The sequence below is a fragment of the Rhizobium sp. P43 genome, assembly GCF_056730705.1.
Map to the genome: position 1 here is coordinate 4,275,344 of NZ_CM161539.1, position 57,173 is coordinate 4,332,516.

54 protein-coding genes, 1 tRNA gene and 1 pseudogene (2 of these 56 running past the window's edge) are annotated in these 57,173 nt (G+C 55.6%); 45 read left to right on the forward strand and 11 right to left on the reverse strand.

Annotated features, from left to right (window positions below):
* The 35 genes from AC1PUL_RS21055 to AC1PUL_RS21225 form a co-directional block, all read left to right on the forward strand.
* Positions 1-692, forward strand: partial view of an ArnT family glycosyltransferase gene (locus AC1PUL_RS21055; RefSeq protein ID WP_480465928.1) — the end only. It extends 790 nt beyond the left edge of the window; only the last 692 of its 1,482 coding nucleotides appear in the window; the start codon falls outside the window, past its left edge; the stop codon is at positions 690-692.
* Between the two features lie 4 nt (positions 693-696).
* Positions 697-1,452: a glycosyltransferase family 25 protein gene (locus AC1PUL_RS21060; protein ID WP_480465929.1), complete on the forward strand. Its 756-nt coding sequence runs from the start codon at positions 697-699 to the stop codon at positions 1,450-1,452.
* An 81-nt stretch (positions 1,453-1,533) separates the two neighbouring features.
* Positions 1,534-2,892, forward strand: coding sequence for an O-antigen ligase family protein (locus AC1PUL_RS21065; RefSeq protein ID WP_480465930.1), 1,359 nt, complete (start codon positions 1,534-1,536; stop codon positions 2,890-2,892).
* Between the two features lie 198 nt (positions 2,893-3,090).
* A complete protein-coding gene (locus AC1PUL_RS21070; RefSeq protein WP_480465931.1) occupies positions 3,091-3,624 on the forward strand; it encodes a hypothetical protein in 534 nt (177 codons plus the stop codon).
* A complete protein-coding gene (locus AC1PUL_RS21075) occupies positions 3,600-4,154 on the forward strand; it encodes a glycosyltransferase (RefSeq protein ID WP_480465932.1) in 555 nt (184 codons plus the stop codon). Before AC1PUL_RS21070 ends, AC1PUL_RS21075 begins: the two co-directional genes overlap by 25 nt.
* Positions 4,155-4,262: 108 nt before the next feature.
* Positions 4,263-4,829: a sugar transferase gene (locus tag AC1PUL_RS21080; RefSeq protein WP_480465933.1), complete on the forward strand. Its 567-nt coding sequence runs from the start codon at positions 4,263-4,265 to the stop codon at positions 4,827-4,829.
* Between the two features lie 125 nt (positions 4,830-4,954).
* Entirely contained in the window at positions 4,955-6,805 is a 1,851-nt protein-coding gene (locus AC1PUL_RS21085; protein WP_480465934.1) for a polysaccharide biosynthesis protein, read from the forward strand.
* Positions 6,806-6,814: 9 nt separating this feature from the next.
* Positions 6,815-7,723 (forward strand): NAD-dependent epimerase/dehydratase family protein, encoded by a 909-nt coding sequence (locus AC1PUL_RS21090; protein WP_480465935.1) that lies wholly within the window; start codon positions 6,815-6,817, stop codon positions 7,721-7,723.
* Positions 7,724-8,071: 348 nt separating this feature from the next.
* Complete coding sequence (locus tag AC1PUL_RS21095; protein ID WP_480465936.1) at positions 8,072-9,820, forward strand: ABC transporter ATP-binding protein; 1,749 nt, start codon at positions 8,072-8,074, stop codon at positions 9,818-9,820.
* Positions 9,817-10,707, forward strand: a complete 891-nt coding sequence (locus tag AC1PUL_RS21100) for an SDR family oxidoreductase (protein ID WP_480465937.1) — start codon at positions 9,817-9,819, stop codon at positions 10,705-10,707. Before AC1PUL_RS21095 ends, AC1PUL_RS21100 begins: the two co-directional genes overlap by 4 nt.
* Positions 10,707-11,891, forward strand: a complete 1,185-nt coding sequence (locus AC1PUL_RS21105) for a glycosyltransferase (RefSeq protein ID WP_480465938.1) — start codon at positions 10,707-10,709, stop codon at positions 11,889-11,891. The genes AC1PUL_RS21100 and AC1PUL_RS21105 overlap by 1 nt, the downstream gene beginning before the upstream one ends.
* Positions 11,888-13,444, forward strand: a complete 1,557-nt coding sequence (locus tag AC1PUL_RS21110; RefSeq protein ID WP_480465939.1) for a hypothetical protein — start codon at positions 11,888-11,890, stop codon at positions 13,442-13,444. The genes AC1PUL_RS21105 and AC1PUL_RS21110 overlap by 4 nt, the downstream gene beginning before the upstream one ends.
* The gene (locus AC1PUL_RS21115) at positions 13,419-13,928 is read left to right on the forward strand and encodes a KdsC family phosphatase (RefSeq protein WP_480465940.1); all 510 of its coding nucleotides are present in this window, start codon (positions 13,419-13,421) and stop codon (positions 13,926-13,928) included. The genes AC1PUL_RS21110 and AC1PUL_RS21115 overlap by 26 nt, the downstream gene beginning before the upstream one ends.
* Positions 13,929-14,120: 192 nt before the next feature.
* On the forward strand, positions 14,121-14,987 hold the full coding sequence (locus AC1PUL_RS21120) for a dTDP-4-dehydrorhamnose reductase family protein (RefSeq protein WP_480465941.1): 867 nt from the start codon (positions 14,121-14,123) through the stop codon (positions 14,985-14,987).
* 36 nt (positions 14,988-15,023) lie between these two features.
* Entirely contained in the window at positions 15,024-16,097 is a 1,074-nt protein-coding gene (locus tag AC1PUL_RS21125) for a polysaccharide biosynthesis protein (protein WP_480465942.1), read from the forward strand.
* 9 nt (positions 16,098-16,106) lie between these two features.
* Positions 16,107-17,270 carry a non-hydrolyzing UDP-N-acetylglucosamine 2-epimerase gene (gene wecB, locus AC1PUL_RS21130; RefSeq protein ID WP_480465943.1) on the forward strand — a complete coding sequence of 388 codons (1,164 nt, stop codon included), beginning with the start codon at positions 16,107-16,109 and terminating at the stop codon, positions 17,268-17,270.
* Complete coding sequence (locus tag AC1PUL_RS21135) at positions 17,267-18,241, forward strand: glycosyltransferase family 2 protein (RefSeq protein WP_480465944.1); 975 nt, start codon at positions 17,267-17,269, stop codon at positions 18,239-18,241. Before wecB ends, AC1PUL_RS21135 begins: the two co-directional genes overlap by 4 nt.
* Before the next feature lie 49 nt (positions 18,242-18,290).
* Complete coding sequence (locus tag AC1PUL_RS21140; protein ID WP_480465945.1) at positions 18,291-19,523, forward strand: glycosyltransferase family 4 protein; 1,233 nt, start codon at positions 18,291-18,293, stop codon at positions 19,521-19,523.
* Positions 19,524-19,643: 120 nt separating this feature from the next.
* Positions 19,644-20,819 carry a UDP-4-amino-4,6-dideoxy-N-acetyl-beta-L-altrosamine transaminase gene (pseC, locus tag AC1PUL_RS21145; protein WP_480465946.1) on the forward strand — a complete coding sequence of 392 codons (1,176 nt, stop codon included), beginning with the start codon at positions 19,644-19,646 and terminating at the stop codon, positions 20,817-20,819.
* Positions 20,816-21,661 carry an aldo/keto reductase gene (locus AC1PUL_RS21150; RefSeq protein WP_480465947.1) on the forward strand — a complete coding sequence of 282 codons (846 nt, stop codon included), beginning with the start codon at positions 20,816-20,818 and terminating at the stop codon, positions 21,659-21,661. Before pseC ends, AC1PUL_RS21150 begins: the two co-directional genes overlap by 4 nt.
* Positions 21,658-22,686, forward strand: a complete 1,029-nt coding sequence (locus AC1PUL_RS21155) for an N-acetylneuraminate synthase family protein (protein WP_480465948.1) — start codon at positions 21,658-21,660, stop codon at positions 22,684-22,686. Before AC1PUL_RS21150 ends, AC1PUL_RS21155 begins: the two co-directional genes overlap by 4 nt.
* Positions 22,683-23,447 carry a hypothetical protein gene (locus AC1PUL_RS21160; RefSeq protein WP_480465949.1) on the forward strand — a complete coding sequence of 255 codons (765 nt, stop codon included), beginning with the start codon at positions 22,683-22,685 and terminating at the stop codon, positions 23,445-23,447. The genes AC1PUL_RS21155 and AC1PUL_RS21160 overlap by 4 nt, the downstream gene beginning before the upstream one ends.
* Positions 23,444-24,751, forward strand: coding sequence for an aminotransferase class III-fold pyridoxal phosphate-dependent enzyme (locus AC1PUL_RS21165; protein WP_480465950.1), 1,308 nt, complete (start codon positions 23,444-23,446; stop codon positions 24,749-24,751). Before AC1PUL_RS21160 ends, AC1PUL_RS21165 begins: the two co-directional genes overlap by 4 nt.
* Before the next feature lie 4 nt (positions 24,752-24,755).
* Positions 24,756-25,844, forward strand: coding sequence for a UDP-2,4-diacetamido-2,4,6-trideoxy-beta-L-altropyranose hydrolase (pseG, locus tag AC1PUL_RS21170; protein WP_480465951.1), 1,089 nt, complete (start codon positions 24,756-24,758; stop codon positions 25,842-25,844).
* Between the two features lie 13 nt (positions 25,845-25,857).
* Positions 25,858-26,739: a class I SAM-dependent methyltransferase gene (locus AC1PUL_RS21175; protein WP_480465952.1), complete on the forward strand. Its 882-nt coding sequence runs from the start codon at positions 25,858-25,860 to the stop codon at positions 26,737-26,739.
* Entirely contained in the window at positions 26,739-27,590 is an 852-nt protein-coding gene (locus tag AC1PUL_RS21180; protein WP_480465953.1) for an NAD-dependent epimerase/dehydratase family protein, read from the forward strand. The genes AC1PUL_RS21175 and AC1PUL_RS21180 overlap by 1 nt, the downstream gene beginning before the upstream one ends.
* Positions 27,587-28,285, forward strand: a complete 699-nt coding sequence (locus AC1PUL_RS21185; protein WP_480465954.1) for a metallophosphoesterase family protein — start codon at positions 27,587-27,589, stop codon at positions 28,283-28,285. The genes AC1PUL_RS21180 and AC1PUL_RS21185 overlap by 4 nt, the downstream gene beginning before the upstream one ends.
* Before the next feature lie 320 nt (positions 28,286-28,605).
* The gene (locus tag AC1PUL_RS21190; RefSeq protein WP_480468648.1) at positions 28,606-29,229 is read left to right on the forward strand and encodes an ATP-grasp domain-containing protein; all 624 of its coding nucleotides are present in this window, start codon (positions 28,606-28,608) and stop codon (positions 29,227-29,229) included.
* Positions 29,226-30,275 (forward strand): pseudaminic acid synthase, encoded by a 1,050-nt coding sequence (gene pseI, locus AC1PUL_RS21195; RefSeq protein WP_480465955.1) that lies wholly within the window; start codon positions 29,226-29,228, stop codon positions 30,273-30,275. The genes AC1PUL_RS21190 and pseI overlap by 4 nt, the downstream gene beginning before the upstream one ends.
* Positions 30,276-30,309: 34 nt before the next feature.
* Positions 30,310-30,780, forward strand: a complete 471-nt coding sequence (locus AC1PUL_RS21200) for a GNAT family N-acetyltransferase (protein WP_480465956.1) — start codon at positions 30,310-30,312, stop codon at positions 30,778-30,780.
* Positions 30,781-30,827: 47 nt separating this feature from the next.
* Positions 30,828-32,366, forward strand: a complete 1,539-nt coding sequence (locus tag AC1PUL_RS21205; protein ID WP_480465957.1) for a polysaccharide biosynthesis PFTS motif protein — start codon at positions 30,828-30,830, stop codon at positions 32,364-32,366.
* Positions 32,367-32,391: 25 nt separating this feature from the next.
* A complete protein-coding gene (gene kdsA, locus AC1PUL_RS21210) occupies positions 32,392-33,276 on the forward strand; it encodes a 3-deoxy-8-phosphooctulonate synthase (protein ID WP_480465958.1) in 885 nt (294 codons plus the stop codon).
* The gene (locus tag AC1PUL_RS21215; RefSeq protein WP_480465959.1) at positions 33,257-33,688 is read left to right on the forward strand and encodes a CBS domain-containing protein; all 432 of its coding nucleotides are present in this window, start codon (positions 33,257-33,259) and stop codon (positions 33,686-33,688) included. The genes kdsA and AC1PUL_RS21215 overlap by 20 nt, the downstream gene beginning before the upstream one ends.
* A gap of 131 nt (positions 33,689-33,819) precedes the next feature.
* Complete coding sequence (locus tag AC1PUL_RS21220; RefSeq protein ID WP_480465960.1) at positions 33,820-34,644, forward strand: class I SAM-dependent methyltransferase; 825 nt, start codon at positions 33,820-33,822, stop codon at positions 34,642-34,644.
* Entirely contained in the window at positions 34,641-35,513 is an 873-nt protein-coding gene (locus AC1PUL_RS21225; RefSeq protein WP_480465961.1) for an FkbM family methyltransferase, read from the forward strand. Before AC1PUL_RS21220 ends, AC1PUL_RS21225 begins: the two co-directional genes overlap by 4 nt.
* On the opposite strand, the gene AC1PUL_RS21230 is transcribed toward AC1PUL_RS21225, so the two are convergent.
* Both AC1PUL_RS21230 and AC1PUL_RS21235 read right to left on the reverse strand, forming a co-directional pair.
* Positions 35,510-36,382 (reverse strand): class I SAM-dependent methyltransferase, encoded by an 873-nt coding sequence (locus AC1PUL_RS21230; protein WP_480465962.1) that lies wholly within the window; start codon positions 36,380-36,382, stop codon positions 35,510-35,512. The genes AC1PUL_RS21225 and AC1PUL_RS21230 overlap by 4 nt on opposite strands.
* 30 nt (positions 36,383-36,412) lie before the next feature.
* Positions 36,413-37,366 carry a phytanoyl-CoA dioxygenase family protein gene (locus tag AC1PUL_RS21235; protein ID WP_480465963.1) on the reverse strand — a complete coding sequence of 318 codons (954 nt, stop codon included), beginning with the start codon at positions 37,364-37,366 and terminating at the stop codon, positions 36,413-36,415.
* A 484-nt stretch (positions 37,367-37,850) separates the two neighbouring features.
* Here AC1PUL_RS21235 and AC1PUL_RS21240 point away from each other — a divergent pair, with 484 nt between their 5' ends.
* On the forward strand, positions 37,851-39,392 hold the full coding sequence (locus AC1PUL_RS21240) for a hypothetical protein (RefSeq protein WP_480465964.1): 1,542 nt from the start codon (positions 37,851-37,853) through the stop codon (positions 39,390-39,392).
* A gap of 62 nt (positions 39,393-39,454) precedes the next feature.
* Here AC1PUL_RS21240 and AC1PUL_RS21245 read toward each other — a convergent pair whose 3' ends face one another.
* The 4 genes from AC1PUL_RS21245 to AC1PUL_RS21260 are packed head-to-tail and all read right to left on the reverse strand — an operon-like array spanning position 39,455 to position 42,570.
* Positions 39,455-40,234 carry a cytidylyltransferase domain-containing protein gene (locus AC1PUL_RS21245; protein ID WP_480465965.1) on the reverse strand — a complete coding sequence of 260 codons (780 nt, stop codon included), beginning with the start codon at positions 40,232-40,234 and terminating at the stop codon, positions 39,455-39,457.
* A complete protein-coding gene (locus AC1PUL_RS21250; protein WP_480465966.1) occupies positions 40,231-40,974 on the reverse strand; it encodes an SDR family NAD(P)-dependent oxidoreductase in 744 nt (247 codons plus the stop codon). Before AC1PUL_RS21250 ends, AC1PUL_RS21245 begins: the two co-directional genes overlap by 4 nt.
* 28 nt (positions 40,975-41,002) lie before the next feature.
* Positions 41,003-41,779 carry an SDR family oxidoreductase gene (locus AC1PUL_RS21255; protein WP_480465967.1) on the reverse strand — a complete coding sequence of 259 codons (777 nt, stop codon included), beginning with the start codon at positions 41,777-41,779 and terminating at the stop codon, positions 41,003-41,005.
* Positions 41,776-42,570, reverse strand: coding sequence for an HpcH/HpaI aldolase family protein (locus tag AC1PUL_RS21260; RefSeq protein WP_480465968.1), 795 nt, complete (start codon positions 42,568-42,570; stop codon positions 41,776-41,778). Before AC1PUL_RS21260 ends, AC1PUL_RS21255 begins: the two co-directional genes overlap by 4 nt.
* A gap of 142 nt (positions 42,571-42,712) precedes the next feature.
* Here AC1PUL_RS21260 and AC1PUL_RS21265 point away from each other — a divergent pair.
* Positions 42,713-43,861 (forward strand): annotated as a pseudogene (locus tag AC1PUL_RS21265) (IS3 family transposase).
* Positions 43,862-44,156: 295 nt separating this feature from the next.
* Here AC1PUL_RS21265 and AC1PUL_RS21270 read toward each other — a convergent pair.
* A tRNA-Ser gene (locus tag AC1PUL_RS21270) sits at positions 44,157-44,246 on the reverse strand.
* 450 nt (positions 44,247-44,696) lie between these two features.
* Positions 44,697-45,530, reverse strand: a complete 834-nt coding sequence (gene kdgR / locus AC1PUL_RS21275) for a DNA-binding transcriptional regulator KdgR (RefSeq protein WP_480465969.1) — start codon at positions 45,528-45,530, stop codon at positions 44,697-44,699.
* Positions 45,531-45,734: 204 nt separating this feature from the next.
* Between kdgR and bglB the strand changes: the two genes are divergently transcribed.
* The 8 genes from bglB to AC1PUL_RS21315 all read left to right on the forward strand — a co-directional run bounded on the left by bglB (position 45,735) and on the right by AC1PUL_RS21315 (position 54,627).
* The gene (gene bglB / locus AC1PUL_RS21280; RefSeq protein WP_480465970.1) at positions 45,735-46,853 is read left to right on the forward strand and encodes a beta-galactosidase BglB; all 1,119 of its coding nucleotides are present in this window, start codon (positions 45,735-45,737) and stop codon (positions 46,851-46,853) included.
* A gap of 122 nt (positions 46,854-46,975) precedes the next feature.
* The gene (locus tag AC1PUL_RS21285; RefSeq protein ID WP_480465971.1) at positions 46,976-48,262 is read left to right on the forward strand and encodes an ABC transporter substrate-binding protein; all 1,287 of its coding nucleotides are present in this window, start codon (positions 46,976-46,978) and stop codon (positions 48,260-48,262) included.
* Positions 48,263-48,336: 74 nt separating this feature from the next.
* Positions 48,337-49,230 (forward strand): carbohydrate ABC transporter permease, encoded by an 894-nt coding sequence (locus AC1PUL_RS21290; RefSeq protein ID WP_480465972.1) that lies wholly within the window; start codon positions 48,337-48,339, stop codon positions 49,228-49,230.
* 127 nt (positions 49,231-49,357) lie between these two features.
* Positions 49,358-50,128, forward strand: a complete 771-nt coding sequence (locus AC1PUL_RS21295) for a carbohydrate ABC transporter permease (protein ID WP_298462674.1) — start codon at positions 49,358-49,360, stop codon at positions 50,126-50,128.
* 13 nt (positions 50,129-50,141) lie between these two features.
* On the forward strand, positions 50,142-51,227 hold the full coding sequence (locus AC1PUL_RS21300) for an ABC transporter ATP-binding protein (protein WP_480465973.1): 1,086 nt from the start codon (positions 50,142-50,144) through the stop codon (positions 51,225-51,227).
* Positions 51,184-52,527, forward strand: a complete 1,344-nt coding sequence (locus tag AC1PUL_RS21305; RefSeq protein WP_480465974.1) for a Gfo/Idh/MocA family protein — start codon at positions 51,184-51,186, stop codon at positions 52,525-52,527. The genes AC1PUL_RS21300 and AC1PUL_RS21305 overlap by 44 nt, the downstream gene beginning before the upstream one ends.
* A gap of 4 nt (positions 52,528-52,531) precedes the next feature.
* Positions 52,532-53,551: a Gfo/Idh/MocA family protein gene (locus AC1PUL_RS21310; RefSeq protein WP_480465975.1), complete on the forward strand. Its 1,020-nt coding sequence runs from the start codon at positions 52,532-52,534 to the stop codon at positions 53,549-53,551.
* The gene (locus AC1PUL_RS21315; RefSeq protein ID WP_480465976.1) at positions 53,548-54,627 is read left to right on the forward strand and encodes a Gfo/Idh/MocA family protein; all 1,080 of its coding nucleotides are present in this window, start codon (positions 53,548-53,550) and stop codon (positions 54,625-54,627) included. The genes AC1PUL_RS21310 and AC1PUL_RS21315 overlap by 4 nt, the downstream gene beginning before the upstream one ends.
* Before the next feature lie 189 nt (positions 54,628-54,816).
* Here AC1PUL_RS21315 and AC1PUL_RS21320 read toward each other — a convergent pair whose 3' ends face one another.
* From AC1PUL_RS21320 to AC1PUL_RS21330, 3 genes are all read right to left on the reverse strand, one after another.
* On the reverse strand, positions 54,817-55,920 hold the full coding sequence (locus tag AC1PUL_RS21320; protein ID WP_480465977.1) for a DUF475 domain-containing protein: 1,104 nt from the start codon (positions 55,918-55,920) through the stop codon (positions 54,817-54,819).
* A 388-nt stretch (positions 55,921-56,308) separates the two neighbouring features.
* On the reverse strand, positions 56,309-56,725 hold the full coding sequence (locus tag AC1PUL_RS21325; protein ID WP_480465978.1) for an OsmC family protein: 417 nt from the start codon (positions 56,723-56,725) through the stop codon (positions 56,309-56,311).
* Between the two features lie 63 nt (positions 56,726-56,788).
* Positions 56,789-57,173, reverse strand: the 3' portion of a protein-coding gene (locus AC1PUL_RS21330) for a hypothetical protein (protein ID WP_480465979.1). The gene runs 17 nt beyond the window's last position; the window shows 385 of its 402 coding nt (coding positions 18-402); its start codon lies off the right edge, out of view — the gene reads right to left on this strand; its stop codon occupies positions 56,789-56,791.

Below are 57,173 nucleotides of genomic sequence, written 5' to 3' on the forward strand. Positions count from 1 at the left end.
CAAGTCTAAGCGGCGGGCGCGGTTATTACGGCGGAGGTTTCTACGTCTTCCGCAAGATACTGGGTATAAATGGTTATTCACTGGCCATCCTCGCTCTAGCTGCCTTTGCATCCTGGCGGTTTCAACTTGGCAAAAGTGATAGTCTGCTGCGCCGGCAGCGTTTGCAACGTGCTGCATTCTTGATCATGGTCGGAATGTCTGCGTCGTTGCCGATCGGCCTCAGTCCACGCGTTGCAAATTTTTACTTCAACACGTCCCTGTTTTTTTACTCGGCAGGTTTTGCAGTCCTCGCAGGGCCAGCGTTTGTAGATGGTCTATCTCGGCTAACTGAACGGCAGACGCGAATCTTCAACTTCAGTTCAATGCTGTTCCTCGCCGTTTGCGTTGTGACTGTGCTCGCCAATGTGGGTCGTCCAGGAACAGATGCGCGAACGATCGCCCAAGCTGCGGCCATCGAAGACTTTGTGTGTTCCAGCAAACCCAACTGCAACCCCGTGATCAGCGTCTGTCAAACCGTTTGGCAGGATTCCGCTTTGCACACCTATCTGCAGCGCTTCTACAAGATCAGTATTGCCGAGGCAGCCAAGGTTGACGCTGACTTTGTGATCGCCGATGAGACCTGCAACAATCTTCCTGGGCGCAAAGACACGGGCATCGCCATCTCCCCTTACAGCCTGCTTGAAAGAGAATGAGAGCATGGTCGAAGGACTTGAAAACACCAATGTCGCAATTCTCGCGATCAATCTCGATCGATCGACAGACCGATGGCAAAGTCTCGCTGCCCGCGCCGCCGAGCTAGGCCTCTCTATAACCCGCGTTTCCGCAGTTGATGGAAAGCTCACACCGGAAACCCTGCGAGAGGCGACCGATGATGCGGCGTTCCGCCGCCATACCGGTCGCATGATGCTCGCCGGCGAATATGGATGCTACAGAAGCCACATCAAGGCGCTCAACGCATTCCTGGCGACTAAGGACCACATTGCCCTGATCATCGAAGATGACGTCGAATTGAGCGCAGACCTGAAGGATCGCGTGCAGGCCGCGTTCGCATCGGTTCCCGATGCCGACGTGATCAAGTTCTTCAATCACCGCGTCGTCGGATTCATAAAGACCAGCACATCAAGCCGAGGTGACGACGTCGGTCGTGCCATTCATGGTCCACTCGGTTCATCCGCCTGTTACGCCGTGTCTCGGCAAGGGGCAGCCCTCCTGATCGAACACCTCACAATAATGCGTTACCCCTGGGACGCAGCCCTTGAACGGGGCTGGGACCATGGTGGCCATGTCTACACGACACGAAACAATGTGGCGAGTATAGCGCGCGGCGGCACAACGATTGCAACACGTGACATCTACCGTTCCGTCAAATTTCCGAAATGGAGACGTCTCTCGACCTATGTCCTCAGGCTGCGCGATGATTTCGTAAGACTGGCCTACGCACTTCGCGCTTGATGGAGCGGGGGTGTGAGATCTCAAAGCAGCTCCAAATCTGACCTTCTTCGCATCAGGCATTCAAATATCTGGAACGGGAACATGAACATCCATATCGACCGGTTGTGGCGAGCCTCAGACTTCCTGTTTCTCACTGGGCTTGCTATCGCGCTGTTTCTCGCGAGCAGGGTAACGCCTCTTCTCGTCGTTGCAGGCGTTTTGCCAATTCCGTTCTTATTGCACGCGCTGAGGAACAGGCATTATTCAGTGTCAATCTGGACGCTGCTGGCCCCGTTCGGCATCTATTTCGCATACAGTCTGTTCGTTCTCTTCTTCTTCACAGGGATTGAGGCGACAGATCCCCGCCCGGTCAATCCAAGCCTTGAATCCTATTCTGTGGCGATCGCTATGCTTGCCGTTGGCCTGGTGCGGAGCCTGCAGATCAGAAATCTGGCATCTCAATTTCGCAAACTGATGCCCTGGCTTCTCGTCGCCTGCTTTGCCGTCTTGTCCTACATGATGTTTGCCGGGATAAGAGACGGCTGTCGCGTGCGAGGCCTGGCTCCATGGCCATTTATCCCTGCTCTCCTGTTCTCAACACTCACATTTGTCTGTCTGGTCGGATGGGAAAAGTTCACAGCCGGTGAGCGTTGGCTTCGGGTCGGCTTGCTCGCGCTCAGTATCGTTGTTTCGACGACTTATACCGGCTCCCGCGGTGTCGCCGTGGCGCAGGTTGGCGTCTTTGGCCTATTGTTTCTCCTGAGCTTGCTTCCCTCCTTCAAGAGAGGCGTGCCTCGCTGGTATCATCTCCTATCAGCCGCGATCGCAGGCGGTTTGTTTTCGGTTGCGATCGGTTTTGCAACGGATTGCGGGCCAGCCAGCCGCTTCTCATCGACCTTCGAGACATTGGCGAAGATGACATCGCAACTGACGACAACTGGGGAAAAGACCGTCCCCGCGACACCGTCAGTAGCAGCACCATCGACCATGCAGGACCCGGGAATTGCCGGGGCCGCACCGGCAACGCAGTCTGCGCCCAACCAAGCTGCCAATGGGATCAATGACGCAGCAATCAGCCTTCGCCTCGCGATGTGGAAAACTTCCATTGCTGCGATCATGGAAAAACCCGTCTTCGGACATGGCTCTCTGTATCTTCAGAAGCTCATACACGCGAGCTATGGCTACGAGCACAATCACAATCAGTATCTCACCTGGCTCGTAACCGGAGGATTGCTCCAGCTCACGCTTGGTCTCGGCTTCCTCGCCATCCCCTGGTTTGTGTCAAAGGGTCTATCGATGGCCGACAGGATACTGCTGACGACCGGAGTGTCGCTGCTCTGGGGCATCGCGATGATGTTCGATGCCTTCCTGAATCTCAAATTCTACACGCACTATTTCTGCCTGCTCTGTGGGGTGCTCTATGCCTTGTCGAGCAGCATGCAGGAACGATCGCAGACATAACCGGCCCGCTTTGCTTCGATCTGACAGAGGCGCTGCTATCGATATCAAGAAAACACACGCAGTAATACGGGATCGCCGCACGGTCCACGAAATCGGAAGGGAAGCAGCCTTGCTCGATGGCGAAATACGATTTGTCGTTTTTCCTTCGGCATACAGGACTTCTACGAAGTTACGTGGCAGGATCGACAGGACGGAAGTGTGAAGTTCGATCTGCCGAAGGATCTCGGTCAGAAATGGGTAAGGTCTTATTTCGGCAAGAACCCTCTCCTACCGCTCATCTTCCGCCTGTTGAACCGATCTATGTCGAGGAAAAACAGAGACAACTGGCTGGAACACGCTGGACATCTGACACCCGTCGCAATCGAAAGCGGAACCTTCTTCTCCGCAGCACGGCCGAAACTGATTGTGGATATGGTCAGGGTACTCCACGCTCGGGGATCAAGAGCGACCATCGTGCCCTTGCTGCACGATTTCATGCCACTGCATGACGGGGCAACAAAGCGGTTCCGCAAACTCGATCGCAACCTTCTGGCCGACAACGGGTTCCTGATCGAGCATGCTGGCCTCATCCTGACGCATTCGAACTTCACCGCAAAAGAGCTCGGAAGCTTTGTCAAAAGGGCATGCTTCCCAAACCATGCGGTCCAGTCGACGTGGTGCAACTCGTTCACCATTGTCCTGACGGCACTGAAGCCTCGGAAATCTCAGTGCCATCGCAGCCATCCCTCCTGACGGTAGCCCTCAATCCGGGCCGAAAGAACATCAAGGTCGTCCTGGAGGCGCTCAGACAAATGCATGTGGACGGCAAACCTGTACCGCCGTTGGTGATCGCCGGTTCCTACAGAAAGAGGCTGCATCGCTATATATCGTGGCCCATCTTTCTCGGCATTCAGGACAAGATTGTCTTCATTGACAATCCCAACCAGACCGATCTCGTCAAGCTCTACAAGGGCGCTCTCGCCCTTGTGATGCCGAGCAAGCTGGAAGGCTGGGGCCTGCCGGCTGGCGAAGCACTGTGGTGCGGTACTCCGGTGATCTGTTCGACGACCGAAGCGTTGCAAGAAGTCTGCGGAAACGTGGGACTTTACTTCCCGCCCGATGATGCCGCCATGCTCGCAGATATCATAGGTCTAGTGATGAACGACCACGATTTCCGCTTGGGCGTCGCCCAGCAAATTGGTAAAGCCCAGCATGGCCTTCGAACGTGGCGTGCCGCGGCTCAAGACGCTCTTGATGCGGTTAAGGCTACGAACCCTGAGTAGGCCACGTCCCGTTGTGCAATCAAGGAGAAATCAACGCATGATCCATAGTCCCCACCCAGTCGCATGGGACCTGCCGGAAAACGCGGCCGGTCGCAGCCGTTAGTCCCCATGCCGATGAAGCGCCAAATCGATCTTGCCATTTCGGCCACCGCAGCACTCGTGTTTGCAGTGCCCATGATTGTGATTGCTCTTGCGGTACGTCTCACATCCAACGGTCCCGCACTTTACTGGTCGCAGCGGGTTGGGAAGGACAATCAGATCTTTCTGATGCCCAAGTTTCGGACGATGCGAACGGATGCGCCGGTCGTCGCAACACATCTGATGACCAACCCCGCATCGCATTTGACGCCGATAGGTGGGTTCTTGCGAAAGAGCAGTCTTGACGAGCTTCCGCAGCTTTGGTGCATCTTACGGGGGACGATGAGCCTGGTTGGGCCCAGACCTGCACTGTTTAATCAATACGATCTGATCGAGGCCCGTACTCAAGCGGGCGTAAGCCAGCTGGTGCCCGGCCTGACGGGCTGGGCGCAGGTTAATGGCCGGGACGAACTGGAAATTCCCTTGAAAGTTGCCTATGACGTCGAGTATCTCCAACGTCAAAGCTTGATGTTTGACATGAAAATTCTGGCAATGACGGCTCTCAAGGTTGTTCGGGCCAAGGGTGTTTCACACTAAAGCAGTTTAACCTTCTGAAGCGCGAGCAAGAACTCATGCAAGACGCAGGCCTCGTGCAGCATCCGATGATACGAAGCATTCGAGATGCCGTGGTGCGCACTCCACGCCTTTGGAAGCGCACGGTCATGATAACTCTCGATGCGCTTACGCTTCTCTTCGCAATTTGGGCATCTTACGCCCTGCGTCTTTCAGATTGGACCCCCACATTTACGTCCGAGCGAATGGTCCTGGCAGCGCTTGCCGTCGTTGTCGCAATCCCTGTGTTCATTCGCCTGGGACTATACAGATCGGTGATCCGCTATCTGCCGGAGGCAGCCATCTGGACAGTCGTTCAGGCGATGATGATTGCGACCATGTGCTGGGTGATCATCATCTTTCTGCTCGAGATGGCCGGCCAGGGCATTGTACCTCGCTCGGTACCCTTCATCTATTTCCTGGTTGGAACACTGCTGATCGGTGGCATGAGGTTTGCCGCCAAATGGGTGCTGAATGCGGGCACTGGCATGCGTCGAGACGAAGAACCGATCTTCATCTACGGAGCCGGAGCAACGGCGGCACGATTGGCGCATGCATTGAGGGGCCACGGAAACCGGTATGTGATGGGTTTGATCGACGACGATCCAGCGCTTCACGGACGCGATGTCGCGGGCTACAGGGTGTTTCCGGCGCAGGATCTTCCAAGACTTGTAGAGCGCTACGGCATTCGGGAGATTGTTCTCTCGATGTCGTCGATCCCGTCTGAATCGAGGCAGGCAGTCATTGGCCGTGTTACCGGGCTCGGAATCAAGATCCGCAGCGTCCCGGACATTTCCGACATCGTCGACGGCAGATACATCGTCAATCAGATTCGGGAAATCGAGATCGACGAGTTGTTGGGACGCTCATTCGTACCGCCAGACAAATCCCTTCTGGAGAGCGCCCTGACCGGAAAAACGATCATGGTCACTGGGGCCGGTGGCTCCATCGGATCGGAACTTTGCCGTCTGATCGCAACGTGGAAGCCTGCCAAGCTGGTTCTTTTCGAAGCCAGCGAATATGCGCTCTACCGCATCGAACAAGAATTGAACGATCGGAGCAATATCGAGATCATACCGATTCTGGGCTCGGTTACTGATGAGCGACTGGTGCGCAGGGTTATCGCTACCCATCAAGTGCAGGTGCTTTATCACGCGGCCGCCCACAAACATGTACCACTGGTCGAGGCAAACGTGCTGGAAGGCATTCGCAACAATGTCTTCGGCACCATGCGTCTGGCTCGGGCCGCAGCAGAGGGCCATGTATCGCGTTTTGTCTTGATATCATCGGACAAGGCGGTCAGGCCAACAAACGTCATGGGAGCCACGAAACGCTGGGCCGAGCTGATTGTCCGCCAGCTTGCCCAGACGCCCCAGGAAGGTTCGGCTCGACAGATCTTCTGCGCAGTCCGTTTCGGAAACGTCATTGGTTCGAACGGTTCCGTGGTCCCGCTTTTCAAAGAGCAGATTGCCAAAGGTGGCCCCGTCACCGTGACCGATCCAGACATGACACGATATTTCATGTCGATACCGGAGGCTGCCGAACTGATTGTGCAGGCCGGCTCGCTGTCACAGGGTGGCGATGTCTTCCTGCTCGACATGGGCGAACCCGTGCGCATTGGAGATCTCGCAGAAAACCTGATCCGACTTGCGGGGTTCAAGGTCCGCAATCAACAAAATCCTGACAGCGGTATCGCAATCGAAGTCATCGGCAAGCGTCCAGGTGAGAAGCTGTATGAAGAGCTCTTCTATAACCGAGATCACGCAAAACCCACCGCGCATCCGAAGATAATGCGAGCCGATGGATCGATGACCGGCTGTCAGGGTCTTGATCAGGCCCTTGAGGCTTTGACACAGGCGGTGTCACAAGAAGACGAGCGCCGTGCAAAGACAATACTGTTTTCTCTGATCGAGAACAGCGATCATACTGAAGCTGCATCGGCAGACAGACTATCTGATTGAGGGGGCCATGTGACTTGGACTTTAGTGACTGGCGCATCGGGGTTTGTCGGCAGCTACCTCCTGCAGGAACTGCAGAAACAGGGGATTCGGGTTAAAGGCGTATCCCGGGCTGCCAAAACCGGCCTTTTACAAGTGCCAACATATGGCCCCGAGATGGATTGGGCGCCCTTGCTCGGTGATGTCGATACAATCATTCATCTGGCGGCGCGTGTTCATTTGACCAGAGACCGTGCCAAGGATCCTCTCTCTGAGTTTCGAAAGGCGAACGTGGAAGCGACCCTTAATCTTGCGCGCGCAGCAGCGCAGGCTGGCGTACGACGCTTCATTTTCGTAAGCACGATCAAGGTCAACGGCGAAACAACGAAAGCTGCTCAACCCTTCAGAGCAGACGATCCGCCTGCGCCTCAAGGCCCATATGCTGTCTCGAAAGCAGAAGCGGAAGCTGCTTTGTTCGACCTGGGGACACACTCAGGTATGGAAATCGTGGTCATCCGACCTCCGCTGGTTTATGGGCAGGGTGCAAAGGGCAACATGGCGACCCTCGAAAAATGGGGGAAATTCCACCCACCTTCTCCGTTTGGATCTATCAAAAACAGCCGATCGCTCGTCCATCTTTCGAACCTTTCCAGTGCAATACTTGCCGCACACCAGCGAAAGGAGGCCGCCAATCAGATTTTCCTGGTCGCGGACAGCCACCCGATATCGACCCACGATATACTTCTTGATTTTGGCTGGACCGAACCGTCGAAGATGATGAATTTCCTATTGTCCAATACGGTTCTACGATTGCTTGCCGTTCATGCGCCCATGAAAAACAGACTGCTGGACAATCTTGAAGTCGATATAGAAAAGACCCGGACCATGCTTCAGTGGAATCCGTCCGCCTTTGTCCGGCAAAAGGGTCGCAAGTCCGACTAACCAGCTCAAGCCAAAGGAGTTTTGCAGCAGCGAATTTCGTGCCTGTACAAAGCCAGCGGTTCAAGCTGAACAGATGGGTCTGCCCCCGCGGCTCATATTGGCCATCCCTTCACGGCGTCCGAAGGTGCAGTTTGCCCCACGACATCGCGGAGACCTTGGGACAGAATCTCGCAACATTGCCTCAACTGCGGCTGGGTCGAATGGCAGTCCTTCTGCGAACAACCTCTTCAGACGCGTTTATCCAGCACGGTGCAAGGATAGCAGGCTGGCGACTTCGACTTCCGTTGCAGGATAATTTATGCGAATACGGCCCGAGTCTCAAAGGGCGAGAAAAGGCCTTCCGGAATCATGAAACTGACTACCCTACCACTCGGCAAGAGCCTTTCACTCCTCGACCCGGGCACGCGTCGCAAACTGCCATTGCTGTTGGCAAGCTTTGCCATTCTCGCCGCTCTTGATGCCGCCGGTATTGCCCTGTTCTTTCCGCTGGTGGTCTCCCTCGTGGATAACTCGTCGGATGGTCAATTTCAGGCACTTGCCAGCTTCTTGCCTTCTTCTTTGGCAGGTGCCAGCGCTGCACCCGCCTTTTTGTTCTCCGGGCTCATCGCTTTCGTTTTTGTCATCAAGAACTTTCTGTCGGTGTTCCTGTTGAAATGGCAATACCATTTCTTGTTTGCCGCTGAAGCTGAACTCGGGCGCAAACTGTTTGAAAAATATCTGCGGGGACCCTGGCCGTCGATTTCGAACCGAAATTCCTCAGAATTGATCAGAAACGCTTCAACCTCCTGCAGTCATGTCTTTCTATCATTCTTGATCCCAATGATTACGATTTTTGCAGAACTTCTTCTCTTAGTTATTTTGCTGGGAGCGCTTCTGTTTTTCTACGTCGAAGTCGCATTCACAGCTGCACTTATCATCGTCGCTCTATCCAGTGTATATTACTACTTCATAAAGCGTCGGCTCAATCTTGTCGGCGAACAATTTCAACGTGCAAGTTTTGAAGTTTTGAACGAGCTCAAACAGGGAATTGGTGCCGGGCGGGAGGTGCGCGTGCTCGGGCGGCAAGATGAACTTGTCCGGCGGCTTGAGCGAGCGCGGAGAACATATGCACGGTCGCAGTCAGACCGCAGTTTGTTTACACAACTACCCCGATATTATCTTGAAACGGCGCTCGTGCTTGTTTTCTTCGCTGCAATGTCGCTGATGACCGCAAACCAGAAAATGGCCGATATCGTGCCGCTGCTGACAGTATTCGGCGTGGCTTCTTTACGGCTGATGAATTCAGCAAGCAAGTTGCTCGGCGCCGCCCAGCAGTTGCGCATGGGTGCGCCGGCCGTCATGGCTGTCTGGCACGAATTCCACCACGGGACGATTTCTGGCGCTCCGGTTCCAGTTGGGCGCCGCGCCGACATCGTCGAGACATCGGCAGAACATGGCCTGATACTGGAAGATGTTTCACTTGCCTATCCCGGCGGCACCTGGATTCTACAAGATTTGAACCTCGCAGTGAACTGGGGCGAATGCGTCGGCATCATCGGCCCCTCAGGAAGCGGAAAGAGCACTCTCTTTGATGTCATGATAGGGCTGCTGCCGCCTGCGTCGGGAAGCGTTCGCGCAGATGGTGTGGAGATTTCAAGCAATCTCGACGCCTGGCTGTCGCGCATCGGTTATGTCCCCCAGTCAGTCTATCTTTCAGACGAAAGTCTGAGGCAGAATGTGGCATTTGGTATCCCGGAAGAAGAAATAGATGACAGACGCGTTGAACAGGCGCTGAAACTCGCCCGACTCGATCAGTTTGTGTCATCTTTGCCGCTCGGTGCGCAGACAATGGTCGGGGAACAGGGCGCCGCAATTTCCGGTGGACAGCGCCAGCGGATCGGTATTGCGCGCGCTCTTTACCATGACCCCGATGTACTGCTGTTCGACGAGGCCACATCAGCGCTGGACGGCGATACAGAGCGGCTGGTCGTGGAGTCTATCGAAGCTTTGCGTGGGCAGAAGACAATTGTCGTGATAGCCCATCGGATGAGTACTCTGGCCCCATGCGATCGTGTATTGACGATGTTAGACGGCCGTTTGCAGGAGTTAAGCCAGTGAACAGGCGATGGTTGATCGTCGGTGGGAGCGGCATGCTTGGACATTCGCTGTGCCGGTCACTTATTGACGTCGGGATAGAGACATGGGCGACTGCAAACTCCAACAGCACAGCCCAAGATCAAAATGTCATCCCTCTGGACCTCGCACAATCCTTGGACGTGCGCAAAATCCTCAGGCAATCTGATCCAGATGTCATTGTCTATGTCGCGGGATTAACCGACGTCGACAGATGCGAGGCGAACGAAGCGCTGGCCGAACGACTGCACGCTGGGGCGGCATCGGAATTTGCTGGCGGCGCTCTCAGCCACCAAAAGTTCGTATACATTTCTACCGATCACTTATGGGATGGAACGAACCAAAATGTCTCGGAGGAAGAGCCCCTTCATCCGCTAAACGCTTATGCGCGGACCAAGGCTCTAGGCGAAAAACTGGTATCGGAGGCAAATCCCGACGCTTTGATCTTGCGGACCAACTTCTTCGGCAACGGCTTGACGTGGCGCAAATCGCTCTCAGACTGGATGCTTGAGCGCCTTCGCACGGGTCAGACGCTCAACGCCTTTACCGACGCATATTTCACGCCAATCGCCATGCCGCTCCTGTCTCGAACGATTCTCGCAGCCGCTGGGTTGGATTTAGCCGGGATCTATCACTGCTGCGGCGCCGAGCGGATCTCGAAGTTCGAGTTCGCGCACAGGTTGGCGGAGCATTTTGGTCTGGACCGCGGCTTGATTTCTGCCGCTGAACTATCCAAGGCCCCGTTGAAGGCGCCTCGCCCCCTGGACATGTCCCTATCGACCGAGAAGCTATCTGATGCACTGGGATACGCTCTTCCTTCCTTGCACGACAGCCTGAACTCTATTTCGTCTCCTTCATTCAGGTCCTCATGATGAGTTTGACCGAGCGTCGCGAACGGCTCAAGGCCCTGGTCTTCTGTGACTATTATCTTCCAGGTTTCCGCGGGGGAGGTCCGATCACCACGATCCGAAACATGGTGATGACCTTAAGCGGCACTGTCGAGTTTCGCATCATTACCCGGGCGCATGATCTTGGTGAAAAGGAGCACTACCCTGGCGTTCGTCCAGGCGACTGGGAGAACCGGGAGGGCGCAAGGATCATGTATACTGAAACCGCAGACATGACCGTTGGACGCATCCTGTCGGAAATCCTGCATCAGAAACCAGATGTGATCTATCTGAATTCGGTGCTTTCACGCAGGTATACGCTCATTCCCCTGCTTGCAGCGATACGGGCGCGCAAGGCGTTGGATCCGCCGCCGCTGATCATTCTGGCTCCGCGCGGTGAATTCTCCCCTGGAGCACTTTCGCTGAAGCCATGGCAAAAGAAGGTCTATCTCGGGATGCTTCGAACATTTGGAATATGGCGCAACGTAGTATGGCAAGCTTCAACCGTGCACGAAGCAGCAGATATCCGCCGGGTCGCAGGTCCCGAAGCAAAAATCTTCATAGCGTCCGATCTGCCGTCACCCTTGATCATGCCCGCCGACCTGAAGCCAAAAAGAGCTGGTGACGCTGTCATTGCGTTCGTCGGCCGAATTTCGCCGATGAAGAACCTCCACACGGCCATTCGGATTGTCGCGAAACTGAAAGGACATATCGAATTCGTTGTTGTCGGACCTGCGGAAGACAAAGCCTACTGGGCTGAATGTCAGAAAGAAATTGAGCGCCTTCCCGGGCACATCAAGGTGACGATCAAGGGATCCCTTCCTCCGTCTGAAGTTCTTCGCACCTTGAGCCAATCGGACATTCTTCTTCTGCCCTCCCTAGGCGAGAACTTCGCTCATGTGGTTCTGGAAGCCTTGGGAGCGGGCTGCCCTGTTGCCTTGAGTGATCGTACCCCATGGCGAGATTTGCAGCCGCTCGGCATTGGCGCAGATATAGCACTCGAAGAAGAAGATAAATTTGTGGAGTTCCTTCAGGGACTGATCGACCTTGACGAAACTTCGTTCCATGAAAAGAAGCAGGCTGCGCAACAGTATGCGCGCCAATTCGTTGCCAATAACGCGCTAGCCGAGAACTACATTGCAATGTTCGAAGGGAAACTGGCAACTTGACTGAAAGGCAACGGATGTCGAGGCTGGGGCGACGCGAGCCTGACCAGGCCAAGCTGGAGAAGATCGCTTACGCAGGGTCGAACATCATTCGGCAGATACCGGACGCGGACATTGCGGCCGTTGAGGCGCTGCACTTCCGCAACAGCCATCCGAACTCTTTGAAAGTCTTCGAGGGCTTACTGCAAACCAGCGGCATGCGGGAACGGTTCGCCTTCTGGGCCAGGGCAATATGGCAAAATGGCGTTGTGCCCCTTCTTGCGTCATTCAGTCGGGAGCGCGGGAGCTGCAAGGCCTATCAGGAAGCCGATATCGATATACTGTTCATATCCCACCATTTCGACGACAAACATCTATCGGGTGAACGCGATCTTTATATCGGCAATCTTTCTGAGCAGCTGCAGGGCTACGGAATCATCAGCAAGACGGCCCTTATTGATCATTCCCCATCCGGAGCGCGTTCGACACCTCATCCGGCGGTGTATTCCGGGAAAGTCCTGTTGCCAAAAATCTCTGATGTCAGGGGCGAATTCGGCATAACCGCGAGATTGGTGAAGGCTTCAACAAAACTCCTTTTCCACAAGGGTAAAGTCCCGGAAGAGTTGGCGCTGGCTCGATACGCAGCTCGAAATGCATTTGCGCCGGCGTCTCGCTCAGCGCTTCGCATCGGGGATCAAGTGCATGATCTCGTCAAGTCGCTGCGTCCTAAAGCCATATTCATTACCTATGAGGGACATAGCTGGGAGCGCGTGGTTTTCAGACGGGCGCGACAAGCCGATGAAGCAATCAAGTGCTTCGCCTTTGCACATGCGCCGCTGTTTCCGATGCATCATGCCCTTGCTGCGAAGCTTGGTCATGGATACGACCCTGATGCCATCTTTGTAACGGGTGAAGCGGCGCTGCAGATCTTGAGTGCCACTTGTGAGGCAACGAAGGTGCTTGAGGTATTGGGAAGCCCTCGCGCCTCCGCACGCCCCCTGAGCACAACCCCAAAGACATCTCGCACCTGCCTGATCTTGCCCGAGGGTCTGGTGGAAGAAGCTGCCGCCTTGTTGGATGTGGCTGTGGCGGCGGCATCTCAACTGCCAGATGTCATGTTCAGCATAAGGATGCATCCGGCACTCGACAAAGAACGGTTCACGTCACAAAGAAGCCAATTCAACGCGCTCCCCGCAAATTTCAGATGGTCAGAGGGAAGAACCCTTGATGAAGATCTTGCGCAGTCACGATGGGCGATTTATCGGGGCAGCTCGGCTATCATAGCCGCGCCTTTGCATCAGACGCGACCACTCTATTACCAGATGCCAAACGAGGAGTCGGTCATTGACCCCCTCTTCCCGTTGAAGGGTTACCGCATCGTGTTCAGGAATCCGGAGGAATTGGTTTCGGCACTGACTCTTTCTGAGACGGGATCGCCAGACGATTATCAGAAGGCCGTGCGCTTCTGTGAAGCCTATTACGAACCATTGGCCGCGCGCGGCTTGGTCCGTGTGTTGGCGGCCAACATACCGATTGGGGCAGAGAAAACAGATGAAGACGAAGCTCGAAGACACTGAGTTGAACAACCGTCTCGCCAGCATTCGCATTCTGTCATGTGACGTTGATGGCGTTCTGACTGACGGGGGTCTCTATTACGACGCAAATGGGCAATTATTGCTCCGCTTCAATGTACAGGATGGCATGGGGCTCAAGCTTCTCATGAACGCCGGCGTCACTGTTTGTCTGATCAGCCAAAGCCGCAACCAGATCATTCCTCAACGCGCCGCAGCGCTCGGTATCAAGTACTGCTTCACCGGCGTTGAGGACAAATCGACAAGGATCATCGAACTGGCCGGCGAGCTCGGTGTGGACATGTCCGAAGTTTGTCACATCGCCGACGACGTCAATGACCTTTCGCTTCTCGCTCGGGTCGGCGTCCCTGTCACGGTGGCGAACGGCGTTAAGCAGGTGCAAGACATCTGCGTGATCACGACGACGCGGGCTGGTGGGCACGGAGCAGTAAGAGAGTTGTGCGACCAAATCCTGACGTCGCGCGTGTGACGCTCGAGCGCCGTGATTGAAGAAAAGCGGCTGCTTTGGGTTGCTCTGTAGCGGACGGTCCGGAGGAAATTGCAAGTTGGTAGAATCTCATGTAGGCAGGCGCGCATAATGATCAGATCTGACGATCTTGCGGCGACGAAATGAAGATTCGAAAAGCTCCGACGCGGAGCTTACTGCAACGGCGACTTACACATGCGTATACTCATTTTGGGCGGAGACGGCATGCTGGGGCATCAGTTGCTCGTCCAGCTTCGCCAGAATCACGACGTAAAGGTGACGGTCAGAAAATCCGTCGCCGAATACGCTGCTTTTGATTTGTTTGATAAGGAAAACACCATTGACGAGTTGGACCTGCGCTCGACAGCCGATCTGAAGAGGGCGATCGAGCTCTATCAACCCGAGATGGTGGTCAACGCTGCGGGCATAGTAAAACAGCGCGACAGCTCCAAGGACAGACTGCAAAGCCTGGAAATCAACTCCGTCTTGCCGCACCGCCTCGCGCATCTTTGCGAAGGACAAGGCGCCCGTCTTGTGCATTTCAGCACGGATTGTGTCTTCAGAGGAGATAGAGGCGGCTATTCGGAGGCTGACCTATCGGATGCAATTGATGTCTACGGCCGGACCAAGTTCCTGGGAGAGGTTGAGGCCCCACATTGCATCACTTTGAGAACATCCATTATCGGGCTGGAGCTACACCGCAAGACGAGCCTGATAGAATGGTTCTTGCGTCAGCGCGGCGCGGTGAAAGGCTATACGAATGCCATTTTCACCGGCTTGACCACCATGGAAATTGCCAGGTTCGTTGACCACGTCGTCTGTCGCAGACCGGAGATGCACGGCCTCTATCACGTGGCTTCCGATCGGATCTCCAAGTACGAGTTACTTCATAGGTTGGCCGCCAAGCTCGGAAAATCCGGCGTCACAGTTGAGGCTGACCCCTCATTTGTATGCGACCGGAGTCTGATTAACGGCCGTTTGGTCGCAGAGACGGACTATGCTCCACCATCGTGGGATCAAATGCTCGAAGAGTTAGCCAAGCTGATCGAAACTCGACACTGAGGTCGAGTGAGTTTCACCGTAAATCGAAAGAAAAAGATGAAAAAGATTCTGGAAGGCAAGAGAATCCTGATCACCGGTGGTACCGGCTCGTTGGGCAAGAGTTTGGTGCGTCGTGTCATCTCTGGTGAGCGGGGAGACCCTGCGAAAGTGATCGTGATGAGCCGCGATGAAGGCAAACAGCACGAGATGCGCCTGGCCTATCTCAGCAAGAGCGCCAGCACAGACGAAGTCATCTACCGCAACTTCCTGAATATGCTTGAATTTCGGATTGGGGACGTTCGATCTTATGCCGACGTTTGCGGCGCGATGCGCGATGTTGATATCGTCATCAATGCCGCTGCGCTGAAGCAAGTGCCCACCTGCGAATACTTCCCTGAACAGGCGGTGCTGACAAATTGCGAGGGTCCGGTGAATATCGTTCGCGCAGTTCGCGAACGGATGGCAAGTCCTGAGGTTATCGTCGGCGTATCGACGGACAAGGCATGCAAGCCCGTGAACGTCATGGGCATGACCAAAGCGATCCACGAGCGCATTTTTATTGCGGGAAATGTTCTGTCCAGCAAGACGCGCTTTGTCGGCGTACGATATGGCAACGTCCTGGCCTCGCGTGGATCTGTGATCCCGGTTTTCCATGAGCAGATCCGCAATGGAGGGCCGGTCACTTTGACTGTGCCCCAGATGACACGCTTCCTGCTCAGCCTGGATCAAGCGGTCGACACCGTGTTCGAAGCAATCGAGACTGCCCTGCCCGGCGAAATCGTTGTTCCTCGTGCGCCGTCTGCAACGGTAATCGATATTGCTCATGCACTCATTGGTGAAAGAGATATCCCTACAAAGATAATCGGAATCCGACCGGGCGAGAAGATGCACGAACTGATGGTTTCGGAAGAAGAGTGCACGCATACCGTTATTCGGGGAGACTTCATGGCCATTCTTCCCATGCTGCCAGAGCTGATGAATGAGGAGGCGCACAAAGGAGAGATCCTGGGGCGCGAGTTCAGTTCCGGTGATACTGTCATGACGCTGGAAGAGACGAGGGCCTTGCTGAAGAAGTACAAGCTTCTGGTCGAGGACCGCGATTTCAACGACACTTCGGAACTCTTGCGCTGAGTTTGAATGATGAGCGAGACAGAAGCGCGCGCCGATTCTCGGCTGAAGGTCGCGACAATCGTCGGAACAAGGCCTGAGATTATCAAGCTCAGCCGGGTTATTGCCGAGCTCGATATTCATACAGATCACGTTCTGGTCCATACTGGCCAGAATTATGACTATGAACTCAACGAAGTGTTTTTTGAGGAGCTCGGAATTCGGCGTCCTCAGCACTTTCTGAACGCGGCTGGCGCAACAGCGGCCGAGACGATCGGATTGGTCATTGCCAAGAGCGACGCGCTCCTGCGGACGATCCAACCGGATGCCGTACTGCTTTACGGAGACACCAACAGTTGCCTGGCCGCAATCGCTGCCAAGCGACTGAGGATACCGGTCTTTCACATGGAGGCGGGAAACCGATGCTTCGATCAGCGTGTCCCCGAGGAGATCAATCGGAAGATCATTGATCATCTAAGCGATGTGAACATGACCCTGACCGAGCATGCACGGCGCTATCTGCTCTCCGAGGGGCAGAGACCTGAGCGAACTTTTGTGGTTGGCTCTTCGATGCCGGAGGTGCTTGCGCATTATCGCGATGGAATTGAAGCGTCCCGGATCCTGAATACGCTATCCGTCCAATCCAAAAGTTACTTTGTGGTATCCAGCCATCGAGAAGAAAACGTGGACGACCCTGCCAGGCTGAAGGCATTGATTGAGGGTGTCAATCGGCTGTCCGAACACTTCGACAAGGACGTGATATTTTCCACCCATCCGCGAACGAGGAAGCGGCTCGACGAACTCACCCTTACAGCGAATAGCCGCATACGGTTTGTCAAGCCTCTCGGTCTTCTGGACTATATCAGGCTTCAAAGAGACGCATATTGCGTGGTCTCTGACAGTGGCACTCTGACTGAAGAGGCAGCATTGCTCGGTTTTCCAGCGATCATGATCCGCGATGCGCATGAGAGACCTGAAGGCGTCGACGTGGGAACGGTGATCATGAGTGGCATAGAAGCCGAACGGATGCTGGACAGCGTATCTGTTGTCGTTCGACAGGCAGAAGATATCGCCACGAAACAGGCAGGGCCGATATCGATACCGCCTGATTATCGACCGACAGATGTGTCACGCAAGGTGGTAAGGATCATCTTGAGCTACACGAATTATGTGGACAGGGTAGTCTGGGGGAAATGACCCCTGCGCAAGCCGATGATCGACCCTCGAACGAGCCGAATTTCGTCATGACGATCCATAAAATTGCCTATGTGGTGCCGACAAAGGACCGTGCCGCCGACCTGCGTAAACTGCTGATAAGCCTGAGCAAACAGACTGAGGCACCGGCACAGATTGTGATCGTGGACGGGAGCTCTGATCCGGTTCGGTTCGTTTGTGATGACTTCCCGGCGTTGCCGTTGACGTATGTGCGTGAATTTCCACCATCTCTCGCGCGGCAACGCAATGCCGGGATGGCGGCTCTTCATAACGACATTACCGTTGCGGGATATCTGGACGACGATCTTGAGCTTGAGCCCGACGCAACAGAACGGATGCTCCGGTTCTGGGAGAATGCGAAGTCAACGATTGGCGGCGCGGCCTTTGCAATCGTCAACCAGCCCCTGAGAACTTCAAGACGCGGTGGCCTATCTGACTTTTTCCTGCTGAATTCTCATCACCAAGGAAAGCTGCTGAAATCTGGTTTTGCAACGTCGATCGGCGTTCCTGAAGAGCATCTGGAAACCGAATGGCTATACGGCGGAGCCACATTGTGGCGCCGGGAAGTGATTGAACAGTTTCAGTATGACGAGTGGTACATCGGCCATGGGTTCCTCGAAGATGTCGATTTCAGCTATCGCGTTTCGCGAAAACTTGAGCTTTGGGTGGTGGCGGATGCGCGGGTCTGGCACTGGCCTCACCCGGTCCTGATGTCGAAGCATGTCACTCTTGGCATTCAACAGGTCGTCAACAGGATTTATTTCACCCGCAAGATGGGCAATTTCTCGTCCGTAGCACTGTCTTGGGCGCTGTTTGGCCAATGCATACTGAACATCAGTCAATCCCTTTGGCACCGAGAAGGAAGCGGCCTGCGTCGCTTCTGGGGCAACCTCAAGGGCCTGCTCGTCGTCGCGCAGGGCAAACTGGGGCCGGTTGAGGGAATCTGGAAGTAACAGTCCGCGGCCAAAAGCGCCGATGGCTTTGGGCAATGAGGCCTTTCACATGCATGTGCTTTTCCTGTCGCAATATTTTTGGCCCGAAGATTTCCGTGCGAACGATATTGTTTTGGGGCTGACGGAGAGGGGCCATACGGTAACCGTTGTAACGGGCCTCCCAAATTACCCCGGCGGCAAGTTCTTTGACGGCTACTCATTCTGGAAAGGTCCGTTTCGCGAAGAGAAGGATGGTGTAGAGATTATCCGCTGTCCCTTGATTCGGCGGGGACAGTCGAGCCGTATTGCTCTCGCGCTGAACTATGTGAGCTTTGCACTGTTCTGTTCGGTCATGTTGATTTTCAGGCGGCGCCAAGCGGATATAGTATTCTGCTGGATGGTCTCACCCGTTACACAGGTTTTACCAGCAATCGTTGCCAAACGCTTGCTTAAAGTCCCTCTTGTCCTGTGGGTGATGGATCTCTGGCCGGATAGCCTGTCGGCATCCGGAAGGATGAACAACCGTCGCGTGATCAGGATCATGCATACGGTGACCCGCTGGATCTACAGAAGATGCGATCGGATCCTAGGACAATCTCGTCGGTTTGTGAGCCACATCATAGACGTGGGAGGTCTTGAGCCCGGGCGCGTTGTCTACATGCCCCAATGGGAGCCAAGGAAGCGTGTTGACAAACAGGCTTGGGACGAAATGCCGAGGTTTGCAGACGATTTCAACGTCGTCTTTACTGGCAATATCGGACACTCTCAAGATTTCGGTACCGTCACAGAAGCAGCACGACTTCTTGACTCAGAGATCAAGGTCAACTGGGTCATCGTTGGGGAAGGCGACGCCTTGCCCTATCTTAAGCAACAAATCGGGGAGAAAGGTGTAGCAGAAAACTTTCAACTCCTTGGACGTTTCCCGTTTGAAACGATGGACTATTTCTACGCCAATGCGGATGTGCTGCTGGCGACCTTGAGGCCAGCTGAGGCATTCAGCAGAACGATACCAACAAAGATACAGTCTTATCTGGCAAGCGGAACACCACTGGTCACCGCAATTGATGGTGAAGTTGCCGAGATCGTCGCGGAAAGCGGCGGGGGGATCGCGGTAGAGGCGGGAAATGCAGTTGCGCTGGCCGATGCAATCAAGAAGATCGCTGCCCTTTCGCCGGAAGAGCGGCATGCAATGGGACATCGGGGACGACAATTTTTTCTTCAGAATTTTGACAGAGAGGAACTGCTTGACCGACTGGAGGCTTTGCTTAAAGAGGAGATCAAACGAAATTCTTCTTCGCATTGAATGGCACTGGCAACCAAGCCAAATCTCCACGGATACCCCATATGGCCAGCGTCCTGAAGTGCCGCCACAAGAGATCCGGTGCTGCACTTTCGGGATGGAATGGAACAAAGGTGAAATGAAATGATCCCTTACGGTCGCCATCATATCGACGAAAGCGATGTCGAGGCAGTCTCCGAGCTTCTCCGTGGTGGCATGTTGACCCAAGGGCCGATGATTGCTGCCTTTGAAGAGGCCGTAGCCGGTTACACCGGAGCAAAATATGCAGTGGCCGTATCGAGCGCGACGGCAGGGCTGCATCTTGCAGCGATCGTTGCCGGCGTCGGCGAAGAAAAAGCGCTGCTCACATCTCCCATAACCTTTGTCGCAAGTGCGAACGCGGCACACTATGCTGGCGGCTATGCCTCCTTTGTTGATGTGGACGCCGCAACCGTGAACATGGCACCCCATAAGTTGGCCGAAGCGCTTTCTGCGAACCGCAGCGTGCGGGCGGTGGTGCCGGTCCACTATGCGGGGCTTGCGTGCGACATGGCCGAAATCGGCCATATCGCCAAGTCGGCAGGGGTGTGTGTCATAGAAGATGCCGCTCACGCGCTCGGTGGGCGTTATGAGGACGGCTCAATCATCGGCAGCGGTGTCTTTTCCGACATGACGGTGTTCTCGTTTCATCCCGTGAAGGCTGTAGCCGCAGGCGAAGGCGGAATGATTACGACAAACAACGAGGCCTATTACCGACAATTGCTGCGTCTGCGCAGCCATGGAATTGGAAAGCTGGACGATCCATTCCTCATCAAGGATCAGGCCTTGCATGACGGGAAGCCGAACCCCTGGTACTATGAAATGGTCGAGCTTGGCTACCACTATCGGATCACCGACATCCAGTGTGCGTTAGCAATCTCGCAACTCAAGAAGCTGGACAAGTTCGTTGCCCGTCGACGCCAACTGGCGATTTCCTATGACAAAGCCTTCAAAGAGTTCAAGAACCTGCGTCCTGCACAGCCGGAACATGGGAGAGACCGCAGCGGTCACCACATCTATGTATTGAGGATCGCATTTGATCGATTGAAGATATCGCGCGGCGATCTGATGCGAGCGCTTCGGGAGCGCGGCATTGGTACGCAAGTCCACTATATTCCGGTGCCCTGTCACCCTTATTATCGCAATCTCGGGCATGATCCGCAGGCATATCCTGAGGCCATGGGCTTCTACCAGGAAGCCTTGAGTATCCCTCTCTTCTACGATTTGAAGGATGAGGAGCAGGACAAAGTAGTCAAAGCCTTTGAAGAGCTGGTCGGATGAAGCTCGGTCTAGGCACAGTGCAGTTTGGACTAGCTTATGGAGTTTCGAATTCGACAGGCGAAATTTCGAACGACGAAGCGTCGTTGATACTGGACACCGCACGCTCAGGTGGGATCCGAACAATTGATACAGCTGCCGCCTACGGTTCTTCGGAAGCGCGGCTGGGATCACTCGGACTAGAAGGCTTCGAAGTTGTGAGCAAGCTTTCCGGTGTCGCGCCGTCCGAGTTAGACACAGCCGTGCGGTTGTCACTCATGCGCCTGAAGCGTGCCAGTCTCGACGGATTGCTTCTGCATAGGCCCGGCGAATTAAATGGTCCAGATGGGGCCGAGATTTGGAGCATCTTAGAGCATCTCAAATCAGAAGGTCTGATCAAGAAGCTTGGCGTATCGGTCTATAGCCCCGAGGATCTGGATCGACTTCCTCAAGGGTTGGCCCTAGACTTGGTTCAGCTACCCTATAATGTTGTCGACCGTCGCATGGAAACCTCCGGTTGGCTCGAGCGACTGAAGGAGCAATCAGTTGAAGTCCATGCACGCTCGGCATTCCTGCAGGGCTTACTGCTGATGGAGCCTGCCGAGAGGCCGCAACACTTCTTTCGCTGGAACGACTTATGGCAATCGTTCGAGGCCTGGTTATCAAGTGAAAAGTTGACGCGCCTGGAGGCCTGCCTTGGCTTTGCTCTTGCGAACCCGTTCATTGACCGAATAATTGTCGGGACACAGAGTGCTGACCAACTTCAAGAGTTGATGGCGGTTAAGCCGCTGGAGGTGGCGCCGCCCTCTTCACTCTCCACCAAGGATGATAACCTCCTGAACCCCGGGAACTGGAACGCCAAGTGACTAAGCCAGACCAAAACCATATCGAAATTGTTGCTGAACTTGCCCAGGGTTTCGAAGGGAACCCGCAATTGGCTAGCCTGTTGCTCAAAGCAGCCGCCGCCGGCGGCGCAGACGCAGCGAAATTTCAGCTCGTCTACGCAGATGAATTGGCAACGCCGGACTACAAATACTATGAGTTGTTCAAGTCACTTGAAATGGAAGATGCGGTATGGGCAAGCCTGGCACAACAAGCAACCTCCGCAGGGATCGAGCTGCATCTTGATGTCTTCGGTCGCAAAAGCCTGTCACTTGCAAGCACCTTGGGTGTGCGATCTGTAAAGCTGCACGGCACTGATATCGCCAACGCTGGCTTCTTGGCAGATGTCGCCCAGAGCTCCATCCCCCGGGTCATGCTGGGCGCAGGTGGCGCCAATCACGGCGAAATTTCGCGGGCTCTGGAGGTACTTTCCGGCAAAGAGGTTGTGATCCTGCTCGGTTTCCAGGGTTATCCAACTCCGACTGAAGCCAATCAGATTGCTCGAGTCAGAAAATTTGCTGAAATTTGGGGCGCAAGCCATGAAGGGGTTTCGATTGGCTTTGCCGACCACGCGGATCCGAATGACGGCACCCGGTTTGCTCTGGCTGCCACCGCAATTGGGGCCGGTGCAACAGTTATCGAGAAGCACCTTACCCTCGGCAAGAATATGAAGTTGGAAGACCATGAATCTGCGTTGAATCCCGATGAATTCAGCGAGTTCACCGCGATTGTCCGCAATTGTGCCTTGGCTTTCGGCTCAACCGGCGAAACGGCCGATTTCGCAATGTCTGAAGCAGAACATGGCTATCGGAAAATGATCCGTCGCCATGTGATTGCTACGCGTGACTTGCCGGCTGGTACAAACTTGGCGCCAGAGCATGTGATGTTGAAGCGGGCGGGCGCCGACGACGTCATCACAGACATCGAATTCGTCTATGGAAAGACGCTGAAGCGCGCTGTTGCGGCAAACACTCCGATCCAGTCGCACGCCCTGGAGGTTGGTGCATGAGCCGGCGTCTTGTAGCAGCGCTCGCTTGCCGCAACCAGGGCAGTCGCCTTTACGGCAAGCCCGTCCAGAATCTGGATGTAGAGAGCGGGATCCGGATCATCGACAACATCATCGGCTGCCTTGAGCACCTGGGCATCATCGACGAGATTGTGCTGGGTATCTCTGAAGGCATTGAAAATCAGGTTTTTTGCCGTATCGCTGAAGAAAAGGGCCTTCGCTACATCGTCGGCGATGAAGTGGACGTACTGGGCCGGCTGATCGCTTGCGCAGAGCTGGGGGGAGCGACGGATGTGTTCCGGGTCACCAGCGAATCTCCCTTCCTTTACTTTGAGCCGGTGAGAGAAGCCTGGGCGCGTTATCAAGCCGAAAGCGCGGATGCACTATTTTTCGATGACATCATAGACGGATGTGGTTTCGAAATCATATCACGCGCCGTACTGGAGGAGTCGCATCGCAACGGTGATGTTCGCCATCGATCGGAGCTGTGCACCCTATATCTGCGAGAGAACCAGGCGAGATTTAACATTATCCGCGTTGCAGGCCCTACAGAGCTACAACGCAAGGACCTGAGGTTGACTGTAGATAATCCCGAAGATCTTGCTCTTTGCCGAACGGTATATGCGATGTTCAAGGATCAGGCTCCAACCATTCGGGTGCATGATATTGTTGCTTTTCTCGATGCGAACCCATCACTCATTCAATTGACGGCGCCTTTTGCAGAACAGGGCTACAAGACGATGTATGTTTGGGGTGAGCAATGAGCAACAGCGGTCAGAAGCTCTGGAAGCGTGCCAAGAAGGTCATACCCGGGGGCAACTCGCTTCTGTCGAAACGTGCGGAAATGCTCCTTCCGGAGCAATGGCCAGCCTATTTCAGCAAAGCCAAGGGTCACACCGTCTGGGACCTGGACGGGAACGCCTATATAGACATGTTCCTGTTTGGCGTGGGTACGAATACGCTCGGTTATGGGCATCCAGAGGTGGACGAAACCGTCATGAACGTCGTTCGCGACGGCAATCTCTCGACATTCAATGCGCCCGAAGAGGTTCATCTGGCAGAGCGTCTGGTAGATATGCATCCGTGGGCGGACATGGCCCGCTTCTGCCGCTCCGGCGGCGAGGTGAATGCCGTGGCAATTCGAATTGCCAGAGCTGCCAGCGGTCGTGATAAGGTGGCATTCTGTGGCTATCACGGTTGGCACGACTGGTATTTGGCCGCGAACCTCGGAAACGAAAAAGTTCTGGCAGGACATCTGCTGCCCGGACTTGAACCCAAAGGGGTACCCCAGGAGTTAGCCGGTTCCATCATACCGTTTTCGTACAACTCGATTTCCGAGTTCGACGCAGCGGTCTCTGATCCCGAAGTTGGGGTCGTCTTCATGGAGGTTTCGCGCAATGCCGGACCGGAGGCTGGTTTTCTGGAACACATCCGAAGCGTTACCAGCCAGCGTGGTATCGTCCTGATCTTTGACGAGTGCACTTCGGGATTTCGCCAGACATTTGGCGGCTTGCACAAGCTCTATGGCGTGGACCCGGATATGGCCACCTTTGGCAAGACCATTGGCAACGGCTATGCAGTGACGGCGGTCATTGGGAGACGTGAGATCATGGAGGCGGCCCAAGCGACCTTCATCTCATCCACGTTCTGGACTGAGCGGATCGGTTCTGCCGCAGCACTGAAAACCCTGGAGGTCATGGAACGTGAACGCTCATGGGAGCGCATCACCGAGACAGGCAGGAATATACGCCGGAAGTGGCAGGAACTGGCTGATGCTCATGACATCCAGATTGATCATTGGGGACTGCCAGCTCTTTGCGGATTCACCGTTAAAAGCGACAACGCACTGGCATACAAGACCTTGATCACCCAGGAAATGCTCGCCAAGGGTTACCTCGCCGGAAACAGCGTATACTGCTCATTGGTTCACACGCCCGATGTGGTTGACAGATTTTTCCAGGCTATCGAACCTGTCTTCGAGTCCATAGGTCGGTGCGAGCGCGGGCTTGATGTTTCTGGCCTCCTGAACGGCCCTGTGGCCCACTCAGGTTTCAAAAGGCTGAACTAGGGCGATGAAGGTTGCGTTCAGGGTCGATGCAACGATGGAGATAGGGTCGGGGCATGCGATCCGATGCCTAACCTTGGCAAATGCCTTAAAATCGCGTGGCGCCGAAACTTGCTTTATCGGGAATATCGACCTTGGTTTTGTTGCAAGACGTATTGAAGAGGATGGTCATCAAACGATCGACTTGCCGATTATCGATGGAGTGCCAGACTCAGATCTGTCGCATTCGGCGTGGCTGCGTCGAGACCGCCTGACAGATGCAGATATCTGTAGCTTCGCTCTCAAGGACTTTCGCCCCGATTGGCTTGTCGTAGACCACTACGCTCTCGATGCGAGATGGGAGCGCCGCGTATCAACCACAGCGAAAAAGATCATGGTGATCGATGATCTGGCAGATCGACCGCATGAGTGCGACATCCTGCTCGATCAGAACTTTCGCCGCAAAAGCGATGATCGTTACGCAACGCTTGTGCCGCAGACATGCATGCTGCTCCTTGGCCCACGATTTGCTTTGCTTCAGCCTGAATATACAAGACTGCATCGGTCAGCGCGGTCGCGTTCGACCATCAGGCGAATATTGATTTACTTTGGTGGCGGCGATCCCGAAGGGGATCTGCTTATCAAGAGCCTTGACGCAATAAAGAGCTCGGCGCCTGCATCAAAAGTAGATGTCGTTTATCCGTATGATTCCAGCGAGGGATTGAAAAGGCTTCAGGAAGCAGCTTCGGCAATGAACGGGGTAAAGTTGCATCGGAACCTGCCAAGCCTGGCGCAATTGATGCATTCGGCCGACTTGGCAATTGGTGCGGCTGGCGCAAGTTCATGGGAACGGCTTTGCCTCGGTTTACCGAGCATAATCGCAGTCTGTGCGGAGAATCAAAACGAAGTAGCAAATGAGATGCAGGCAGCGGGACTGGCCATAAATATCGGTCCCAAGCACCTGGTAGATAAACTGAGCGTTGAGGCTGCTCTAAAAGCCGTGATGCAAAAAGACCTCTCACAGTGGTCGCAAGATTGTTTAAAGCTTTGCGACGGCCATGGGGCAGGCATTATAGCAGAGCTTCTATGCAGTATGGATGCCTCGGCGACACTCTAAATAGGCTTCAAACATGTCAGCTTTCCAAAACATAAAACAGCATCCGTTCGGCTTTTATCAGGTCGAATACATTCCATCTGCAGCAGAGCTCGCTGAGTACTATTCACAGAAGTACTATCAGGAAGCAAAGGGCAGCTATGAAGTCTCATACAACAACGACGAAATAAATCATATTCGCGAGAAAATTTGCTTTCGTTGGAGTCTGATCGAACACCACTTTGATGGATGCGGAAAGTTGCTCGATGTCGGTTGTGGTGAAGGATTTACGCTCGCGTATTTCAAAAGATTAGGATGGAAGGTCAAGGGCCTGGATTTCAGCACAGCGGGCATTGAAGCACAAAATCCGGACGTTCTCCCAGAGCTTCTGGTCGGAGACGTCTTCGCCAACCTGACTACACAGGTGGCGAGCGGCGAGACATTTGAAATCATTTGGCTCCAAAACGTTCTCGAGCACGTGATTGACCCGGTGGGGCTGATGGCATCGCTCGTTCCCTTGCTCAATAAAAACGGCGTTCTCGTGGTTACGGTTCCAAACGACTTTTCGGAACTTCAGCTCAGGGCCTTGAATGATGGCAAGGTCAACAGACCTTACTGGGTGGCTCCGCCAGATCATCTGTCGTATTTTTCAGCCGAAAGCCTGCGAAGGATCGGGGCAGAAACCGGCTGGTCCTGCGAGGAGTTGATAGCCGACTTTCCTGTCGACTGGTTCCTTTACAACAAGCGCGCCAACTATATTGAGGATCCAAGTTGTGGCAAAGCTGCGCATTTTGCACGCGTGGAACTTGAAAACATGCTCTTGTCGAAAGATAAGTCTCACTTGAAGCAGTTGTATACGGCGCTGGCAAATCTCGGGATGGGCCGGGATATTACTGCCTTCTTTAGGCGCACCGCGTGATGCGGGGATCGGTCATCCTTACCGGCTACAATGGCTTCGTCGGATCACATACCTTGGAAGCGTTGGAGGCGGAAGGTTTTCGGGTAGTGCTTGCGGGAAGGCACCCTACGAGCGCCAAAAGCCGCGAATTCGTTCACCTTGACCTCGACGACCCCTACAGCATCCGACAGCTTTTTGCGGTTTGTGATGTTTGTTCTGTGGTTCATCTTGCTGCAAACATCGGCTGGCCAGATAAGCCAGACAGAGAACTATTCCGTCCCAATACGCTAAGCACCGGTCTGCTTGCTGATTTTGCCGCCAGCCGCGGGGCCAAACTTGTCTATGCCTCAGCTGCGATCATTCACGGTGCAAGAACGCCTAGAATTGCAACGGGCGGTCCCTTGTTCCCTGACACTCCCTATGGCAAGAGTAAGTATAACGGAGAAATCCTGGTCACCAATTCGGGTTGCGATCATGCCATACTGAGGTTTGGCGGGATCTTCGGGTTGCGAGGCCCCTCTCATCTTGGCCTGAACCGGGCGATTGACGGAGCGCTTGAGGGCAAAGTGCCAGTGGTGATTGGCGCAGGCAGTGCGAGACGAAACTACCTCTACGTCAAGGATGCGGCGCAAATGATTGTCTCGGCCACTACCAGCGCCGAGATTTCTGGTGTGCATCTTGCGGCGGGATCAGAAGAACTTTCGCTCGAACACATGCTTGAAACGGTATCCCAAACGTTCCTATCCGTGAACTGCGTGCACAAAGAGGGACCCGATGCGTCCGATCAGTTGATAGAAGTGTCCGAGAAGCTGCCGCCCGGACGCCCATTCGAAAGTGCTCTGATCGATTTGTGGCAGGACGCGGTCAGATGAGGATAGCGCTTATCGGCGATATTCACGGGAATGCATGCGCACTTGAGGCGGCTTTGAGTTCTGCATCGGAACTCGGTGCGGACTTCTATTTGAATACGGGTGATCTCGTCGGGTATTACTACCAACCCAAGCAAGTCGTTGACCTAATCCGTGGCATGGCATGCGTTTCTGTTCGCGGTAATCATGAAGACATGCTTTTTCGATGCATGACGGACGAGCGGGAACGGGCGCTTGCGCGCTCGAAATACGGATCCGGAATCGACGTGGCGCTTGAAATGCTGGACAGCGACGATCTTCGATGGTTACGCGATCTTCCAGAATCTCTGACGATCGAACTGGATGGAAGAGCTGTTTTACTGGCACATGGCGCACCATGGTTGACCGACTTCTACGTCTATCCGGACGCGGCAGCCGAAGTATGGCAACGAGTGGCAAATGACCATGTCGATATCACTGTCCTTGGGCACACGCATTACCAGTTCGACCGGCAAGTCGGAAGCATGAGGGTGATCAACCCCGGTTCGGTTGGGCAACCACGAGATCGCCGACCTGGTGCTGCGTGGAGTTTGCTGGAGTTGTCCACAATGACAGTTTCACATTTTCGTACACAATATGATACGCAGCCAGTCATCTCAGAAGCACTGCGCCGCGACCCCCAACTTCCATATCTGCAAACGGTTCTTACCCGACGATGACAAACATTCTATTGACCGCGATCGGTGGTGATATTGCCCAGGGCGCGGCAACAATACTCCGGGAGAATTTTCCAGGTTGGCGTCTGATCGGCACCGATATTGGGGAACGGCACGCCGGATCGCTCTATGTTGACAAGGTCATGAGGGCGGTGCCTGCAACAGAGCCAGGGTACTTGCCTTGGCTCCTTGATACATTGGAAGCTGAGAAGATAGATCTGTGTTGGCCACTATCCGAACCCGAGATCGGTGTCTTAGCACCTGTGGCATCTGTTGGCTTCGGTCGATGCACATTGATAACGCCAGGGCAGCTTGCCGTGGCCATGGGGAACGACAAATATGAAACCTCTTGCTTTTTGAAGTCCTTGGGACTTGATGTACCATGGACAGTTGCAGAAGCTAGGGACCTCACATCGTCTTGCTTTCCTTGCATATACAAACCTCGCCGCGCGTCAGGATCACGGTCTATCTTCACTTGCTTAGGGCAGGAAGATGCGTTGTTCTTGGAAATGCGCTTCCCCGGTGGCGTCTTTCAGGAACTGCTGCTGCCAGCCGACCGCGAGGTGACGTGCGCTGTTTATCGGACGCGTCAAGGGCAAACGCACGTGCTCGCGCTGCTGCGCAGCTTGACCGGCGGATTAACCGGATGGGCGCAAGTAATTGACGATGTTGAAATATCAAGGCAGTGCCAACGCGTGGCCGAAGCGTTGCAGCTGCATGGGTCAATTAACATTCAGCTTCGTCTCACCGACGCAGGTCCGCGCATCTTCGAGATAAATGCGAGACTGTCATCCACTGTGTTGATGCGCCACCGAATGGGCTTCCAGGATACTCTATGGACGATCAAGGAGCTTCTCGGCCAGGAGATCGACATTCGCATGCCATTGTCGGGCACTATTGGCGTCCGAACCCAAAACGTCGCCGTGATTGAGGAGAAGAAACAATGACCTTTGCTATTGGCGAAAGACCGATTGGTCGAGAACACGCTCCCTTCATCATCGCGGAAATGTCGGGTAACCACAATCAGTCGATCGAGCGCGCGTTTGAAATCGTAGAAGCTGCCGCCAAGTCTGGCGCTCATGCCATCAAGCTTCAGACCTATACGGCAGACACGATTACGCTCGATGTGCGCGGCGGTGCTTTTGAGATCAATGACCCCAACAGTCTTTGGGCAGGCAAGAACCTGCATGATCTTTACAAGCAGGCCTATACGCCCTGGGAATGGCATGCTCCGATCATGGCGCGGGCCAAGGAGCTTGGCCTGCTGTGCTTTAGTTCTCCGTTTGATGAGACTGCTGTCGACTTTCTGAACGATCTGGGCGTACCCGCGTTCAAGATTGCATCTTTCGAGAACAATCACCTGCCACTTATTCGTAAGGCCGCAAGCACAGGGAAACCCTTGATCATTTCGACGGGTATGGCGACTATTGCGGAACTGGATGAAGCTGTTCGCACCGCACGGGAAGCAGGCTGCAAGGATCTTGTCCTGCTGAAGTGCACGAGCACCTACCCGGCCACCCCGGATAACAGCAACATCCTGACAATTCCGCACATGGCAGAACTCTTCGGCTGCGAAGTGGGTCTTTCTGATCATACGATGGGCGTCGGAGTTGCCGTCGCAGCAGTTGCCCATGGAGCGACTGTCATCGAGAAACACTTTACATTAGCCAGAGCGGATGGCGGAGTAGACAGTGCCTTCTCTCTTGAACCCGCCGAACTCCAGAGTCTGGTTGTGGAGACGGAGCGCGCATGGCAAAGCTTGGGGCGCGTCAGCTATGGCCCGACAGAAGCGGAAAAGAAGTCGCTGGTGTTCCGCCGCTCCATCTACGTTTCTCGCGATGTGAAGGCGGGAGATGTTTTTGGTCCGGACAATCTACGCATCGTTCGACCTGGAGATGGACTTGCTCCCAGGGACTATGCTTCAATCTTAGGGCGTGCCGCCAAACAAGACGTTACGAAAGGGACCCCTATGTCATGGGATCTGGTCGGCTAGTGGCAGCATGATAATCACGACAGAACGTCTTCTGATGCGTCCTCTGGCTGTGGAGGACGCAACTGAGCGCTACCTTTCCTGGTTTAGAGGACCCGGCGCCGACCGTGTTACTGCTTCGAAAACGACACAGGCTTTGGCAGATATCGAGGAATACATCCGCGCACGCGCTTTACGCGAAGACGTGCTGTTTCTCGGAATATTCGAGCGGGAGAGCAACCATCACATCGGCAATCTGAAGTACGAGCCAGTCCTCCCGGATGGCCGGGCGGTACTCGGCATCTTCCTGGGGGACGAGACTGCCCGGGGAAAGGGCTATGCAGGCGAGGCCATTGCAGCAGCGAACCGGTGGCTAAGGGACTTCAGAAACGTCCGCACCGTTGTTCTTGGGGTTGATGCTGACAATGCGCCAGCTATCCGCGCTTACAAGAAACTGGGCTTTGATGCATCCGATAGCGAGCTTATTCCCAAAGCGGATAACATCTGCTGCATGAGCATCGAACTATAATGTTTGCGCGCGTTTGGCGATCAGTCTCCAGCAAACGGAAGCGTCGAATGATGCGAGATTATCGGCGATTGCGAGATGCCGGTGAACTCGGGCGAGTTGAGAGTGCGCTGTTTGTTCTTGCAGATACTCCCCTCGGTGTGACCACAACTGCGCGTGAGCAATTCTTTGGTGCAGCTACACCGATTGCGGAAAAGGTCGTAAGGCAATTTCTGCTTGCACAAATCGCTGGCATGCCCCTCAAAATGAAAATGATCAGCAGTCTAGGTTCGTCAGCACAATCGCTGGTGCACCCCCTGCCGCCAGCGTGGTGTGACGCGCTATCGAGGCACGGCTTCAAACTTTCGAAGTGTGCTTGCACGCTGATGTGGATGGCATACCTCGTTGGTATGTTTGCCTATGCGTGGCTTGCGATGGCAAAGTCACTGGCTCTCTCGCTGCGAAGAGAAGAGGCGCCATACGAAGGGAGCGCGTACTTTGATGGACTGTCCACGTCGCAGCTGCCTCGGGACCAAAAACCAAGTTACGACATCTTCTCCTGGTACGCCTCTTGGGCGGGGCGTCACCCCGAAGTCTCGCGCTTGTCGCACAGCATCTCCGAAGGTAATTCGAAGGAGGCACTGGGGCTTTCGCTCGTCTATGTCAGCCAGCCGCAACCGTTACCCCAAGGATTCCGACAGCGAATAACGCTCCTAAGCGATTTCACGAAATTGGCGTGCATTGCACTGCTGGATTTTCTACGGGGTCGCTGGTGGCACATGCTTTTGCTGCGCGAGGTCGAACGAGCAGTGCTCATTAACCACACACCGCGGGAGCGCCTGCCCAAAGAATACTTGATGAGCAACTCGGGCTGGCTTTACAGACCCTTGTGGACCTATGCCGCCGAGGCTGCAGGAAGCCGTGTAACTTTCTACTTTTACTCAACGAATGCCGCAGTCTTTAAAACCGCCTCCGGATATCCGCGTCAGACCAATCACTGGGAGCTTTGTACCTGGTCACGGTATCTGGTCTGGGAAGATGGGCAGCGCGATTTTCTGAGGCGTCTTGGGATTGATGCTCCCATCGATATTGTGGGGCCGATCTGGTTTTCCGATGCCGATGCAATTCTTCCCGCAGTCAAACCGCCCGTCATTGCAGTGTTCGATGTGCAGCCCATGCGCGAATCGATCTACCGATCGCTCGCCTTGGGATTCGAGTACTATACGGCGTGCACTGCGATCGGCTTTGTGGAAGGTATCTGTGAGGCGACGAACGGATTTCAATTGAAAATCCTCTTCAAGAGAAAGCGAAATGTCGGGAGAAACATCCATCCGCTCTACGCTGGTACACTCGCACGACTGACGGATACCGGCTTGCTCATCTCTGTTGAGCCTGGCTTGGCGGCCCAACACATCATCGAGGCGTGTTCCTGTGTTGTGAGCATGCCATTCACTTCGACCGCACTCATCGCACGAGCCATGGGCAAACCATCCTGCTACTTTGACCCCACAGGTTTGGTTCAGACGGATGATCGCTCAGCCTATGGCATAGAAGTATTCAACACTCCTGAAGCACTTAGAGATTGGATCGCTTCAAAGGTGATGGTATAGGGCGCCCACGAGTTGGAGCAAATTCATGACGAGACCAAAGAGTATTGAGATCGGATACGGAGACGTCAAGCGCGTCAAGATCGGCCGAGGCCTGCCTCTTGCCTATATCGGCGGGCCTTGTGCAATCGAGAGCAGGGATCACGCGCTGAAAATGGCGTCGGAGATTGCTAAGATTTGCGAACGTCTGGACATGCCGTGGATCTATAAATCTTGTTATGACAAGGATTGCCGGTCTTCCGCTGACAGCTTCCATGGGCTTGGCTTGGACGACGGTCTGCAAATACTGGCGGATGTCCGCAAGGAGTTCGGCGTACCCGTCGTTTCGGACTTCTCCGACGCAGCCTGGGCGAAAGCCACTGGTGAAGTTTGTGATCTGGTGCAGATTCCTGCTTATCTCTGCCGCCAAACCACCATCCTCAGGGCTGCCGCCGAGACAGGGCGGCCGGTTCACTTGAAGAAGGGCCAATTCATGAGCCCATGGAACATGAAAAACTCGGTCCGAAAGCTTGAGACATTCGGCTGCGATCAGGTTCTTCTGGCCGACCGCGGGACCTTCCTGGGCTACAATATGCTGGTTAATGATATGACCAGTTTCCCAATCATGGCCCAGACGGGATATCCGGTGTGTTTCGACGCGACGCACTCCATCCAGATGCCAACATCGATGGGCAACATTTCAGGCGGCCAGCGCGAGTTCATTCCGTATCTTGTGCGCGCTGCGGCTGGATGCGGCATCGACGCACTGTTCATGGAAACACATGACGATCCGGACAACGCCCTCTCCGATCCAAATACAGTCCTTGACATCCAGTATCTCGAAGTGGTGCTGGCCCAAGCGAAGGCGATGCATGAAATGAGGCTCGAACTCCTGGCCAAGTACGGAGAAGACAATGTCCACCCTCCCAAGTAAGAACATGACTGTCGCCGATGTGGCCTTGCCGCTTGGAAGATTTCCTGTACTGCGCGAGAATGCGTTTCTGAAAACAGCGCTGGAGGAAATGAGCAAGAGCCGGCTGGGCATTGTATGTGTCACTGATATTGAGGGTCGATTGGTCGGCATCCTCACCGATGGTGATGTGCGTCGGAAGCTGTTGACCGTACAGAAGCCGTTTTCTGCATTTTTTGGCGACGACATCATCGACCATGCGAAGCGCGGACCATCTACCGTCATGCCCGAGGACTCGCTGATCACCGCAGTGACATTGATGGAAGAGAAGCAGATATGGGATCTTCCGGTCGTCGATGCAGAAGGCATGCTGGTCGGCTTGCTGCACCTGCATCCTGTGGTGCAGGCATTGCTGGACAACAGCAGGCAAAGCTGAAATCGCATTGGAGCCCTGCTTCGTTGGGGCTCGGAACTGAGTACCGGAGCGGACGTCCGCCCTTATACAGAAAACCGAGACAGATTTTCCCCTGACTGGGGCACAAGCTGTTCGATCTCCTGAGAGCTGCGATGGCGCTGACCAAATATCTCGATCCTGCTCGATACCTCGCGTTCGTTCAGCGCCGATCTGCTCTTGCAAAATACGACTTGTCTGCTGTCCAGGCGGAAGAACAACAAAAATTCCGTACGCTTGGGCTCGACATCAGAGCAGGCCGCGAACGCCTTGACGCGATACTGTTGCCTCTTTCTGGCAAGCGCTTCGATCACGTCACCGGTACCGATTCTGTCCATTGGCTCCTGTTCGCCTGCCTCAGTTTGACGGATTGGGGCAGGCAGGTTCGCGATATCCTGGAGATTGGGACGTTTCGCGGCAAGACCACTGTGATCCTCAAGGACCTGTTTCCGCAGGCCAGCATCGTCACATGCGATCTGCCCGAGAACGATCCGATTCTCCAAAACTCCTATGGACGTGGAGACCCGGTTGCCCTCGCTGAATACAAGGCTACGCGCGACAAGCGGGTTCAGCAGCCCGGCATCAGGTTCATCGAGAAGAATTCGTTCTTCCTGCCGGCAGAAGCGCCGGGCCCCTATGACCTGATCTGGATGGATGCAGGTCATCTTTACCCGGAGGTAGCCTGGGACATGTGCAATGCGTGGCACATGTGCAGGCCCGGCGGAAAAATCTTGTGCGATGACATCTATCTGCACCCCAAAGGAAACGACGGATATGCGTCGTACGTCGGTCATGAGGTAATCGAGTATCTACGTGCACGAACAGGCGTAGAAGCAACTTACTTTATCAAGCGAGAAAACGCAGAGTGGAGCTCAATGCCTGTGAAACGAAAGTACGTCGCCGTTTTGACAAAGCTTGCAGCGTCGGAGCGGGTAGCATGACACTCGGTCGAATCGTTGATATTCTGGCTGCCACGCCCACTTCCATTACCGTTGCTCTGGACTCTTTGCTCGCAATTCTACGTTCCAGCTGGCGAGGCCGGGTTCGGGGTGCAGCCATCGAAACGCTGCTTCGTCAGCACCGTACAATTAGTCACAACGGTCTCAGTTTTTCAATTTTCACCCCGAACGCGATATGTGAGTATAGAGCACAGAGTTTCAGCTACAAAGAACCCGAGACCCTAAGGTGGATTGATGAATTCATTCGACCTCAGGTTATTTGGGACATCGGTGCCAATATTGGCTTATACTCGCTGTATGCAGCAAAACGGCATACAGAAGCTGTTGTCTATGCCTTCGAGCCATCATTCTTGAACTTGGAATTGCTTGCGAAAAACATTCACATTAATGGACTTGAAGATCGCGTTTGCATCGTTTCATGTCCAATATTCAGCATGACTGCAGAAGATCTTTTCCGCCTTCAGAGTGAAGATCGCGGCGGCGCACTTTCAGCGTTTGCAGTAGACTACGGTTACGACAACAAACCACTTGATCCATCGCTGACATACAAGACCCTAGGGGTCTCGATGAATGATATGGTTGAACACTTCAAACTACCACATCCTGACCACATCAAGATCGATGTGGACGGCGTGGAGCATCTTATTCTGCAGGGTGGCTCGAAAGTCCTTAGCGACCCTCGTTTAAAGTCAATACTTGTGGAGCTCAATGATGATTTCTCCGAACAGAAGAGTCTCGCCGAATCCCTGTTGACGGAAGCCGGCTTCAATTTGGCGGCGAAGTTGCGCTCTGAAAGCGAATTCGATGCAGCCGCTGGTCAGGTTTGGAACAATATCTGGGTCCGCTCCTAGCGGATCCGCTCCACCCAGAACGACGTCAATCGATGATCATCTCTCACATAGGGAAAGTGCTGCTTCAGCAGGCTTCCATGGTTGAGCTGCATATAGCGCGACGCCCACCGGACCGAGAATGAGGCGTTGAAAGCGAGGAACGCGTGAAGCATGTAGCTTTCGTTCCAGAACTGTCCGGAGCTTGCGGTCCAATCTTTCCAGTAATTTGTCGGAATGACGATATCGTGCCAATGTATGAGGCAGCCGACCTTGGTCTGCGGCACGATTTCGAGCATTTCGTAGTTAACATCGCTGCCGATCTTCGCCACGTGGCTTGAGTCGATGAAGACGATGTCCGCGTCCGCGAATTCACACGCCGGCACATTCTGGACAAGATCCGTTAACAATGCATAGTCCGGCCAGTGCGACTTCAACAAGAAATCTCTGGGATAGGGCTCAATGCAGGTAAACTTGCACGGATGCCCTTCTCTCCTGTTGGCCTCAACGGCACGCATGGCAATCAGCGTGCTGTCCCCACCGCCAATCTCGATGAATTTAGCTGGTTTCCGATGTCGAATTGTCGCGTAGAGGGCGAAGGCGTCCAGGAGAGACAGACCGCCGTTCGGCACTGGGACAAATTCGTCGGCATATCGGAGCAGAACGTCGTCGAACCAGGACATCTGACCCGTCTCGTTCATATCCACACCCGCCATCGAGAACTGCTGCTGATAGATCTCGGCTGGAAGATCCTTCACCGACGGAATGGGCGAATAATAGTTGTTCGCCGTGAGATGCAGTTCGAGATGACGTTCCAGGAAGTGAAACAGGGTCCGAGCAACCCTGCGCGCGACCCGGGCCTTTAACCCGTCCGCTGAAAAGCTCGATGTCATTGGCGTCTCCTGTAGCCGCGGTCGGATCCGTTACTGGATAACGTTGGCTGCGGGAATGTAACGCTTCTGCATCCGCGTCAAGGCGTCGAAGGTTTCACGACCGACCTTGTAAAGCGGGGCTCGGTTGACCATCGCAATCGGCGGTACGAAAGTGGAATATCCCAGATCGCGGTAGCCTTCTTCGGGAATCCCAGCCTTGTGAAGACCACGTGTGTCTTCCAGAATTATGGTGCCTGCAGGTACAACGCTGATGATCTCACGACCACTGTCGGGCGGATAAACCGCATGGATCTCTTCGTCGGAATAATAGATCTTGCCGTCGATACGACGGTCGCGCACTGATCCTGCTATGTAATGATGCGGTCCGGTCTTCAATGTGCAGTCGGACAAGAAGACGAAAGCCTTGAGAAGATGCGTCTCGTGATTTCTGTCGCGATGCCAAGCATGATTCATGACAGCAAACCGCGCCGGGAAATTTCGCCGAATGTAGGCCTCGACCAATTCAGGCACGAAGCCAAAATACGCCTCGATGATCGGCAGTATGTTTGGATCCAGCCACAGGTCAAACCAGTCGAAAGTATCCGGCAACTTCGTCGTCAAGGTAGACGGAGCGAAATCGCTAACGGCCTGATCATAGGACGTAACGTCAGACCGATCGAACGCCAAACCTCTCTTCGCCAGTGCCTGAGGCGTTGCCAGGAAATTGTCCTTGATGAGATCAGCATCTCTCACCGGGTCAATAAGCGACTGCGCAAGCGTCGGAAACTCGAAATCGAGTTCCGTTTCGACGCGGTGCCGGTAGTCGGCCTGCAGTCGCTTGAGCTTCTCAGTGCCAACGAGGTGGGAAAAGGTAACATAACCATGCTGCTTAAGGTGCTCCAGCTGAGATCTTTGTTCTCCATTCAACCCTTTCGAATCAGCCCGCCGGCCGATACGGGCCACCTTTTCCAAGGTTTCACGAATAAGCGCTGACGGTTCGATCATGGGCGGCTCCTTTGCAGTCTTCGGATCACTAAGTCGCTGATGTAGAAGGTAAAAATTCTATTGTATCGGTACTGTAATTCATCTAGCTGAAATTCGCTATAGGCGGTCCAGTCAAAGCTACAATTTTGAGCCGTTCCATTCAGGTGGCCGGCTGCTCGCTATGCGAACATCTATGATTCACTGATCTCCCGTTCGTATTCGGTGCAGCAAACTCAGTGATAAACATTCCTCCGGAAAAACTCGACAACTTGACCGCACATGGCCGATTGGGTGTTTCATCTGTGTCACTTAACCGTTAAGCGTGCGATAGCTCTACGAGAGGTTTCAAACGCTCTAAGTGAGGCTTGGAAGGTCGCCGTACAACATCGATCATCTCTTAGATGCTGACAATTGATGCGTGTGCCCATAAGGCGCAGAAGCTGCCCGATGGGGCATTCGACTTGGTCTAGGTTGGATACTGCTTACTAAGGAAGTGCAAATCCCTATGCTTATCCGTGAAATATTCAGATCACCAAGACCATTCACATACATCTCCAGTGATCTGTTTCTCGCGCATGCAGTAGTCACTGCCGTTGCAGCTGCGGTGCTTGGTCCATCGACGTTTCTGTCATGGACAGGATTGACGATGATGGTGGCTCTAGATGTTGTCGTCTACGTTTCGTTGCGGACGGCAAACCAGGCTGTTGCCCCAATTCTGCTTACGACTGCCTGGTTTATATTACTGTTCTTTTTGCCTCGATTGACAGCCTTTCAGCTCTTTCCAGCCAATCGCGTTACCTTCGTCGCTCTCGAACCATTCTCACAAACTGAGTTAACCAAGGCTCTTGCGTTCATCGTAATTGGATACGCGGCGATTTGGACTGGTTTACATCTGGCCTCGCGACTGTTTCCCGACGTGCCTAAGTCACCGAACAACCGACTGCCGATAGTCGGCATCTTTGGCTATTCCCTGCTGGCCTTGCTCGCCAGCCTTTACGTCAACTTCTATCTTAACGTCAGTGTCTACTCCCTTGATCCTCAACAGTGGGGATCTCGCTCTGGCTGGATTGCAATTGTCTTTAACATCGATGTCGCACTCGTAGCATCGATCACTTGGCTCCTGCTCCACACGAACAGCCCAAACAAAGTGCGCTTGCTCGCCTACCTGATTATCGTGATTTGTTTAGCGCTATCTTTGGTGACCGGATCTCGTGGCGGCGGACTTCGGATTATGCTGATTATCGGACTGGCGGCAGTTGCGATATACGGCAACCCGATAACCACACTGAATCGTGTCTTGGCAATTGTGATCATCTCGCTTTTTGTCAGTTCGGCACTGTACCCTTTGGGTACGTATCTCCGTTTGATTCCATCAAATGGAGATAACGCGAAAAGCGCTTTGACCGAACAATGGTTTCGCGCAAGCTCCTCAAATGAGCGAGCTGATCTCAGCGAGATACGGAAAGTCTGGAGTCGGTCACAGCTGGCTAACAATGTTGCCTTGGTAACGTCACCGGTGATCACCCGTCTCGGGCTTATTGACTATCCTCTTACAATTATCAACAGGTCACCTAATGAAGCCGCAGTAAACCGATTTTTGTCCGTAAGCTACGGACTTAAGAATTTTGCCAACAACATGGTGCCGGGTGAAATATTCTCCGGATATGACATCATGACATCTCGAGTCTTCAATATGGTATATAGAGGCTACGATGAAAAACACATCCGTTCGTACTTCTTAAGCGAACCGTGGACCTTATGGGGATACGGTTGGCTCAAGGGGGGGGCTATAGGGGGATTAGTGATAATGGTCCTACTATCGGCCGCCCTACAGGTCTGCTACGGGCTTCTGCAGCGGCTTAGTGGCCCCACGATCCACTATACGTCAACCCTATACCTGTTCATTACGGTAGTCGGCGGCGGTCTGCAGTTGTTCGGTCTTGATCATGCGCTTACAATTACCGCGCATTTCGCCATCGCTTTATGCGCTATGTATGCAATCTGTGCTGTGCTTTCATATGGCCTACGCTCTGGACAAGCGGCCTAACCAGACTGGCCTCCCAACGAGGCTTTGATTGACTACTGCCTAGATGAGAAGCATGCCCAGGATCAGCTGGCAAGAACACGCAACAATAACCCTTGCTGTTCGGCATCGAGACGAATGGCTTGCTCAACGATTTCGGCCTCGTGAGGTTCGTTCACCGACGGCAGTGCGACGTCAACTGGAACGGAGATCAGGCGCCGGCCAGTTTCAATGATACGCATCTGCTCGATGGATTCATGCGTCTCGACAACGGAAGGGGCAGCATTGGCCACCGCAAGAAGCGTCTCACGAGTAAACGCGAACAGGCCCAGGATCTTCCGGATATAGTTGATCTGCTGTTCGAAGGGCGCCGTCGAAGGTGTCCTGCGAAAGCAATAGAGGATGTCATCTTGACGTCCGACAGCACATTTGACGAATGAGTGTCTGTCGAGTTCACTTTCCTCTCGGATGTCACCCGTCGCGTTCCAGGCATCGGCACTAACACCGGAGGTCATCGCGTTCACAAGCGCATTGACATGCCGAGGTAGCAGCAAAGGCTCGTCACCCTGCAGCAGGATCACATGGGTGGCGTCCAGTTGCTCGACGGCTTCAGCGACACGAGAGGTACCATTTCGGTGGTGCGATCCGGTTCGGATCACATCGCCCCCGCTGGCCGAAACGACATCTGCAATCTCATCATCGCATGTTGCAACGTATACGGCGTCCAGACCCTCGGCCATCAGAGCCCTGCGTCGGACATGCTCGATCATCGGCACGCCAGCAAATGGAAAGAGAATCTTCCGCGGGAACCGCACGGAGGCGAGATGCGCCGGAATGACACCGATAATCTTAGGAGCGCCACTCATTGAGGCAAAACCCCGCAATCCACATTGATACTTTGGCCCGTAACTGCCGATGCAGCATCAGAGGCTAGATAGAGCGCCATTCCAGCAACTTCAGCACCGGTCGGCAAACGCTGAAGCGCGCTCTGGGTGGCTGCAAAGCTACTAAGAAACGTATCAGGGTCACCCTTGGCCGGCGAGCGGGCATCTCTCAACGCGTCGATCAAGCCTTCGGTCCGGACCAACACAGGGCAGATTGCATTGATACGGATACCCTTGGGTCCAAGCTCCTTAGCAAGGGACTGTGTGAGCCCGGTTATTCCGAACTTGGCAGCGCAATAAGCGGAATTGTTGGGCGTTCCGCGTTTGGCCGCAAGTGATGAGATGTTGATGATGCTTCCGCCAGATCCCAGTGCTGAAGCCGCATGCTTGCAGCCCCAGAATGCGCCTTTCAGGTTAACCGCCAGCATGTCATCCAGGAAGGTGTCGTCAATTGCTTCAATTGGACGCCAGGCAGAAACCCCGGCGTTGTTGATATAACAGTCAACGCGCCCGGTGGCACGCAGGGCTTCAGCAACAAGGTTGGCATGACCCTGCTCGTATCGTGCATCCATTTGGACAAAATTGATGTTTGACGAGAGGGTAGCGACCCCACTTTCTGACCGGGCACCGACAAATACACGAAAGCCGGCCTCTGCGAACGCGATCGCGAGGTCACGACCGATTCCGCGGCTGCCACCGGTAATACAGACTGTCTTGCTCATCGCAAAATCATCCCAAAGCCGTTCAGTGTCAGATCGTCATGGCGGAAAAGCCGCCATCGACTGCAATCTCAGCGCCTGTCACAAATTCTGATGCATCCGAAGCGAGCCAGATCAGCGCACCAACCAGTTCCGAGACGTCGCCGTATCGACCCATGGGCGTGTGGCCCAGTATTGCCGCTTCACGCTCGGGCGTGATGAAGTTCTTACGGTTCCATTCCGTCGGAAAGAAGCCGGGCCGGATCGCATTCACGCGTACGTTCTTGGTGGCCCATTCGCGGCCTAGATTCTGAGTGAGATTCTTGATGCCAGCTTTCGCGACTGAATAAGCAAACGCCTTGGAAAGCGGCGGGCCGGAAGACGCGGAGGAGATATTGATGATCGATCCGCCACCATTCTCCAACATATGAGCCCCAAATACCTGGCAGCTTAGGAAGGTGGAATTGATCTGGCTGTCGAGAACCGCTTTCCAATCGTCGATGGTAATGTCCAAGAACGGCGTGGGCGCGTTTGTACCGGCTCCATTCACTGCGATCCTGACTGGACCGAACAGTTCTACTGTTTCATCCAGGCACGCCTGAAGTTGCTCCTTGTTGGTAGCGTCGCATGCCAAACCCACGGCTACACCTCCCGCGGCCTTGATCTGGTCCGCGACGGCGTCAGCCTTGTCCTTACGAATATCGAGAACGGCGACCTTGCAGCCGGCGAGGCCAAGGGCACGAGACATCTCACCGATGAGGTGCCCACCTGCTCCAGTTAGGATTGCTGCCCGCCCCTCGATACCGAAAATCTGTTCAATAAAGCTCATACCTTGACGTCCTTCATGAGGCTGCGCATGCCTTCTGCCCATTTTGTGAGGATAAACAGATCCGAGCCAAGGATTACGAACGTGAAGCCCTGTTCAAAAGCATCCTTGATGCGCGCTTCGGTCACATCTGCTATTTGTGTGCAGCAACTCTTACCAGCCCGCGCCGCAGCCTCCACAACCTTTCGGCCTGCTTCCCGGACCTTGGGATGATTGGTTTGTCCCGGAACACCAAGACTGCCGGAGATGTCGTAGGGGCCAACCATCACGCCGTCCACTTCTGGAAAGGCCAGCAACTCATCGATATTCTCGACAGCCGTGATGCTTTCGATCTGCAGTATCAGGCAAGAGCTGTCATTCCATTCGTTGATGTAACGGTCGAAATCCAGGCCGTATCCATGCGCTCGATTCACGCCGTAGGAGCGCCTGCCGATTGGCGGAAATTTGGTATTGTCAATCAAGGTTCGAACCTGATCAGCGGTTTCGACCATCTGTATGAACAATCCATCCGCGCCTGCCTCCAGAAGAGGCTTCAGGATGTCGTTCGAATGGCTCACCGGTCTTGGAAAGCAGCAGGCTCCCTCGGCCTGCGCCGAGATGATGATTCGCTTGGCTTCTTCGAGCGAGAGGGTCGTATGCTCCATGTCAATCGCAATGAAATCGAACCCAGCTTTCGCAAAGGTTTCGGTGATAGACGTGTCGGCATAAGAGACCCATCCACCGAAGATCCGTTCCCGAGCTGCGAGTTTTGCTTTCAGCGCTTTTCGGCGGTTCAGCCTATCATCGTACGACATGGTAGAATCCTTTAAAATTGAGGTCACCTCCTAGCTTCTGCGCTCACGAAACTCAAGTCAAAGCTGTCTTGCTTCTCCTGGTTCCCCATGTGACGGTAGTCCCCGCCGGGAAGCGGCTTCAAAAGTAGAATTTTCTTGGCCAATGCTCCTGGAGATTTTATTAAAGAAATTAAAGAAGAGCCGATTTGCCGAAGGCCAGATCATGGCTGTGCTACTCCAAACGGAAAGCGGGAACCCCGTACCTCGGCCTTACCGGGATCACGGCATCAGCAGTGTGAGTTTTTACAAGTGGCCGGCAACATTGGGGGTACGGACGTCTCGACCGTGAGCCAGATTGAGGCCCTTTAGGACGAAAACCGACAATCTGAGCGGATTTATGCCGATTTGAGCATGCAGGCCGACCTGTTGAAGGAGGCTCACGGAAAAAAACGAAGCGGCCATCCCCTGGCTGACAAGGGAATGCGTGCATTCGCCATAAGTCTCAGGGCCGAGACCTGGCCGATAAAGTTGTGACGCAACGCGGTGTGAGTATCGCGCTGGCTTGCAGGAGGTTTGGCGTCAGCGAGACTTTTGATCGGTATATCCCAAAGCGCAATGCCGATAACGATCAGATCGTCGATCTGCTGCTGTGGGGATTGTAGAGTTGAAGAAGACTTGGGGCTTTGGCCTATGTTTCCCGCATCTGCGCCATGTTCGAGGCTTTCACTGGAACCACAAACTAGTCTGCCGCATCTACCGGCAGCTTGAACTGCACCTGAGGATCAAGCCCCGGCGGCGGCTGAAGCGCGAGAAGCCAGGGGGACTTGTGGTGCCCCATGCACGGAACGTGGTCTGGTCGATGGACTTCATGGTGGATCGCCTGGCAGACGGTCGCCAGTTCAGCCTCCTGAACGTGTTGGACGACTAACCGAGAGGGACTGGGGATCGAGGTTGACTTCTCACTACCTGCCGAGCGGGTCGTGCGCAGCCTCAACCAGATCATCGAATGGCGGGGCAAGCCACCGGCGATCAGGGTCGATAACGAGCCCGAATACGTCAGTTCGATGCTGGTCGAATGGTAGAGAAGCAAGGGATCGCATTGAACTACATCCCCGGCAAGCCTCAGCAGAACGCCTATGTCGTGCGCCACAACCGAACTGTTCGGCATGAATGGCTCGATCTGTATACTTTTGACAGCATAACGGAGGTGCAGGAGATCGCCACGGAATGGCTTTGGACGCATAACCACGAACGGCCCGACATGGGCATTGGCGGCATCACACCCGCTCAGAAAATGAAAATGGCCGCGTGAATTCTACCGCTGAACCCCTCAAAACGGGAAGGATTACCTATGAGCAAATAGCTGGTCGAGACGTGTGACAAGGAGCCGACAGATTGTAGCAGCCTGTCCAGTGGAGACCCTGCCGAGATTTAGACGTATTGGACACGTGCCAAGCCTAGGTACGAGACACGCGGGGGCAAGCGTTTAAATCTAAAGCAGTCGAGGTCACGTGTATAGTATAGTATATGTAAAGCCCGGGTGCATGAGCGGGTACGGACCAAGGCAGGAGCTTTTGAAAGTCGGATGAAATCAACGGCGCGAATTTTGGCGGAGAGGGTGGGATTCGAACCCACGATACCCTTGCGAGTATGCCGCATTTCGAGTGCGGTGCTTTCGACCACTCAGCCACCTCTCCGGTCACACTGGTCGGCGCTCTGGGGCGCGGGCTGTCTCTTAGCGGCAAGTTATCGCCCATGCAAGTGTGAATCTGACCGATTGTCGGCTGAGGTTTGAAAACCGGCGCTGCTATGTTCTTTATGGCGCTGAAACGGCCTGTTCAGCTGCTGGCTTGTTAGATTTCCCTGGCCTGGGCATGGATATGTGGGGTGGTCGTGATATGGGGGCGCTGCAGACACCATTCCTCGGGCGCGGGTGGTCGTTGTGGGGGGCAGGGGCGTCGCTATCTGGATCGCGGCAAAACCATGTTTCCCGCAGGATTCCCATGGCTGGGCAGCAGATCCCCTCGATTAGATCACGAGAGACGTTCGCCGTCGGATTGGAGGGAAATGTCAATTGCGCTGTCGCGGATCAAGCCGGACTGCAACTGAAATATCGCTCGGCGAGGCAGGTGGGTGTCTCTCTGGCGTTACCCTGGGCTGCCTGTCCCGGATCCTGTGACCTTCAGAACACTGCAGCCAAGGGCCGCGGATGCGGAGGCGCTAGCCTCCTTCAGGAGCTGGACGTATTCGAGCCGCCGTGCCTCGTCGAACCGGAACAGCGGAAACGAAATCGACATGGCAGCAACGGGTTTGCCCAGATAGTTGAAGATCGGGATTGCCATGCATCTCACGCCTGCTTCGCTTTCTTCCACTTCTTCGGCGAAGCCCTGATGTCTGGCCTCGTGCAATGCCAGCATCAGCCTATCGATGTCGGTGATCGTCCGGGGCGCGTGTTTTGTCAGTTCGGTTTTGGACAGCCTCTCCCGGATTTCCTCATCATCACGCCAGGCGAGAAGCGCTTTGCCAAGCGAGGTGCTGTGAAGTGGATTGCGCAACCCGAGCGTCGATTTCATCGACAGATTATAGGCTGAATCATATTTGTGGATGTAGACCACGCGCTGGTCGCGATCATCGAGAATGCCGAGATTGATCGATTCCCCCGTGGCGCGAGATAGCTTGCCCATGGCCTGATCTGCCACGCGCAGCAGCTCGGTCTGCTCCGTCAGAGAACGAGCCCCCAGGCTGAACAGCTTCAGTGTCAACCCGTACTTTTCGGTTTCCGGATCCTGTTCGACGTAGCCAAGCTCGACCATCGTCTGCAGAAGGCGGTGGGCGGTGGTCTTTGATGTCATGGCTCTTTGTGCCAGATCCGCCAAACCCATTCGTTTGTCTTCGACAAGCGCTTCGATCACCGCGAACACTTTGAGCACGGCGGCGACATTCTCTGATTTCGGCTCTGGTTTGAGGTGATTATCGGACATAGACATTCTGCATTTTTCGGAATTGTATTCTGGATTTTTCGGTCAACCGTGTCAATATGCGCGCCAGGCTCGCACAGCGACGATCGAACTCGCTTCTGGGTTTGAATAGTGATCCCAAAATTGCGTGTTGAAAAGTCTTTAGGAGTGTGATTTCTTAATTTCCGGAATTCAATTCCGAAAAAAATTCATTAGGATCTCGACCGAATGCATCCGCTCCTGCAGCAAAAACCCCATATCCTGGAGCGAAACGCGGTCTGTGAGCACATAGACCGTCTGGCCCGAAATCTCGTGAACATCGAGGACAAAACCGGCGAGTTCCTGCTGCGTCTGGACGATGGTCGCGTCATCGACACCAAGGGCTGGGCCGGTTGGGAATGGACCCATGGGATCGGCCTCTATGGCCTGTTGAAATACTGGCAGCTCACCGGCAATGACGAGGCGATGGCAATCATCCGCGCGTGGTTCGATGCGCGGCTTGCCGAGGGAACGCCGACGAAGAACATCAACACGGTGGCGCCGTTCCTGACACTTGCACATCTCTATGAAATTTCACCCCAGCCACAGTGGCGGGCCTATCTCGAAACCTGGGCCGAATGGGTGATGTACGAAATGCCAAGGACCCGTGAAGGCGGCCTGCAGCACATCGTCTACAACAGCGTCAACGACCAGCAGATGTGGGACGACACGCTGATGATGAGCGTTCTGCCGCTGGCCAAGATCGGCCTGGTGCTTGATCGTCCGGAGTTTGTCGAAGAAGCCAAGTATCAGTTTCTGGTGCATGCGCAGTATCTGATGGATACTGAGACGGGCCTCTGGTTCCACGGCTGGACCTTCGACGGCAATCACAACTTCGCCCGTGCCCGCTGGGCACGCGGCAATAGCTGGGTGACGATCGCCATTCCCGAATTCATCGAGCTACTCGGACTGGCCGAGACCGATCCGCTGCGTCGGCATCTGATCTCCGTCCTGTCCCGGCAGGCAGAGACACTGAAAGAGTACCAGGATGTGTCAGGTCTCTGGCATACGCTGATCGATGACCGTTCCAGCTATCTCGAGGCCTCGGCCACCGCAGGTTTTGCCTATGGCCTCATGAAGGCGGTGCGCAAGCGCTACCTGGATAAAAGCCATCTGCCTGTTGCCGAGCGCGCCATGAAGGCTGTCATCGACAATATCAGCGCCGATGGTGAGTTGCAGCAGGTCTCCTTCGGGACGGCCATGGGCAGTGACCTCGATTTCTACCGGCAGATCAAACGCACAGCCATGCCCTACGGGCAGGCCATGGCGATGTTCTGCCTGACCGAACTTCTGCGCAGCCACATCTGAGCGGCGCAGAATGAAGACGACGGTGGATCTGCCTGGAGGAGGCGGTTTGCCGGCGAAGCAGACATCAGTGACACCGGACGGGCGCGTGATCGCGAACCCGTCAGTCTCAGGAGGAGGAGATCATGACAATACTGACGAGACGCAGCATGCTGGGAGCCATGGGGGCCGTCGCCGCCACCTCGCTCCTTCCCGCCCTGCCGGCCTTTGCCAATACCCGGACCATCCGGCACTATTGGTGGGGCAACCCCGAACGCGACAAGCGCACTTTTGCCGTCATCGACGCCTTCCAGAAGAAGAACCCGGGCATTGCGGTCTCCGGCGAAACCATCGGTTGGGGTGACTATTGGACGAAGATGGCAACGCAGACCGCCGGCCGCAACATGGCCGACCTCGTCCAGATGGACTATCGCTATCTGTTCGAATACGTCAGGCGTGGCGCCCTGCAGCCGCTCGATCCGCATATCGGCAAGACCCTGATGATCGCCGATTTCGACGAGGGCCCCATCTCCGGCGGCAAGGTCGACGGGCAGCTTTTCGCCCTCAATATCGGCTCCAACAGCCAGGTCATGGTCCACAATACACGGGTGTTCCAGGAGGCCGGCATCGATGCCGACCTGATCAACTGGACCTGGGACGACTTCGCTTCCGCCTGCGAAAAGATCACCAGCAAGACCGGCGGCACCGTCAGGGGTTCTGACGATATGTCTCTGCAGATCGAGGTGTTCGAGTCCTGGGCACGTCAGAACGGCCGCGAATTCTATGATGCCGAAGGCAAGGTTGCCGTCACCGCAGACGACGTCGCCGGCTATTGGCAGTATTGGGCAGACCTGCGCAAGGCCGGCGTGGTGCGTGACAAGGATCGGACCCTGACGCTCGATGCGCCGATCGTCGAAATGGGTGTTCCTGTCGGCGATACCGCCGTCTCGCATTTCTGGTCCAACCAGCTCGTCGGTATCCAGGCGGCTGCCAAGGACAAGATCGGCGCGGCCATGGTTCCGCACAAGGCAGGTGGCGGCCAGCCCGGCCAGTTCATCAAGCCGTCGATGTTCATGTCCTTGAGCCGTGACGCCAAGGATGTCGATGCCGCTATCGCCTACATGAATGCCTGGGTCAATGATCCCGAGATTACCGGCATCCTTGGTCTGGAACGCGGCATCCCGGCATCGCCGAAGGTGCGCGAAGCGCTGCAGCCCAACCTGACCGAAGTCGAGAAGCTCTCCGTCGACTACTTCGAAGCCATCGCAGGCAAGGTAGGCCCGCTTCCGCCTCCGGCGCCAAAGGGCGCTGGCGAAGTGCGCGATGCCTTCATGCGCATCGGATCTGAAGTGGTGCTCGGCAACATGGAAGCCAAGGACGCGGCGGCTGTCTTCGTCGAGGACGCCCAGGCCATCGTCGAACGGGCGCTTTGACCGCTCCTTAGCCCAAGGTCCCGGACCAGTTTTGCCCGGTCCGGGACCCGTTTCTCCGCCAGAAGGTTTTGTGAATGAGACGCTTCCTCGCGCGCAATGCGCCGGCTTACATGTTCCTGCTGCCCTGGCTGCTCGGGTTTTTCCTTCTGGCACTCGGGCCGATCCTGGCGTCGCTTTACCTGTCCTTCACCCGCTACGACATGGTTGGGGCGCCTCGCTGGACGGGGCTTGCGAACTACGAATACATGTTCACCCGCGATCGGCGTTTCTGGAAGGCGCTTGAGGTCACGTTTCACTACGTCGCGCTCTCCGTTCCGGCCCGGCTGATCATGGCGCTCGCCGTGGCCATGCTGCTCGACAAGGGCTTGCGCACCATCGGCCTCTACAGGGCGATCTTCTATCTGCCCTCTCTGCTCGGCGCGTCCATTGCAATTGCCATTCTATGGCGCGAACTGTTTGCGGCGGATGGCGTGGTCAATGAGCTGCTCGGCTATATCGGCATTCAGGCCTCGTCCTGGATCAACGATCCCAACACCTCGCTCTACACGCTGGTGATCCTCGCCATGTGGCAATTCGGTTCGCCGATGCTGATCTTCCTGGCCGGCCTGCGAGGCATCCCACAGGATCTCTATGAAGCGGCCGAGATCGACGGAACGCCGAAATGGCGCCAGTTCACCCGCATCACGCTGCCGCTGCTCGCACCGGTGATCTTCTTCAACCTCGTGCTGCAGACGATCGAGGCCTTCAAGACCTTTTCCAGCGCCTTCATCATTTCAAACGGCACCGGAGCGCCGGCGGACAGCCTGCTGTTCTACACCGTCTACCTCTTCAACGAGGCCTTCAAATTCTTCCGCATGGGCTATGCCTCGGCGCTTGCCTGGGTGCTGTTGTTGATCATTGCCATATTCACGGCGATCGCCTTCCTCACCTCGAAATACTGGGTGCATTATGAAAACGACCGCGACTGACCTCGAACTGGCGATGCAGCTCGACGAGGCTGCGCGGGTCGCTCACGAATTGCGCTTGAAGAGAGAAAAGCGGGAGCGGAACGGGCGCATCCTGAAGCACCTGTTTCTGATCGGTGTTTCCGTCATCATGCTCTATCCGCTGTTCTGGCTGCTGGCATCCTCCGTCAAGCCGGAAAACGAGATCTTCGGCAGCCTGACGCTCTGGCCATCGGAATTCCGCTTCGAGAACTACACCGAGGGCTGGTTCGCTCTGCCGGTGTCGTTCACGGTCTTCTACTGGAACTCCACCGTCGTCACCCTGCTGTCGGTCATCGGCAATCTCATCTCCTGTTCATTCGCCGCCTATGCCTTTGCCCGCCTGCGCTTCACTGGCCGCAACTTCTTCTTTGCGCTGATGATGATGACCCTGATGATCCCCTATCACGTGGTCCTCATCCCCCAATATGTGCTGTTCCTGCAGCTGGGCTGGGTCGATACCTATCTGCCGCTGGTCGTGCCGAGGTTCCTCGCGTCGGAAGCCTTCTTCATCTTCCTGATGGTGCAGTTTTTCCGGCAATTGCCGAAGGAGCTGGACGAGGCGGCGATGATCGACGGCTGCTCGCCCTTCAAGATCTATTGGGCGATCATCCTGCCTCTCTCGCTGCCGGCCATGGGCACGGCGGCAATCTTCTCGCTGATCTGGACCTGGGAGGATTTCCTGGCCCCGCTCATCTATCTCAACGACATCAAGAGCTACACGGTGCCGCTCGGGCTTCGCCTCTTCCTCGATCAGGAAGGCCAGTCCGCCTATGGCCAGATGTTCGCCATGTCTGTGCTCTCCCTGGTTCCGGTCGTCATCTTCTTCGTCCTGTTCCAGAAACTGATCGTGCGTGGCATCGCCACCTCCGGAATGAAGTAAGGAATGAAATGACATGGCTGGACTGACCCTTCGCAATGTCGGCAAGCGCTATGGTGCGCTCTCGATCATACAGGGGCTTAACCTCGACATCCACGATGGTGAATTCCTGGTCCTCGTCGGCCCGTCCGGCTGCGGCAAGTCGACCTTGCTGCGCATGATTGCCGGGCTGGAGGATATCACCGACGGCACGATCTCCATTGGGGACAAGGTGGTGAACGATCTGCCCGCCTCGAAGCGCGAGCTGTCGATGGTGTTCCAGAGCTATGCGCTCTATCCGCATATGACGGTGCGCAAGAACCTCGCCTTTGGCCTGCAAAACTTCAAGATGTCCAAGGTCGAGGTCGAGCGACGTGTGGCGGAAGCGGCCCGCATCCTCCAGATCGAGCCGCTGATGGATCGCAAGCCGCGACAGCTCTCGGGCGGTCAGAAACAGCGCGTCGCGATCGGTCGCGCAATCGTGCGCGAGCCCAAGCTCTTCCTCTTCGATGAGCCGCTTTCCAACCTCGATGCGGAACTGCGCGTCCAGATGCGGGCGGAACTCGCCTCGCTCTATGCCCGTCTCGGCACCACCATGATCTACGTCACCCATGACCAGGTGGAAGCCATGACCATGGCGAGCCGCATTGTCGTGCTCCGCAGCGGCAAGATCGAGCAGGTCGGCACGCCGCAGGAGCTTTACACGCGTCCTCAAAACCTCTTCGTCGCCGGCTTCATCGGATCGCCGAAGATCAACATGCTGAAGGCAGAGGTCCTGCGCGAAGGCGCGACCGCTCGCGTGCGCGTCGAGGGCTGGCCGGAATTTGCCATTGCCGATCTGCCAACACCCGACACGCAGCTGACACTCTGCGTCCGCCCGGGCGCCCTTCTGGTCGGTGCTGGAACGATCAGGACCGAAGCAACCGTGCGTCTTGTCGAATATCTCGGAAACGAGACGCTGTTGCACATGGCCTTGCCGACAGGGCAGACCGTGCTGGTCAGCGATAGTGGCAAGATCACCTATCGCCAGGGCGATAGCGTCACGATCGGCTTCGAGCTGGAGGCGATCCATTATTTCGATGCGTCCGGTCAGCGCGTCGAGCCCACGGGTGAAAGGGTCTGAGAAGGTGAAGATCGCTATTGTTGGATGCGGCTCGCGGCACAAGATGTTTCGCGATTCCATTACAGATGACTATGCCGACAAACATGAAATCGTGGCCCTTTGCGACAGCAATTCGCATCGGCTGGGCGAGGCGGCCAAGGCGGTGCAGCGGCCTGGCACCAACGGCGTTGCGACTTATCTCGCCGAAGACTTCGACCGTCTAATCCTCGAGCAGAAGCCTGACACCATCGTTGTCGCCACGCCCGACTTTCTGCACGCCGATTACATTGTGCGGGCCTTCGAGGCCGGATGCGACGTGATCTGCGAAAAGCCGCTGACCATAGACCTCGCGCGGCTGAAGACAATTGTCGACGCGCAGGCCCGGACCGGCCGCAAGGTACAGGTTACCTTCAACTATCGCTATTCGCCGGCGCGGACCCAGATCAAGGAGCTGATTTCCTCCGGTGCGATCGGTGAGGTCACCGCCGTTGATTTCCGCTGGCATCTCGATCGGGTTCATGGCGCCGACTATTTCCGCAGATGGCATCGCCAGAAGGAAAACTCAGGCGGTCTTCTGGTGCACAAATCGACCCATCATTTCGACCTCCTGAACTGGTGGCTGGGCACGGTGCCGACGGCAGTGCTGGCATCCGGGAGGCGCGCCTTCTATCGCCCGGAAACCGCCGCAGCACTCGGCCTCGAAGGGCGCGGGCCGCGATGCCACTTCTGTCCCGTGGCCGCCAAATGCGACTTCAAGCTCGATCTGGCGGCCGACGAAAGCCTGCGGAACCTCTATCTCGAGGCGGAAGGCGCAGACGGCTATTTCCGTGATCTCTGCGTCTTTGACGAGGATATCGGCATCGAGGATACGATGCAGGCCCATATCCGCTATGCCTCCGGTGTCACCGCCAACTATACGCTGACGGCGTATTCGCCCTGGGAAGGGCTGGAGATCAAGTTCCAGGGAACCAAGGGAGATATCACGCACCGTCATGTCGAGGTGCACGGTGTTTTCGGCGGAACGCGGGCGCATGCGGATGCGGGCGCCGTCACCACGGAACTGCATCTGGCCGGTCAGGTCCCTCGTCTGCTGGATGTTCCCCACGCCAGCGGACATCATGGCGGGGCCGACCCCGTGATGCTCGGGTACATCTTCGATCCCGAGGGCATGACACCGGACCAATATGGTCGCGCCTCCGATCATGTCGCCGGCGCCTGGTCGATCCTGACGGGAATTGCCGCCAACGCCTCCATCGACACGGGCTCGCTCGTCGACATCAAATCCATGCTGCGGTCGCGTGGCATCAAGCTGGAGCACTAGCATCATGGGATCACGGGTGAAGTTTGCGGTCATCGGCGTCGATCACGGCCATATCTACGGGATGGTCGACGGCCTTCTGTCCGCCGGCGGCGAATTTGTGGGATGGTGCACCGGACCGGAGACGCCGCCCGAAGTGACCGGTGCTTTCGCGTCCTGCTATGACGCGGCTCCGATGCTTTCGGAAGAACGGATCCTGGAGAATGCTGAGATCAGCGTGATCCTTTCCGCCGCGATCAACAGCGACAGGGCCGATATCGCGATCCGGTCGATGGAGCACGGCAAGGATGTGCTGGTCGACAAACCGGGATGCACGACATTCGAGCAGCTGACCCGGCTGAAGGAGGCCGTTCAGGCGACCGGACGTCGCTGGATCGTCTGCTTTTCGGAGCGGCTGACGGTGGAAAGCACCACGGTCGTGGATCGCCTGATCGGCGAAGGCCGGATCGGTCGGGTTGTCCAGACCGTCGGTCTCGGCCCCCACAGGCGCAATGCGCATCTCCGTCCGGGATGGTTCTGGGACAGACAGCGCAGCGGCGGCATTCTGAACGATATCTGCGCCCATCAATATGACCAGTTCCTGCACTTTACCGGCTCGACGGAAGCACGCGTGATCTCGGCGCATGTCGGTAATGTCGCCAATCCGGAGCGGCCGGACTTCATGGATTTCGGTGAGGTCCTGCTCGAGGGCAATGGCGGGCGAGGCTATGCCCGCGTCGACTGGTTGACGCCCGATGGCTTGCCGACCTGGGGGGATGGCCGAATGACCATTCTCGGGACCGAAGGCTATATCGAGATGCGAAAATATGTCGACATCGGTGGCCAAGCCGGCGGCGATCACGTGATCCTGGTCGACGCCAAGGGGGTCGAGCGGTTCAACGCAGGTGGTGCCGGAACGCCCTTTTTCGGCAGGCTCCTGCAAGACGTCAAGGAGCGCACCGAAACCGCGATGCGCCAGGATCACGCCTTTCTCGCAACCGAGCTTTCGCTCCAGGCACAGCAGATGGCAGAGGAGAAGATCCGATGAGCAAGCCCATCAAAGTGGCGGTTCTGGGTGCAGGCATAGGCAGGTCGCATATCTCGGGCTATGCCGCATTGCCGGATCATTACGAAGTCGTCTATGTCTGCGATCTCGACCCGGAAAAGGCTTCGGCAGGGGCCAAACTTGCATTGGGAGCGAGGCCCGTCACCGCTGTGGCGGAGGTCTTCTCAGACCCGAGTATTGACCTCGTCGACATCTGCCTGCCTCCGCATCTGCATGCGCCTATGACGATTGCGGCTCTTGATGCTGGAAAGCATGTCGTGTGCGAGAAGCCGATTGCGGGCTCTGTTGCGGATGTTCATCGTATTTCAGCAACGGCGAAACGGGCCGGACGTCAGGTGTTTCCGGTTTTTCAATACCGATACGGAGCCGGCTATCGTGCGGCCCATGCACTCAAAGAGCTGGGCATGCTGGGCAAGCCTTATGTCCTGGCTCTTGAAACCCATTGGCAGCGCGGCGCCGACTACTATGCCGAGCGCTGGCGTGGAAGCTGGCGCGGCGAGTTGGGGGGCGCTGTCGTCAGCCACGCCATTCATGCCCATAATCTGGTGACACTTCTGGCCGGTGAAATCCGATCTGTCGCAGCGTTTCTCGACACGCGGGTAAACCCCATCGAGACAGATGACTGCGCAGCAATCAGCATGAAGACGGATGAGGGCGCTCTCGTTACCTCCTCGATCACGCTTGGAGCTGCGGGCAGCAAGTCGCGGTTCCGCGCCTGTTTCGAACATGTCACGCTTACCTCCGGTACGGAGCCCTATCATGTCGGGGCCGGGCCATGGGTGTTCGTTGCAACGGATCCTGCGCGGCAGGCGGAGTTCGATGCCGTTCTCGCCGGCGTTCCGGCTGTTTCGGATCGCTTTACCGGACAGTTTGCGGACATCTTTCACCGGCTCCGAGGCACGCCTGATCTCTATCTTCCGACCTTTGAGGAAGCCGAGCACTCGATCGAACTGATCACGGCGATTTACGAATCGGCCCGGAACTCTCGTATCGTCGATCTGCCGCTGTCGGGCAACCATGACCTCAAGGACGGCTGGCAACCGCTAGATCGCATGTGAGCTAAGGCTTTGGGTTGAGTAAGCTGCTCGGTGAGCTCGGTGCCCTTTGCCGGTCATCTTCCGGCGGATCCTGTTACTGAGGGTCGCCTCTCGCGAGACGGATCTCGGACTGGATTGATCAAGTGAATGTCTGAACGAAGAAGGCCGGCGCGGGCGCCGGCCTTCTTGAGTCTGTTGCCGTTCTGCCGGTCAGATGTTCTCGGCCACGGTCTCGCGGGCGAGACGCTCTTCTTCGGCGCGTTCTTCACGATTGTACTTGATCGAGGACCACAGCGAGATGCCGATCAGCGCTGCACCACCGAGGCCGGTGATCACTTCCGGGATGTGGTACAGCGTCTGCACATACATGATCACCGAGAGGATCAGGATGGCATAGAAGGCGCCGTGTTCCAGGTAGCGATATTCCGCCAGCGTACCCTTCTCGACCAGCATGATGGTCATCGAGCGGACATACATGGCGCCGATGCCAAGGCCGATCGCGATGATGAAGAGGTTCTGGGTGAGCGCGAAGGCACCGATTACGCCATCGAAGGAGAAGCTGGCGTCCAGCACTTCGAGATAGATAAAGGCGCCGAGACCACCCTTGGCCGCTTCGCTCATCGCCCTCTGGGACGCATCGAGCAGACCGCCCAGGACTTCGACGGCCAGGAAGGTCACCAGACCGTAGATGGCCGAATAGACGAAGGTCGTTGCTTCTTCGCCTTCCAGGAGGTTGGAAAAGAGCAGGATGAGAAGAAGAACGACAGCGATCTCGATACCCTTGATCGAGGCTGAGCGCGCCATGTGCTTCTCGATCCATTCGATCCAGTGTACGTCCTTCTCATGATTGAAGAAATAGCTCAGGCCGACCATCATCAGGAAGGTGCCGCCGAAGGCAGCGATCGGCAGATGCGCCTCGTTCATGATGCGGGCATATTCCGCCGGCTCGCGGGCCGCGAGGATCACCGCTTCGATCGGGCCGATCTGCGCTGCGATGACGACGATGAGCAGCGGGAAGACGATGCGCATGCCGAAGACGGCGATGATGATGCCCCAGGTGAGGAAGCGTCGCTGCCAGACAGGCGTCATGTCCTTGAGCTTGTTGGCGTTGACGATCGCATTGTCGAAGGACAACGAAATCTCCAGGACCGCCAGGACCGAGCAGATGAAGAAGATGGTCGCCATGCCGGCGATGGTGCCGCTCATCTGCCAGCCGAGGGCTGCGCCGAGCACGAGGCCAATCGCCGTGACGATGAAGGCCCAGCGGAAGTAACCGAGGGTGGAATTGCCACCCGTTGTCGCTGCTACGCTCACGAGCGGTCCTCCTGGCTGGAGGACATAGAGTTGGTGGAGATGCGAAGCGCCCTGCACGCCTTCGCATGAAGCATGATCCAAGTGTTCATTGTTCTAGAATCCGCCGGCTCATATTGCTGGCGGTACCGACATCACGAGAGCGCCGTATACTCTCGCCAGAGGGGCCCGGCACCAGGTTCGGACGCGGTGATGCTGAAACCACGGCGCCTCACATTCTTGTTAACGAATGTTGATCGAACGTCAAGATTGCAGGCCGATGGAGCCGCAGAGTTGATCGTATTGGGCGAAGACGATGTATCCGAAAATGGCATTGTCTCCATCGTTTTGCTCGGCAGTCGAGGACTGTGGCTATGCCTCGCGACGCTTTGAGGTGGCGGCTTCTCTCGTGCTAAGAATTGCCGATGAGCAATGTGGGACGCACGGCGAGGCTGTTGCTGACGGTGCAGATCTCTTCGGCGCGGTGGGCGATGGCTTGTTGCTGCTCCAGGTCGAGCGCGCCATGAAAGTCCATTCTCACGATGAAGGCGACAAAACGCGATGGGCCGTCCTTGGCTTTTTCCCCGCTGACGATCACCTCAATACCTTCGAAGTTTCGCGTTAGGCCAAGTTCGCGCGCGGCAATGCGTGCACTCATACTCATGCAGGCGGCAAGGGATGCCAGAAGCAGGTCGAGCGGATTGAAGCCCGGTTCACTCGAACCGGTCACGATTTGCAGGTCGCCGCCCGTTTTTGAGCGAATTGACGGGTATCCAGCTTTCCCGACAGTCGCGGTTGCGCCGATCGGTCGGTCTTTCAAATCTGCCATCGGGGTGCCCATTCTCCGTCCGAGACAGAAGATAATGACCCCGTGTCAGAGCGACAAGCCGCTTCAGATGCTGCTGCCGATGCGGGCCGTCCCGGTTTGTCCGTTGTCGCGGATCCATTTCAGGCGCTTGTCGCCGGTGCGGATCAGCTCAAAGCACATGGGTTCGCCCTTGTACCAGCTCGTGAACTGCTGGCAGAGGCGGTCACCATTGATCCACCAGCGACCCTTGTCGTTCGGCTTTGCGAAGCGACCAAGGCCCAGAGCCTCACCGGAACCGTCCACCTGGCCGTTGGGGCGATAGTTCAGCGGGAATTCGCCGCCGAAGGGTACAGCGAGGTAGATCCTCTTTCCGATAATCTCTTCCTTGATGGCGGAGGCCGTGAAGCGCTCATTCGCCATCGCTGCCGGGGCGATGAACGCGATCGTCAGGAGCGTGATCAGTCCGGCA

Excerpts from the sequence above, each read along its gene's own strand:
- AC1PUL_RS21060 (WP_480465929.1), top strand. The coding sequence starts at position 697 with ATGGTCGAAGGACTTGAAAACACCAATGTCGCAATTCTCGCGATCAAT.
- AC1PUL_RS21065 (WP_480465930.1), top strand. The coding sequence starts at position 1,534 with ATGAACATCCATATCGACCGGTTGTGGCGAGCCTCAGACTTCCTGTTT.
- AC1PUL_RS21080 (WP_480465933.1), top strand. The coding sequence starts at position 4,263 with ATGCCGATGAAGCGCCAAATCGATCTTGCCATTTCGGCCACCGCAGCA.
- AC1PUL_RS21085 (WP_480465934.1), top strand. The coding sequence starts at position 4,955 with ATGATAACTCTCGATGCGCTTACGCTTCTCTTCGCAATTTGGGCATCT.
- AC1PUL_RS21095 (WP_480465936.1), top strand. The coding sequence starts at position 8,072 with ATGAAACTGACTACCCTACCACTCGGCAAGAGCCTTTCACTCCTCGAC.
- AC1PUL_RS21105 (WP_480465938.1), top strand. The coding sequence starts at position 10,707 with ATGAGTTTGACCGAGCGTCGCGAACGGCTCAAGGCCCTGGTCTTCTGT.
- AC1PUL_RS21115 (WP_480465940.1), top strand. The coding sequence starts at position 13,419 with ATGAAGACGAAGCTCGAAGACACTGAGTTGAACAACCGTCTCGCCAGC.
- AC1PUL_RS21120 (WP_480465941.1), top strand. The coding sequence starts at position 14,121 with ATGCGTATACTCATTTTGGGCGGAGACGGCATGCTGGGGCATCAGTTG.
- AC1PUL_RS21125 (WP_480465942.1), top strand. The coding sequence starts at position 15,024 with ATGAAAAAGATTCTGGAAGGCAAGAGAATCCTGATCACCGGTGGTACC.
- wecB (WP_480465943.1), top strand. The coding sequence starts at position 16,107 with ATGAGCGAGACAGAAGCGCGCGCCGATTCTCGGCTGAAGGTCGCGACA.
- AC1PUL_RS21135 (WP_480465944.1), top strand. The coding sequence starts at position 17,267 with ATGACCCCTGCGCAAGCCGATGATCGACCCTCGAACGAGCCGAATTTC.
- AC1PUL_RS21140 (WP_480465945.1), top strand. The coding sequence starts at position 18,291 with ATGCATGTGCTTTTCCTGTCGCAATATTTTTGGCCCGAAGATTTCCGT.
- pseC (WP_480465946.1), top strand. The coding sequence starts at position 19,644 with ATGATCCCTTACGGTCGCCATCATATCGACGAAAGCGATGTCGAGGCA.
- AC1PUL_RS21150 (WP_480465947.1), top strand. The coding sequence starts at position 20,816 with ATGAAGCTCGGTCTAGGCACAGTGCAGTTTGGACTAGCTTATGGAGTT.
- AC1PUL_RS21160 (WP_480465949.1), top strand. The coding sequence starts at position 22,683 with ATGAGCCGGCGTCTTGTAGCAGCGCTCGCTTGCCGCAACCAGGGCAGT.
- AC1PUL_RS21165 (WP_480465950.1), top strand. The coding sequence starts at position 23,444 with ATGAGCAACAGCGGTCAGAAGCTCTGGAAGCGTGCCAAGAAGGTCATA.
- pseG (WP_480465951.1), top strand. The coding sequence starts at position 24,756 with ATGAAGGTTGCGTTCAGGGTCGATGCAACGATGGAGATAGGGTCGGGG.
- AC1PUL_RS21175 (WP_480465952.1), top strand. The coding sequence starts at position 25,858 with ATGTCAGCTTTCCAAAACATAAAACAGCATCCGTTCGGCTTTTATCAG.
- AC1PUL_RS21180 (WP_480465953.1), top strand. The coding sequence starts at position 26,739 with ATGCGGGGATCGGTCATCCTTACCGGCTACAATGGCTTCGTCGGATCA.
- AC1PUL_RS21185 (WP_480465954.1), top strand. The coding sequence starts at position 27,587 with ATGAGGATAGCGCTTATCGGCGATATTCACGGGAATGCATGCGCACTT.
- AC1PUL_RS21190 (WP_480468648.1), top strand. The coding sequence starts at position 28,606 with ATGGGGAACGACAAATATGAAACCTCTTGCTTTTTGAAGTCCTTGGGA.
- pseI (WP_480465955.1), top strand. The coding sequence starts at position 29,226 with ATGACCTTTGCTATTGGCGAAAGACCGATTGGTCGAGAACACGCTCCC.
- AC1PUL_RS21200 (WP_480465956.1), top strand. The coding sequence starts at position 30,310 with ATGCGTCCTCTGGCTGTGGAGGACGCAACTGAGCGCTACCTTTCCTGG.
- AC1PUL_RS21205 (WP_480465957.1), top strand. The coding sequence starts at position 30,828 with ATGATGCGAGATTATCGGCGATTGCGAGATGCCGGTGAACTCGGGCGA.
- kdsA (WP_480465958.1), top strand. The coding sequence starts at position 32,392 with ATGACGAGACCAAAGAGTATTGAGATCGGATACGGAGACGTCAAGCGC.
- AC1PUL_RS21215 (WP_480465959.1), top strand. The coding sequence starts at position 33,257 with ATGTCCACCCTCCCAAGTAAGAACATGACTGTCGCCGATGTGGCCTTG.
- AC1PUL_RS21220 (WP_480465960.1), top strand. The coding sequence starts at position 33,820 with ATGGCGCTGACCAAATATCTCGATCCTGCTCGATACCTCGCGTTCGTT.
- AC1PUL_RS21225 (WP_480465961.1), top strand. The coding sequence starts at position 34,641 with ATGACACTCGGTCGAATCGTTGATATTCTGGCTGCCACGCCCACTTCC.
- AC1PUL_RS21230 (WP_480465962.1), bottom strand. The coding sequence starts at position 36,382 with ATGACATCGAGCTTTTCAGCGGACGGGTTAAAGGCCCGGGTCGCGCGC.
- AC1PUL_RS21235 (WP_480465963.1), bottom strand. The coding sequence starts at position 37,366 with ATGATCGAACCGTCAGCGCTTATTCGTGAAACCTTGGAAAAGGTGGCC.
- AC1PUL_RS21240 (WP_480465964.1), top strand. The coding sequence starts at position 37,851 with ATGCTTATCCGTGAAATATTCAGATCACCAAGACCATTCACATACATC.
- AC1PUL_RS21245 (WP_480465965.1), bottom strand. The coding sequence starts at position 40,234 with ATGAGTGGCGCTCCTAAGATTATCGGTGTCATTCCGGCGCATCTCGCC.
- AC1PUL_RS21250 (WP_480465966.1), bottom strand. The coding sequence starts at position 40,974 with ATGAGCAAGACAGTCTGTATTACCGGTGGCAGCCGCGGAATCGGTCGT.
- AC1PUL_RS21255 (WP_480465967.1), bottom strand. The coding sequence starts at position 41,779 with ATGAGCTTTATTGAACAGATTTTCGGTATCGAGGGGCGGGCAGCAATC.
- AC1PUL_RS21260 (WP_480465968.1), bottom strand. The coding sequence starts at position 42,570 with ATGTCGTACGATGATAGGCTGAACCGCCGAAAAGCGCTGAAAGCAAAA.
- kdgR (WP_480465969.1), bottom strand. The coding sequence starts at position 45,530 with ATGTCCGATAATCACCTCAAACCAGAGCCGAAATCAGAGAATGTCGCC.
- bglB (WP_480465970.1), top strand. The coding sequence starts at position 45,735 with ATGCATCCGCTCCTGCAGCAAAAACCCCATATCCTGGAGCGAAACGCG.
- AC1PUL_RS21285 (WP_480465971.1), top strand. The coding sequence starts at position 46,976 with ATGACAATACTGACGAGACGCAGCATGCTGGGAGCCATGGGGGCCGTC.
- AC1PUL_RS21290 (WP_480465972.1), top strand. The coding sequence starts at position 48,337 with ATGAGACGCTTCCTCGCGCGCAATGCGCCGGCTTACATGTTCCTGCTG.
- AC1PUL_RS21295 (WP_298462674.1), top strand. The coding sequence starts at position 49,358 with ATGCTCTATCCGCTGTTCTGGCTGCTGGCATCCTCCGTCAAGCCGGAA.
- AC1PUL_RS21300 (WP_480465973.1), top strand. The coding sequence starts at position 50,142 with ATGGCTGGACTGACCCTTCGCAATGTCGGCAAGCGCTATGGTGCGCTC.
- AC1PUL_RS21305 (WP_480465974.1), top strand. The coding sequence starts at position 51,184 with ATGCGTCCGGTCAGCGCGTCGAGCCCACGGGTGAAAGGGTCTGAGAAG.
- AC1PUL_RS21310 (WP_480465975.1), top strand. The coding sequence starts at position 52,532 with ATGGGATCACGGGTGAAGTTTGCGGTCATCGGCGTCGATCACGGCCAT.
- AC1PUL_RS21315 (WP_480465976.1), top strand. The coding sequence starts at position 53,548 with ATGAGCAAGCCCATCAAAGTGGCGGTTCTGGGTGCAGGCATAGGCAGG.
- AC1PUL_RS21325 (WP_480465978.1), bottom strand. The coding sequence starts at position 56,725 with ATGGCAGATTTGAAAGACCGACCGATCGGCGCAACCGCGACTGTCGGG.